Here is a 56,402-nt window from a genome sequence, read left to right as displayed (position 1 = left end):
GCGCGATGGTGCGGCCGGTCGCGCTGGAGCCGGTGTAGTCGACGTAGTCGGCGCGCGCGATCACCTCGTGGCCGATCACCGAGCCGCGCCCGAGTACCGCCTGCCACAGTCCCTTCGGCAGACCGGCGCGTTCGGCGGCGTCGATCGCCCAGAGTGCGGTGAGCGCGGTCTGATTGTCCGGTCGCGCCACCACCGCGTTGCCCGCGACCAGGGCGGGCAGTGCATCGGAGGCAGCCAGCGCGAGGGGGTAGTTCCACGGCGAGATCACCGCGACGACGCCCTTCGGCCGGTGCCGCACGTCGACCTGGGTGAGCAGCGGCAGCACGCCGCGCGGCTTGCGGGTGGCCAGCAGTTTGGCGGCGACCTGCGCGTAATACCTGGCGTTGACCGCGACATCGCCGACCTCGTCGAAGCCGTGCGCGCGCGACTTGCCGGTCTCGGTCTGCACGATGTCGAGGATGGTGTCCTGCTCGGCGAGCACGAGGTCGTGGAAGCGGCGCAGCACGGCGGCGCGCTCGCGGATCGGGCGGCGAGCCCATTCCCGCTGCACGGTGCGGGCGGTCGCGAAGGCCCGGTCGATGTCGGCGACCGACGACTGCGGCAGGTCGGCGATCTTGCGTCCGGTGGCCGGCGCGAAGACCTCGACCGCGGGCGCGCCACCCGCGACCGCCCGGTCGAGCAACGGCTGGACCAGCGACGATGGCAACGCATCTGCCGCGGCGAGCTGGGAGGCGGTCGTCATTTCGGCCCTCTCGTTGGGTGTTTGCAGCGCAGCGACCTTTAACTGAACACTAGTGTTAGATTAATAGTCGTGCCACGCCTCGTGTCAAGCTCTTCGTCATGGAACACAGACATGACAGGCTGCTCGCTGTGAGGCAGCACCATGTCTTTACCGAGGCCCGATGACCGAGGCGACGACCCGGCGAGGTCGGCCGCCGCAGACGCAGGAGCAAGCCGAGGAGGTCCGCGCCCGGATCGTGCTCGCCACCGCGGAGGTGTTCACCCGCAACGGGTCGCGCGGGTTGAGCGTCGCACAGATCATCGAGCAGGCCGGGCTGGCCCGGCCTACCTTCTATCGGTATTTCGGCAATGCGACCGAGCCGTTGCACGTCTTGCTGAACACCTCGAACGACGGTCTGGTCGACGGCATTCGGGTGGCGCTGACCGGCACCGACGAGCCCGTCGAGCTGGGCATCCGGCTGATCGACGCCTACCTGGCCTGGGCCGGTGGCCACGGCGCCATGCTGCGCCCACTGTTCGCCGAACTGCACGATCCCGGCTCGCCGGTGTCGGCGTATCGGGAACGCGCGCTGGACGATATCCGCGCGCTGGTGCGTGCGACGTTCACCGAACTCGGCCGCCCCGTGCCGAGCCCGCTGGATCTCGATGCCGCACTGCACGTCTGCGAGTACGTGGTCTACCGGATCTCCGCAGGCACCGCGCCCGGCGTCGAGCCGGACCCGGAAACGGTTGCCGCAGCACGCCTTACGATGATCCGCGTGCTACTGACCACCCTCGGCACCCGCACCGACCTCGAATACGCGATGAACCTGCCCGGCATCTTCCCCGCCCCCTGAGCCGACGCGCGCTCACACCTGCCGCGCACAAACCGGCCCGCGAACTCGGCGAACGACGCTGGTCGCCGAGTTCACAGGTTCTAGGACACCGGCGAGAACCGCTCGGTGTACAGCGCTGCCGTTGGGTCGTGCAGCGCCAGCACTTGGCGGGCCGCTTCGGCCAACGGCGGTGGGGCGCAGACATATACGGTCGCGCCGGTTCGGGTCTGTTCGAAGATCGCCCGCGGGTTCGGCCTGCCGAACTCGTCGTCCGCGCGCACCACCACGTCGCCGCCGGTCAGTCGCGCCAGCTCACACAGGAACGGCATCCGTGACCGCGAACGCCCGAAATACATGAGCCGCCATGGTGTTCCGGCGCGTTCAGCCGCGCAGACCATCGGCAGGATCGGTGCGATGCCGATGCCACCGGCGACGAACAGATACTGCGGCGCCTCGAGGAACGGAAAGGTATTGCCCAGCCCGCGCACCAACAGCCGATCACCGGCGCGCAACCGCCGATGGATCTCGCTCGAGCCACCGCCGCCATCGGCTATGTGGCGCACGACAATTCGGTATCGCCCCCGATCGGCCGGATCGCCGTTCAAGGAATACTGCCGCTGTCGGCCCGACGGAAGCACCACATCGACGTGCGCGCCGGGCGTCCAAGCGGGTAACCGGCCACCGTCCGGGTCGGTCAGGCACAGACTGACGACACCGTCGGCCTCCGGCTCGATCCGATCGATGACGACAGCAAGCTCACGCTGCCGCGAAAGTAATTGTGCCGCACTATCTGCCACGAACGCTCGCTGGTGGGTGTCGGCCGCCGAGCCGATCGTCCGCAGTTCGGAACCCGGCCGGTCCGCGTGCTCGACAGCCATCACGCGAGCACGCGCTTGGTCGGCATAGACAGTGGAGCCCATCTCGCATCCCCTCATCTCTGAACGGCGAAGCCCCGACACACCTGGCCGGGAAAGCACCAGCATCCAGGCAAACCTATTGATGACATCGAGCGCTGTCAACATCCTTCGATGTCGACAATGCGACTGTGGGAAGATGACGCCATGGTCGCCGACGACGGATCCATCCCCGGCATGCGCCGTTGGCGCGGCCGGTCCCCTGCCGATCGGGTGGCCGGCCGCCGCGAGCAACTGATCGAGGCGTGCACCGAACTGATGGCCACCGTCGGCGCCGCCGAGACCTCGATGCGCGGCGTCTGCAGGCAAGCCGGGCTGACCGAACGCTATTTCTATGAGAGCTTCGCGAATCTGGACGCGCTGCTCACCACCGTGCTCGACACCGTGGTGCTCGGCGCGCGCGACCGACTACTCGACGCGCTACCCACCGCGCCCATCGAACGCGACGCCATGTTCCGGCATATGGTCGCCATCTTCACCGACTACCTCACCGAAGACCGCCGCCGCGGCCGGATCATGTTCATCGAATCGCAGGCCACCCCGGTGCTCATGCCGCGCGCGAACGAACTCATCGGATTGTTCACGGCGCCGATCGCGCTGACGATCGGCGCGGGAGATTACTCGACTTCCGCACCCGACGAGCACGACAACGCACTCAATGCCAGCGCCATCTTCGGCGCGCTGGCCTACCTCTACCGGCCCTGGCTGGACGGCGAGATCCCGGTCCCCCGCGAACGATTCGACGAACACGCCGCGACTGTGCTGGAACACATTGCCCGGGCCCGTTCTTCGGTGATCACCGAGGCCTAGTCCCGCGCCGCTACCGGCGCAGGCCGGTCCGCCCGCTCGAAACTCAGCGCAGCGTTGGCGACCGATCCGTGCCGCAGCGTGAACAGGTCGCGCAGGTAGTTCATCCGTAGCCGCCACGGTGCCCGATCGCCTTGGATCGGGAACTGACTCGCGGAACGCTGCACATAGCCGGGATTGAAGTTCAGGAACAATGATTCGGCACCGACCGACGGATCGCGCACGGGCGTGCAGCGCGCGTAGCCGCGTGCGTCCATGTGCCGCAGCAACCGAACCACGTGCTCGGACACCAGATCCGCCTTCAATGTCCACGATGCGTTGGTATAGCCGAAGGTGTAGGCGAAGTTCGGCACATCCGACAGCATCATCGCCTTGTAGGCCATGCTGTCCGACACCGTGACCGGCCGCCCGTCCACCACGAGGTCTATGCCACCGAAGGCGACCAGGTTCAATCCCGTTGCGGTGACAATGATGTCGGCGTCCAGCGTCGCGCCGGAGACCAGCCGCAGGCCGGTCTCGGTGAACGTCTCGATCCGATCGGTGACGATATCCAGCCGGCCCTTACGGATGGCGCGGAAGAAATCGTTGTTGGGCGCCAAGCAGAGTCGCTGATCCCACGGGTTGTAGCTGGGCGTGAAATGCGTGTCGATGTCGTAGCCCGGCGGCAGCCAGCGCTCCTGCAGGCCGCGGATGCGTTCGCGCATCCAGGCCGGATACCGTTGGCTCAGTTCATACATCGTCGTCGCGAAGGCCACGTTCTTGGCCCGGACCACCGCGTAGGCCGCGCGCGGCGGCAGGTAGCGGCGCACCTTCATCGCGATGTTGTCCCTGGCGGGCCTGGAGACGATGTAGCTCGGGCTGCGCTGCAGCATGGTCACGTGCGCGCCCTGTTCGGTGAGCGCGGGACCGAGCGTGACGGCGGTGGCGCCGCTGCCGATCAGCACCACCTTCTTGTTCGCGTAGTCCAGGTCCGCGGGCCAGAACTGCGGGTGCACAACGGGTCCGGCGAAGCGCTCGGTGCCCGCGAAATCCGGCACGTAGGGCTGGTCGTAGCGGAAGTAGCCCGCGCAGGACAGCAGGAAATCGGCGGTCAGCGTGACGGTTTCGCCGGTGTCGGCGCGCTCGGCCCGCACGGTCCAGCGGTTGTCCGCCGTGGACCATTCGGCGCCGCGCACCCGATGCCGGAAGCGGATGTGCCGGTCGATGCCGTTTTCCGCGGCGGTGTCGCGCAGGTAGTCGAGGATCGCGGCGCCGTCTGCGATCGATGTGTCGCCCAACCACGGCTTGAACCGGTAGCCGAGGGTGTACATGTCGGAGTCGGAGCGAATTCCGGGATAGCGGAACAGATCCCAGGTGCCGCCGAGCGATTCGCGGCCCTCCAGGATCGCGTAGGTCCGCCGCGGGAACGCCCGCTGCAGATGATAGGCCGCGCCGATGCCGGACAGTCCGGCGCCGACGATGAGCACATCGACGTGCTCAGCAACGGTTGTCATCGCTCACTCCTCGGGTTAGGCGGCGTGCGTTCTCAGCCTACGACCCAGACAGTTGGTCCGGCACAGCCGGATAAATCGTGGGATGTTTCTCGCCCATTGCCGCTGACCGCTTTGCGTGGATTCCGTTCGGCCGCAACGTAGTTAAGCGTTGCACGACATTGGCACTCACGCGAGACCGAACGGTTTCCAATTGCACACTTCGCAGTGAAGTCACTCACATCGCCACGGCGCGGCAACCACGATTCCGCCGAGACGGCATGTTAGCTGAACGTTCGCCCACTTTGGCTGGCACGGATATACACAACACGATGTCGCGCTCGTCCACCAGACCTGAAAACCATTGGCGACCCGCAATATTCGGCCCGATCGGACGCCCACACTCCGCCATAGCCAGCCGATCACCAGTTAGTGATACTTCACGAAACATGTACTTCAACAACGCCTCTCACCCCCTGATCCGGGCCATAGGCATTCGTAGTTACCGTCGGGTAGTGTCCGTCGCACCGACGATCAGAGACGATCCGGAACCGTTTTCTTTCCACGATTTCCAGGAGCGCGAGTGTCGCATTCTCGATTCGAATCCATCGGCGCCTATCTGCCTTCGAATATCGTCACTACGAAGGAGCTGCTCTCGCGGCTGAAGGAACCACCGTCTTTCGATCTCGAAAAAATTACCGGAGTGAAGGAACGCCGGGTGCACGACACCGACCCGGACAACTACGAGGACTCCTTCGCGATCGCCATGAAGGCCGCCGAGGACTGTCTGTCCAGGTCGAGGTACGAAGCAGCCGAGCTCGACGTGATCATCTCCACCTCCATCACGCGGAGCAACCACGCCACCCGCATGTACATGGAGCCGTCCTTCGCCGGTTCGATAAGTCGCCTTATTGGCGCGAAGAACGCCATTACGTTCGACGTGTCGAACGCCTGCGCCGGAATGCTCACCGGCACTTACATACTCGATCGGATGATCCGCTCCGGCGCGGTGCGCAACGGCATGGTGGTCAGCGGTGAGGCCATTACTCCGATCGCCGAAACCGCGGCGAACGAGATCTCCGCGAAATACGACCCACAGTTCGCGTCGCTGTCGGTGGGCGACTCGGGCGCGGCGGTCGTGCTGGACCAAGCAGTCGATGACAACGACAAGATCCACTACATCGAGCTGGTGACGGCCGCGGAGTACGCGAACCTGTGCCTTGGCATGCCCAGCGACAAGAGCCAGGGGATTGCGCTCTACACCGACAACCGCAAAATGCACAACGAGGACCGCTTCGTATTCGGCTCCAACAGCTTAGGGAATCACCTGGAAAAGCTGGGGCGCACCTTCGCCGACGAGAAGTTCGACTACATCGTCCATCACCAGTTCGGCGCCGCCGCGATCCCGTGGATGAACGCCATCGCCGAACGTGAACTCGGCAGCCCGATGCCGCCGGATCTCCGGGTCATCGAGAAGTACGGAAATACCTCCACCACTTCACATTTCATCGTGCTGCACGATCAGCTGAGCGACCAGAACATCCCGGCGGGCTCGAAGCTGCTGATGATTCCCGCCGCCTCCGGAATCGTGGCCGGCTACCTGTCCACCACCATCTCGTCTCTGAAGGTCTGAGGTCAGCTATGGGCGTGCGCATCAAATCCACCAGTATCAGCCGCACCAGCGACACCCACAGTGTCGTCGAGCACAGCGGTCGAGCCGCGAAGCAGAGCCTGGAACGGGCCGGGGTTCGCCCCGACCAGGTCGGTGTGGTCATCAACGCGGGCATCTTCCGGGACTACAACACCGTCGAGCCCGCCGTCTCGGCGCTGATCCAGAAGGCGGCGGGCATCGGCCTGGAATACGCCAAGGACGACCCGCGGACCTTCTCGTTCGACCTGATGAACGGTGCGACCAGCGTGCTCAACGCGGTCCAGGTGGCCACCGCCATCCTGGAAACCGGCAGCGCGGAGCACGTGCTCATCGTCTCCGGCGACACCCACCCGTCGCTGCTGCGGTATGCGGCGGATGACGAATTCCCTTACGCCACTTCGGGTGCCGCGCTACTGCTGGAGCGCACCGACGATCCCGTCGGCTTCGGCAAGGTGCACACGGCGGCGGGCGAGGGCACCGCCGCGGTCGAGGCTTACGTCGATACCGCGACCATGGGAACCGCCGGTCGCGGCCTGATGACCGTCGAGCGCGAGCCGGACTTCGAGGATCGACTGCTCGAGGTGGCGGTCCAGGCGGCGGGCGCCGCACTGGCCGAGGTCGCGGACCGCACCAGCCTCGCGCTGATCGCCTCGACGCCGACTCCGGAGTTCCCGAAGCGGCTGGCCGATGCCCTTGGTATCGACCAGGATTCGGTCCGTACCCCGGATCTCGCCTACGGCGACCCCCACACGGCGGCACTGACTCAGGCCTACGATCGGGCCATCGGTGCGGACACCCTCGCCGAGCACTCTCAGGTGCTGTTCGTGGCGGCGGGCGCGGGCCCGGCCGCGGCGGCGGTGCTGTACCGGCTGCCCGCGTTCGCCGGGGCGGCTGCGTGACCTCGGCGACCTATTGGGCGGCCATCGACCGGTTCCGTGCGTTCGCGCGCACGGAACCGGATCGAGAGGCGGTCATCTATCCCGACGCGACGACGTCCGCCGACCTGCCGTCCTATCGGCACGTCACCTACCGCGAGCTCGACGACTGGTCCGAGACCATCGCCGAGCGGCTCACCGCGTCGGGCGTCGGCGCGGGCACGCGCACCATCGTGCTGGTACTGCCCAGCCCCGAGCTCTACGCGATTCTGTTCGGGCTCTTGAAGATCGGCGCCGTGCCCGTGGTGATCGACCCGGGCATGGGTCTGCGCAAGATGGTGCACTGCCTGCGCGCGGTCGAAGCGGAGGCGTTCATCGGCATCCCGCCCGCGCATGCCGTGCGGGTGTTGTTCCGGCGCAGCTTCCGCAAGGTGCGCACCACGGTGACCGTCGGCAAGCGCTGGTTCTGGCGGGGCGAGCGGCTGGCGGCGTGGGGCACCACACCGGCCGGCGGCGCACCCGAGCGAGTGCCCGCCGACCCGGACGATGTGCTCGTCATCGGATTCACCACCGGCAGTACCGGACCCGCCAAGGCGGTCGAGCTGACCCACGGCAATCTGACGTCGATGATCGACCAGGTGCACACCGCGCGCGGCGAGGTGGCGCCGGATACCTCGCTGATCACGTTGCCGCTGGTCGGGATTCTCGACCTGCTGCTCGGATCGCGGTGTGTGCTACCGCCGTTGATCCCGAGCAAGGTCGGCTCCACCGATCCGGCGCATGTCGCGCACGCGATCGAGAAGTTCGGAGTGCGGACGATGTTCGCCTCGCCCGCCCTGTTGATTCCGCTGCTGCGCCATCTGGAACAGCAGCCGATCGAGCTGAAGACGTTGGGCAGCATCTACTCCGGTGGCGCGCCGGTGCCGGACTGGTGCATCGCCGGGCTGCGCGAGGTGCTGGCCGAGGACGTGCGGATCTTCGCCGGGTACGGGTCCACCGAGGCCTTGCCGATGTCACTCATCGAATCCCGGGAGCTGTTCGGCGGTTTGGTGCAGCGGGCGCACCAGGGCGAGGGCACCTGCATCGGCCGTCCGGCCGACAAGATCGAGGCCAGGATCATCGCGATCACCGATGAATCGATCCCGAGCTGGGCGCGGGTCGACGAGCTGGCCGGAAGGCTCGAAAGCTCGCGCGGGATCGGCGAACTCGTCGTCGCGGGGCCGAATGTCAGCACGCATTACTACTGGCCCGAGGAAGCGAATCGACAGGGCAAGATCGTCGACGGTGACCGGATCTGGCATCGCACCGGCGATCTCGCCTGGATCGATGCCGAGGGCCGAATCTGGTTCTGCGGGCGCAAGAGTCAGCGGGTGGAGACCGCCGACGGGCCGATGTTCACGGTCCAGGTGGAACAGATCTTCAATACCGTTGCGGGCGTTGCCCGTACGGCGCTGGTCGGGGTCGGCGCGCGCGGTACGCAGCGGCCCGTACTGTGCTTCGAAGTGAAGCCCGAGGCCGACAGCGTGGCGGTCGGGGCCGCGCTGCGGGCCCGCGGGGCGGAGCACGAACTCACCGGCGCGATCGCGGACTTCCTGGTTCACCCAGGGTTCCCGGTCGACATCCGGCACAACGCCAAGATCGGCCGGGAGCAGCTGTCGCAGTGGGCGGCCAAGCAGATCGGAACCCACGCGTGAACGCGAAAACGACGGCGCTGCGGGCGATTCCCGTGCTCGGCTGGCTGTACCTCGCCGGTGGAGCCGCCGCGGTCGCGACGGATCGGGTACCCGACAGCCGGGTGCTGCGCGCCGCGTGGTGGATCGACGCGTTCCTCAGCGTCGTGGTGCACGCGGCGCAGATCCGGCCCGCGCTGCGGGCGGCCGAGGGGTCGGGGCGCTCTCCCGTCGAGACGGCCGTATTGACGCAGATCTTCGGAATGACCTGGTGGCGAACACAGGAGGCACAATGACCAAAGTATTGGTGACCGGTGCGTCCGGGTTCCTCGGTGGTGCGCTGGTGCGCAGGTTGGTGCGCGACGGCGAGCACGATGTGTCGATTCTGGTGCGGCGCAGCAGCAAGCTGGCCGACCTCGGCGCGGACGTCGATCGAGTACAGCTGGTCTACGGCGATCTGACCGACCCGGCCTCGTTGGTCGCCGCGACCAACGGTGTCGACATCGTGTTCCACAGCGCCGCACGGGTAGACGAGCGCGGGACGCGGGAACAGTTCTGGCAGGAGAACGTTCGAGCGACCGAACGGCTCCTGGAAGCGGCGCGGCGCGGCGGTGCGTCCCGGTTCGTCTTCATCTCCAGCCCCAGCGCGTTGATGGACTTCGACGGCGGCGATCAACTCGACGTCGACGAGTCGGTCCCCTATCCGCGGCGCTACCTGAACCTGTACTCGGAGACCAAAGCCGCGGCCGAACGCGCCGTGTTGGCCGCGAACACCGACGGATTCACCACCTGCGCGCTGCGGCCGCGCGCGATCTGGGGCGCGGGCGACCGGTCCGGTCCGATCGTGCGGCTGCTCGGCAAGACCGGTACCGGGAAGTTGCCGGACATCTCGTTCGGCCGCACCGTATACGCCTCGCTGTGCCATGTCGACAACATCGTCGACGCGTGCGTCAAGGCGGCGGCCTCGGATGCGGTGGGCGGCAAGGCTTATTTCGTCGCGGATGCCGAGAAGACGAATGTCTGGGAGTTCCTCGGTTCGGTGGCCACTGGTCTCGGTTACGCACCGCCGAGCCGGAAACCGAACTCCAGGGTGATCAACGCCGTAGTGAATGTCATCGAAACTATCTGGCGGATACCGGCTGTTGCGACGCGTTGGTCGCCGCCGCTGTCCCGCTATGCCGTTGCGCTGATGACGCGCAGCGCGACCTACGACACCTCCGCTGCCCGTCGCGATTTCGGCTACACCCCGGTCGTGGACCGGGACAGCGGGCTGGCCACCTTCCTCGCGTGGCTCGAAACACAGGGCGGCGCCGTCGAACTCACTCGAGATTTGCGCTGAAACTCCCAGTCGTCACCGGAGGCAACATGAAGAAAGCATCACGTAGCGATTCCGTGCGGGGTGGCGGCCGGGCGACGGGTGGGCCCACTGACACCGTCTTTCGTCGGAAGATCTCGCCCACGGAGCGCCTGTACTTCTGCACCAGGGAGGTGTCGCCGCCGTTTCTGATGCACATGGTCATCCACGGCGTCGGCATCCTGGACCCGGACGTCGTGCAGCGCGCGGTGGACGTGGCGTCCGAGGCGAATCCCGGTGCACGGCTGGTCCGCGACGGCAACTACTGGGTGGACAGCGGCATTTCGGCGAAGGTCCGGGTGGTGCCGGGGTGGACGCTCGACTACGCCACGCTGGAAGACGATGCGGTACTGAACAGTCCGATCGGGCCGACGCCCGACCGGACCACCGAGGTGCTGCTGCTGACCGGTGAACAAACCACCGTCGTATTCCGTGTCTTCCACGGAGTGATGGACGGGATGGGCATGCGAATGTGGGTGGACGACGTGCTCCGCGCGTTGCGCGGGGTGGCGCCGGTCGGGGCGCCCGACCCGATCTCCGACGTCGAATTGGTGGCGCAGGTGGGTGCGCCGGGCAAGCAGACGCTGGTGCTGCCGACCCATCCGGCGGCAACCGGGCGTGGCCGCCAGGATCCGGCGGCCTCGCGATGGTTGTTGCGGCACCGGACCATTCACGCGACCGGCAAGGGCATGGTCGCACGGGTCTCGGCGATTCTGGCCGAAGCGGCCGGGGTGAAGTCGCGTTTCATGGTTCCGGTCGACCTGCGCAGGCACGATCCGGCGCTGCGGTCGACCGGAAACCTCGCGCTGCCACTGTTTCTCGACGTCGATCCGGGCGACAGCTGGGAAACGATCAGCGCCCGGATGCGCACCGGACTGGAGCAGAAGACCGAACTGAATCAGCTGGACAACGGCGGCCTGTCGAAGTTTCCGGCCGCCGCCATCCGCACCGTGCTGCGGCTGAGCAACTGGCTCGGTGCCAGGCACAACCGGAACATGGTGTCCGCCACCGTTTCGCACATGGGCAAGTTCGATATCGACGAGCTCGCGGTACCCGGCTGGACACCGAGCACGATGCGGGTGTTGCCGCAGCACAGCGGGGCGATGCCGCTGCTGTTCGGCATGCTGGAATCGCGCGGGAAGATCGAGCTGACCGTGTCCTGTCGCAACGGCGCGGGCATCGAGCCGAGGCTCGAAGCGCTGCTCGACAAGATCGCGGCGACGCTGGAAGCCGATCTCGCGCCGCATGATTCGCCAGTGCGATGACCGGCTGGGCACGGTTCGTCATCGCCCGGCCGCGTACGGTGCTCGCCGTCGTCGTCGGGGTGATGCTGCTGTTCGGGTTGCTCGGCATGCATACCGCGGACAAGGTCAGCGCGGCCGGATTCAATGACCCGCACAGTGAGTCGGCGGCGGTCGATCGGCTGGTTCGCGACCACTTCGGCCCGCAGACGCCCGATGCCGTCGCGCTGTACACCGCGCCGGCCGGGCAGACCCTCGACGATATCGGCCCTCGGGTGCAGCAGTCGCTGGCCACGATCGATCCCACGCTACTGCAGCGTCCGATCGAAACCTATTGGAACAGTGTGCCGCCCCGTAAGCAGTTCCTGAAGTCCGCCGACAACCGGCAGGCGCTGGCGGCGGTGTTTCTCGCGGGTGACGACAATCGACGCGTCACCGCCTATCCGGATATCGAAGGGGCACTGAAGGTTCCGGGTATCGACACCAGGCTGTCCGGCTACAGCGCGCTCGCGACGCAGATCAACGGTCAGTCGCAGCACGATCTGGTGCGGGCCGAATCCATCTCGCTGCCACTCACTTTGCTGATCCTGGTGCTGGTGTTCGGCGGTCTGGTGGCGGCGTCGCTGCCGGTGGCGGTCGGTGTGCTCGCGGTGCTCGGCGCGATGGGCACGATCCGGGTGCTCACCGAATTCACCGAGGTGAGCACGTTCGCGGTGAATATCGCCTCGCTGCTCGGGCTCGGCATGGCGATCGATTACGGGTTGTTTCTGGTGACCCGCTTCCGTGAGGAGCTCGCGGGCGGGCGCGACGTCGAGTCGGCCATCGAACGCACCTGCGCCACCGCCGGACGGACGGTCGCCTTCTCCGCGCTACTGCTGATCTGCGCGTTCGCCGGCACTTTCGTGTTCCCGCAGGCCGTGCTGCGGTCGCTGGGTTTCGGCGCGATCGCCGCGGTCGCGCTCGCCGCCGGACTCTCGCTCACCGTATTGCCCGCCATGCTCGCGCTGTTCGGGGCGCGAATCGGCAAGGCGGGCACCAAGGATCGGACCGAGCAGTTCTGGGGTCGCGTGGTGGATTCGGTGCTGCACAGGCCGGGCCTGGTGACCATCGTGGTCGGCGCGGTGCTGGTGCTGCTCGCTTTGCCGCTCACCGGTGCGAAGCTCGGTGATATCGACCACCGCGCATTGCCCGCGGGCAACGAAATGCGCACCACCGTAGAGGAACTCACCGCCGGGTTCCCTGCGGCGAGCAGTGGTGTCACCGCAGTGCTGCAGGGGGCCGATGGGCCGCCGCAGTCGGCGGCGGTCGATGCCGCGAGTTCTGCCCTCGGTCACGTCGACGGCGTCCGGCAGGTGCTCCAGGTGGGTCGCGCCGATGATTTCGTCGTATTCCACGCGTTCCTGACCGCCACCGATCGCAGCGAAAACGCCTCGGCCACAGTGAAAGACATCCGCGCCCTCACTCCCCCCGACGGCACGGTCCTGCGGATCGGCGGCGACACCGCGGCCACCGTCGACAGCGTCCACTCCATCGTGCGCGCCATGCCCTGGATGATCCTCGTCATGATCACCGCGACCGTGCTACTGCTCTTCGCGGCGTTCCGATCGATCGTGTTGCCGCTCAAGGCGGTACTGATGGCGTTCCTCAGCCTGGCCGCCACCTTCGGCGTGCTCACCTGGATCTTCAACGACGGCCACCTGGCAGGCGCGCTCGGCATCAGCCCCGGCCCCCTCGCCGCAGGCATGCTCGTCCTGATCATCGCGGTCGTCTTCGGGCTCTCCACCGACTACGAGGTCTTCCTCTTGTCCCGCATGGTCGAAGCCCACAACTCCGGCGCCGACACCGCCGCCGCCGTCCGCATCGGCACCCTCAAAACCGCCCGAGTAATCACCGCCGCCGCCACCCTCCTGGTAATAGTCACCGGCGCCTTCACCCTCTCCCCCTTGACCCCGATGCGCTTCCTCGGCCTAGGCATGATCATCGCCCTACTGATCGACGCCACCCTCGTCCGCATGCTCCTGGTCCCCGCCCTCGTCAAGCTCATGGGCCCCGCCAACTGGTGGAACCCGTTCCGCAGCTCTCGCCGCATCCCCGCCACCGTCGAACACGCGGCAGAACCAGCCCGAGTTCCGTGAACCATGGAATTCACTGGCGCACAGCAGCCGTCGAACCGACTACCGGAAAAGCATCTGGAACATCCTTGAATATCTTTTCTGCAGAATAATTTTCATACCGATCGGTCGCCACGCCGCAGCGAAGATTGCAATACCTCCGATCACTCCCCAGGCTTAGCTCCCATGTCCGCCGCCTGCCCCTCCTGCTCCTGGCCCTCGCCGATGCTCGTCTCTTCGCATGGGGCGGTGCGCTATTTGCGCTGCGTGTGTGGCAGATTCCTGGTTTCGCACGGCGACGGGGTAAACCTGGTGTCCGGCCGGAGTGCTTGCGGCGCACACAAGGTGGCCGAGCACCTCGAGCTGATTCCGTTGCCCGAGAGGTGATCCCGCACTCGGTCAACTGTTCGTCTGCGGGTGAACGCGGCAGGCGAGGCGTTCCCACCGACGGTGTCGTCCTCCCCAGCTGACCAGGCGTGCCGCTTCGGCCGCAACATCACCGGTACCCGGTACAACATGACGATCCCACTCACCTCGATCCTGTCGGTGGATGACAGGGGTTATGGTGTTGCCATGGCATCACCCGAGTTGTCCAGGTCGCAGTCCCAGCCTGCGTTGCTCGCCGCCTCGACTCCGAGCGCCATCCGCGATGCTCTGGTCGGTGCCGAGCAGAAGGAGTTCGTGCGCCGCTATCGCGAGGAAATGTCAGCCGCCGCCACGTCCCTGGACCTGACAGGCGTGCTGGCGGTCCTGGCGACCTTCCGCCAAATCGCCGAGACCACCCAACGGCACGGTCCCGACGCCCATCGTCGGATGCTCGAGCTGGTCACGGATCTCGAGCAGGGCCACGACGTGGGCACCATCGGTGCGTCCGAGCATCGAGCGGAAATCAACGCCAAACTCAACCGGTAGCGGCCGGATGTATCACTACGAGATCGTTGCCGATGCGCGGGCGCAAGTCGACGGTCTGCCGGTCGAAGCATTGGTGCATTTCGCCGAACTCATCTCGTTCCTGGAGTTGACACCGTGGGAGGGTCCGCCTTACCGGGACGATAATCCGGACAGCGGCATGCGCCGTATGGCCTTCGGCCAGGGCAGTGAGGGCCTAGTCGTGTACGTGGTACTGGAGCAGGATCGCCGGGTGGTCGTGGTTAGCGTGACCTGGGTGGGCTGAGACACAGACATCAAGGTGGGTTCCGGCCGTCGATGACGGCGGCTGTGGATGCTGTACGACGTGTACATACTCTGCGCACAGACGGCCGGAGTCCTTTCATGGTTCACATGCCGTGCCGACGGTCGGCCGATATCAATTCGCTGACCCGCGCCTCGTTTTCGGCGGAGAACGTGTTCCGATATGCGTCGACCGCTCGGCGGGTCTCCTCGGTGACCAGGTCGGCGTTGATCTGGGCTGCCGCGAAAGCGCCTGCTGCGGCGGCGCCGCCGACCTGGGCGGACAGATCGGTGACGTTGCCGGCGACCCACACGCCGGGTATCTCGGCGCGGCCGGTCGGATCGGACGGGATGTGCTCGCCTAGGCCCGACATGTGCTGTTCTGGCCTTAGTCCAAGTCCTGCAAGGAAATCGGTGCGCGCCACCATTCGGCTCATTACCGCCACTGCTTCACGGCGGACCATCGTGCCATCGCTCAGGCGGACGCCGGTCAGTCGGTCGTCAGTGATCTCCAGCGCGGCCACTTCGCCTTTCACCACGGTGATGCCACGGGCGGCGAGCTGCTCGAACTCGTCCTTGGTGGGCGATGGCATGGTGTGCAGGAAGAGTGTGATGTCGTCGCTCCACTGACGGAACAGTAATGTCTGGTGCACCGACATCGGCCCGGTGCCGAGCACGCCGATGGCCTGGTCGCGCACCTCCCAGCCGTGGCAGTACGGGCAGTGCAGGACGTCGCGCCCCCAGCGATCCCGTAGGCCCGGTATTTCCGGTAGCTCGTCGACCAGACCGGTGGTCACCAGGAGTCGCCGCGCGCCGACCGTCCGGCCGTCGGCCAGCGTCACCGCGAATCCGCCGTCGGTGCGGGACACGGCGTCGACTTCGCCGGTGACCACGTGGCCGCCATACCCGCGCACCTCCGCGCGACCGCGTTCCAGCAACTCGCCCGGTGCCATCCCCTCCCGGCCGAGCAGTCCGTGCACGCCCGAGGCCGGCGCGTTGCGCGGCGCACCCGCGTCGATCACGAGCACCGACCGCCGGGCTCGTCCAAGCATCAGCGCGCCGCTCAGTCCGGCCGCGCCGCCGCCGACCACCACCACGTCATAGCTGTTTTTCAGCTGTTCAGTCACCATGACCACCTCCGCGACCACCATGCGACCAGATCAGGCATATGCGCAATGTTTGTTGCCGATCTGGCAAACTGCAGGTATGGACGACGATCTCGATCAGGCGCTCGACGCGGTCGGGCCACGCCTGCGCGCGCTGCGCCGACAGCGCGAAACCACCCTGGCCGCCCTGTCGGAGGCCACCGGCATCTCGGTGAGCACGCTGTCCCGCCTGGAATCCGGCGGCCGCCGCCCAACCCTCGAACAACTGCTCCCGCTGGCTCGAGCGCACGGCGTCACGCTCGATGAACTCGTCGACGCCCCGCAAACCGGCGATCCGCGCATCCACCTGCGCCCGATGACCGCCCACGGCATGACCATCCTGCCGCTCACGCGCCGCGCGGGCGGCATCCAAGCCTTCAAGATGGTGCTCCCGGCCGACTCCAGTCGCAAGGAGCCGTCGCCACAAACCCACGAGGGCTACGAGTGGCTCTACGTCCTCAACGGCAAACTACGGCTCGTGCTCGGCGAGCGCGACATGGTGCTCACCCCCGGCGAGGCCGCCGAATTCGACACCCGGGTCCCGCACTGGTTCGGTGCCGCCACCGCCGAATCCGTCGAGTTCCTCAGCCTTTTCGGCAAACAGGGCGAACGCGCGCACCTACGCGCCCGCCCCAGATCCGCGGAAAAATAAGTCGAGATCACCTCCACAGCTCGGTACGATCCTTCCCATGGAGTGATGACCGATACCGCGTGCGCCCGCCGTACCACGCTGCCCCACTGCGGGTTTCAGCGTCCGGCGGTGCTGCCCGTATCCGTCATCACTCCTGCGACCTAGGACACTCATGCCCGACGACACCTTCCTTCAGCACGTCACCGACCGGTTGGCCGCCCTCCCCGGCGTCCAAGCCGTCACCCTCGGCGGCTCACGCGCCCAAGGCACCCACACGCCCGACAGCGACTGGGACCTCGCCATCTACTACCGGGAAACCTTCGACCCCAACGTTTTACGTGAAATAGGCTGGCCGGGCGAGATCTCCGACCTCGGCGGCTGGGGCGGCGGAGTCTTCAACGGCGGAGCCTGGTTCACCATCGATGACCGCAAGGTCGACGTCCACTACCGCGACCTCAACGTAGTCGAACACGAACTCGCCGAATCCCAACAAGGCCGATTCCACTGGGAACCATTGATGTTCCACCTGGCAGGCATCCCCAGTTACCTGGTAGTCGCCGAACTAGCCATCAACCATGTCCTCCACGGCACCCTCCCCCGCCCCACCTTCCCCGAACTTCTCCGCAAAACAGCCCCACCGATCTGGCAGAATCGCGCAGCCATGACCCTGCAATACGCCAAATCCACCTACGCCCAACGCGGCCAGACCACCGAGGTAGCGGGAGCCCTGGCCATCGCCGCAATGCAGACAGCCCATGCGGTCCTGGCCGCCCGCGGTGCATGGACCACCAACGAAAAGCGAATGCTGCAACGAGCGGGACTACGTGGCATCGACACAATTGTCATAGGACTCCACTCGGACCCGAAGTCCTTGACACAGGCGATCATCGAGGCCGAAGCACTACTCGATCACGCCATGGGTGACTGACCGTCCGCCCAGCCTGCTTCGCAGTCGTGAGCTGTGCTGTCCGTAGCCCGGCTCGTTCAGCACGGCGGCAACGAAATCGGTGGGCAGCAGTCGGCGGCCGAGTCGGTTTTCCAGACAACCGATACACAGAATGCTGTCCACCGAGGCCGCGGCGCATCCCCACACCGCGTCGTGCACCGTGTACCACTCATCAGGACCGTCGAGCGGCGCGGTCGGCAATCCGCAGTCGTGACACGGGAATTCGTCACGCTCGCGGCCTCGCCGCCTGGCGCTCAACCATCTCAGCAATCGGGGTATTCGACCCGAACGATCGCTTGCCGCCGCGTCCACAAGATCTACGCGGAGGTGCGACGCGGCACGCTGCCCTTCTTGATGCACGATGTACACACCTTCATTCGTACGGGCGCACCGTCTTTCACAGTCCGTACCGACTGAATATTCGGATTGAAACGACGATTCGTCCGTCCCTTGACGTAGCGCCGTTGCGCACGGCGGCCGGCCCGCGCCACCTGCTTTCCGAAGCTCGGTTTCTTACCGCAGACGTCACAGTGGGCAGACATCGTCTCTCCTGTTCTCCGACCGCAATCGCCGTCGGCATCGGTGGTCACTCGCATGAATATTGTTGGTGGCAGCCTCGAACCGTACGCCCGCGGCCGAGTCCGGCGGCCAGCGACGAATAGGGCGATGACCAGCAGAAACAGCCATTTCCCGAGCGTCGATGAGCCGAGGATCGATGCGGATCGCATGACATTGCGTGCAGAATGCACTGCGCCTCAGATCCAACCGCGGCCGGCGGCGATCCGTATCGTCTCGATGCGGTTGCGCGCGCCGACCTTGCGATTGATGGCGGCCAGGTTGTTGCGAATCGTGCCCGGCGAAAGGTGCAGTGCCGCAGCGATTTCATCGGGAGTGCGGCCCTGCGCGGCCAACCGGAGCATGTCGATATCGCGGGTGCTGAGCGGATTTCCGGGGCCATGCATGGCCTCGGCAACGGCCTGCGGTTCCAGCACCCGATCGCCGCGCGCGACCCTGCGCACCGTGTCGGTCAACGCGTCGATGGACGCGCCTTTACTCAAGAACCCGTCCACCCGTGCGGCCAGCGCGGATCTGAGCACATCGGGCCGGTTCGGCGCCGTCACGATGATGACGCGGCAGTCCGGCAGAATGGATCGCAACCGTGCCGCGGCCGAGACCCCATCCATCCCAGGAAGATCGGCGTCCAACAGCGCCACGTTCGGCCGGGCACGTTGCGCACTCGACACCACCTCGGTCCCCAGCGAAACCTGCGAAACCACCTGCACGCCAGGGGTGCCCGAAAGAACAGCGGCCAGGGCTTCACGCGGCAGTCGTTGGCCGCCTGCGAGCAGCACTCGAATCATGGATGTATTCCTCTTGCAGAACGCCGAATACAGGCCACGTACGCCAACTACGCACCGGAGTGCGCAAGGCACGAAGCCCAGGTCATCGGAAAAGCCGTCGACGAACTGACCGGAGCGCGCCTGCGCAGCTCACGGGGTCAGTGCCGCAACAACGGCTACTCGTCCTTGGGAATACGTCATCACCTCGAAGTTGGATCGGAGCGAAACGCCAGTACGCGCCCCGTAAACGCCACCACCCTAAGGGCAACAGCAAAGCCGAGCCAACCTATTTTTCGGCCAGGTGCTCGATGATCATGTCGCGGAAATGCTGGGCCGCGTGGGACAGGTAGGCGTCGTCGCGCCAGACGATGCGCAGGGTGCGGTAGCTGTCCGGGCTGCTCAGGCGCGCCCAGCCGACTGCGGGGTAGGCGGCGACTCGGCGCGACATCGCCGGGATCAAACCGATGCCGAGTCCGGCGCCGACCAGATGCTGCACTGCCGCCAGCTCGTCTCCCTCCACCACGACGTTCGGGACCAGTCCGGCCGCGGCGAACAGCCGATCGGTGAGGGCGCGCTGCCAGTAGCCGGGCCTGGTCGTGACGATCGGCTCGCCGGCCAGGGCATCGACCGGGACATCGCTGCGGCCTGCCAGTGCGTGGGCCGCAGGCACGGCAAGCAGGACCGGCTCCCGGAACAGCTCGACGGCGCGCAGTCCGGGCCCGGTAAGCGGCTGGGAGGCCAGGCAGAGGTCGACCTCGCGCGCGGCGAGCTGCTGGGTCATCCGCTCGGCGGTGGACTGGTAGAGCTGGATCTCGACCCCCGGATGCCGGGCGCGAAAGTCGGGCAGGAATTCGGTGAGCGAGAGCAACGTCTCCGACGCGACCGCGACCATGCCGTGCGCCAAACCGGCGGCGTCGGCCAGTTCCCTACGCGCATCGTCGATTTCGGCGAGCGCGTGGGAGATCCGGCGCAGGAAGGTCGCGCCGAATCGGTTCAGCTTGATCTGCCGCCCTTGCCGATCGAACAGCGGTACGCCGAGCTCGGCCTCGAGGCGGGCGATGGTGCGGCTGATCGAAGGCTGGGCGACGCGCAGTTCCGCGGCGGCGCGGCTGATGTGCTCGTGGCGTGCGACCACCTGGAAATAGCGCAGCGACAACAAGTCCATGGTCGCGATCCTCTCATAACCGTGGAGGCATCAATACATGAGGAATTCGGTCTTGGACGTTATTACTCGACCGGCCTTAGCGTTGCTGTGAAGCCGACGCGAAGGCGGGCTTTCTGAGCCGATAGTTGTTCTGCGAGAGGAAATTTCATGATCGAGCAAGATCCCGGCGGGTTCGTGCGGGCGATGATGCGCTGGCATTTCAGCGCGGAGACCGGTTCGCCGTTCTGGCTGGCGCGGGCCCACACACTGGACTTCGATCCCCTGGTCGATATCCACAGCTTCGACGATCTGTCCCTGTTCCCCAACGTTGTGGACGAATTACGCGATACCGCGGTCCGCGACCTGATCCCTCGCGGGTTCGGCGGCGGCCAGGCGGTGCGGGTGTACGAAAGCGGCGGCACCACCGGACAACCGAAGCGAGTGGTATTCACCGCCGACTGGGAACAGCGCGCTGTCGAGTGGCTCGACACGCGATTCGACGCGCTCGATGTTCCCCGAGATGCCGACTGGCTCAGCGCGATTCCGAGCGGACCGCACGGCGTCGGCGCGTCGGTCGCCGGGTTGTGCCATGCCCGCGGCAGCGTGAATTTCACCATCGATCTCGACCCGCGCTGGGTGAAGCGCTTGCTCGCCGACGGGCGCGGCAGCGAGGCCGACGCGTACACCGATCACCTGATCGAGCAGATCGGCTACATCTTGCGCAGTCAGGATATCGGCGTGCTCGTCGCAACCCCACCGCTGCTGGAGCGGCTGGCGCGGCATGCGGACCTGGTAGACCTGATCAATCACAAGGTTCGCGCAATCATATGGGGTGGTGCGCATTTGGATGCCGATACGCGAGATCTACTGCGCACCGAGGTCTTTCCGCAGGCGCGCCTGATCGGCATGTACGGCAGCACCATGATTCTCGGCGCCGCGATGGAACGACCCGACCTGGGTGACGAGGAGCCCTGTGTATTCGATACTTTCAGCCCGTACACCACCTTCCGGATCGTCGACCCGGATACCGGACAGGTCGTTCCCTACGGCGAACGCGGCCAGGTCGTGATGAATCACCTGAGCAAGACCGCGCTGCTGGTCAACAACACCGAACGCGATCACGGCGTGCGGATAGCGCCGCCGGCCGGGGGTTTCGGCGATTCCGTCGCCGATGTCGCGCCCGTCGCCGCGTTCGGCGGTGCGACCGTGATCGAAGGGGTGTACTGATGCTCCAACTCGACGCGCTCGGCCCCACCGGCCCGTACCGGTCCCGAAAGCAGGAAACGATCCACGATCGCACCGGAAACCCGGTCGCGACACTGAGTCTCGTGCCACGGCTCTATGTCAGCCGAACCATGCAGGCCATGCATCGGGCGCCATCTCTCCCGGTCGACGAACGGATAGCGGCCATCGCCCGCGCGGGTCGCGCCTTCGCCACCGAACAGGTCGCCGGACGCACCGCCCACGAATACCAGCACACCGTCAGCGCCGTCGCCGGTATGCCGATCACGGTCGTGCGCCACGCGATCGAGGACATCGCGCGAGCCGCCGCCCAGGCCTACCGCATCGTGCAGCACGCGCGCCCGGTCGGCGCGGTCGGCGACTGGCGCGATCCGTCCACCCGCGCGGGCCAGGCGGTGTGGACCCGTCGCGGCGACGTCTTCGCGGTGCACGCCGCGGGCAATCACCCTGCGGTGCACCAGGGTTGGCTGGAACCGCTCGCGCTCGGATATCGGGTCGCGGTACGCCCCTCCCGCCGGGAGCCGTTCACCCCACATCGGTTGATCAGTGCGCTGCGTGCCGCCGGATTCGGCGAGGACCAGGTCGTGCTGCTGCCCACCGATCACGATGCGGCCGACGAGATCCTGCGGCAGGCCGATCTCGGCATGGTCTACGGAGGTGACGATGTGGTGGCCAAATACGCAGGCAGTCCCGGTGTGCTGCCGCAGGGCCCTGGACGGTCCAAGATCCTGCTCACCGAAGGCAGCGACTGGGCGGCCGCGCTCGACACGATCGTCGAATCCGTCAGCGGCGGTGGAGGTGTCGGTTGTGTCAATGCCACCGCGGTGTTCGTCGACGGCGATCCCACTCCGGTGGCCAGAGCGGTCGCTGACCGACTCGCCGCCCTGCCCAGTCTGCCGTCGCACGACGAACGGGCGATCCTGCCCGTGCACACGGTCGACGCGGCACGCCGGTGGGAGGACCACCTGCTGAAGCGGGCCGGCGGAACCAAGGCATGGCTGGGCGGCAACGGTATCATCGACGAACTCGGTGACGGCAGCGCCGTCCTCCGACCCGCGGTACATCAGGTGGACAGTCCGTTCGCCGAGCAGATCGGCGCGGAACTCGCCTTTCCCTGCGTGTGGATCGCGCCGTGGCGCCGCGCCGACGGCATCGCGCCGCTGCGCAACACCCTGGTCCTCACCGCGCTCACCAATGACCAGCGACTGCTCGACGAGTTGCTGAACGAACCGACCATCAGCAACGTCTACGTCGGCAACCACCCGACGAACTGGCTCGAACCCGGACTGCCGCACGACGGCTATCTCGGCGAATTTCTGATGCGCACCAAGACGGTCCTTCGCTGAAACGTCGACTGGGACTGAACCGATCAGGCGGTGGTGGAGTGCGGCGCGTGGCGGTCGGCGTTGGCGAGAATGGCGTCGTGGATGTATTGGGAGAGGCCGGGTGCCATGTCGTCATAGTTGAGGCCGGAGCGTTGGTTGGTGCGGTAGGCGGCGGCCAGGGTGCGGTGGGTTTCGTGGGGGCAGTCGTGGAACCAGCGGTGGAGGTGTTGGCGGTGTCGTTCGGCCAGGTCCATGACCTCGGGAGATGTCGCAGGGAGGCCGGATTGCATGGCGTCGGCCAGGTGTTGGTGGATGGTGGCTTGTTCGGTGCGCAGGGTCAGCCAGTCTTGTTTGGTGTAGTGCAGAGTGCGGTCGCGGCGCTGGGCGAATTCTTGTGTATTGCCCCATTTTTGGGTGATTTCGTCGGCGCGGTCGATGAGTTTGTCGACGCCGAGAATTAGGAGTCTTTCGGCGGGGGTGAGGGTTATGCCGATACGGCGGGCGGTGAGTTCCTTGTCGATCAGAGCGATCATGGATTGGTAGCGGGTGGTTTTCGCGGTCAGCAGCTCGCGTTGGCGACGGAGGTGGTCCTCGTCGTCGATGGTGGGGTCGGCCAGGACGGTGGCGATGTCGGGCAGGGCGAGGTCCAGTTCGCGGTAGAAGAGGATGCGTTGCAGGCGCTGCAGATCGCTGTCGGAGTAGAGGCGATAGCCAGCTGTGCTGCGGGCGCTCGGTTCGAGTAGGCCGATTTCGTCATAGTGGTGCAGGGTGCGAATCGAGACACCGGTTAGTTCGGCGATTGTGCCGACGGTGTATTCGAGTTGTTCCATGCTTGCCACTGTGCGGCCTCACGTGGCGTGAGCGTCAAGGGCGAAAAGAAATGCCAGGTCACTGGCCGTAAGAGAATCGGAGATCGGCGAACAGTAGTTGATTGAGGCGGCGTCGGAGGTGGCCGGTCTTGCTCTGGTCCGGAGCTTCATCGGGGGTGAGCAACGTGAATTTCAGTAAGGTGTCGCCACCCTTGACTGCCGTCAGCTCGAAGTGCACCTGGTCGTCAGGTCTGCTCGGCCACAGTGACGACCACACAACCGTGTGGGGTTTGTCGGCCTCCAGAATTCTGGGTTCGACTTCGTCGGACAGCAGCTCGAGCCATGCCCGCGCCTGCGGCCGCCGCGGCTCGGTCAGCGATTCCCACACGACGAACGGCGGCGCGGGCAGCCGCCGCGCCCTCGACCCGATCTCGATCACGCAACCAGCGTAAACGTTTCGCCTGATAGAACGAGTTGGAAAACCCGAAGGCAGCAAGGCGGCATTTCAGTGGCACACCATGGCGGCGAACGTCTAGAAGTTCCGCCGTGGTGTGCCACTAAAGGTGGATTCAGGCCCCAGCGGGCTGGGGTGGCCGGTTACTGTTCTGGGCTGAGGATTTCGCCGGTGTCGGCTGATCGGACGAGGATTGCTTCGATGGGGCAGGATTCGGCGGCGTCGATGAGGAGGTCGTCCGGGGGGACGACTTCGGCTATCGGGCTGGAGCGGCCGTCGACGAGGGTGAAGTGTTCGGGGGCGAGGCCGGTGCACATGCCTGAGCCGAGGCAGGTGCTCCGGTCGACCTCGATCCGCCACTGTTGCTGTGCCATACCAGTTTCCCCTTACCAGCTCACTGGAAGCGCTTTCGGCCCGCGTACCAGCAAGCCGGTCTTCCACGGTACTTCCTCGAACGGTACCGCGAGGTGCAGCGTCGGGAAGCGTTGCAGCAGTGAGCCTAACGCGACCTGCAGCTCCAGTCTGGCGAGTTGGGCACCCAGGCAGTGGTGCACGCCGTGGCCGAACGCCATGTGCGGGTTGTTGTTTCGGGTGAGGTCCAGCTCGTCAGAGTTCTCGAATACGCTCTCGTCGCGGTTGGCGGCCTGGGTGTTGACGATGACCGACTCCCCGGCCCGCACGGTGACACCGCTGAGCACGACGTCCTCGGTGGCCACGCGGGCGAACGAACCGCCGGAGCCCAGTTGGACGAAACGCAGCAGTTCCTCGATCGCACCGGGCACCAAATCCGGCCTGCCGCACAGCAATTCCCAGTGCTGCGGCTCGCTGAGCAGGACATAGGTGAAGTTGGCGATCTGGTTGGCGGTGGTTTCGTGGCCCGCGATCAGCAGGCCGATCCCCAGATTGACCAGTTCGTCTTCGCTGAGCCGGTCGTCGTTGTCGCGGGCGGCGACCAGCGCGCCGAGCAAGTCGTCGCTCGGCTGCTCCCGGCGCTGCGCCACGACCTCGGCGAGGTAGGCCTCGAGGGCGGCGCGCGCGTCGTCGATTTGCTCGGTGGTGTGTGCGGTGGTGGACAGCACGGTGTCGGAGAAGTCGCGGAACCGGTGCTGGTCGTGGGTGGGCACGCCGAGCATCTCGCAGATCACGGTGACCGGCAGCGGCAGCGCCAGGCTCTGCACCAAATCGGCCACCGGCCCGGCGGATTCGATCTCGTTCAGCCGCTCGTTCACGATTTCCTGCGCGCGCGGGCGGAGTTGTTCGACGCGGCGGCTGGTGAACGCCTTGGCGACCAGCTTGCGCAGCCTGCTGTGCTCGGGTGCGTCCATGCTGAGCAGCGAGTTCTGCCGCGACGGGTTGGGCGTGGTGCGCGGGATGTCTTCGCGGTCCACCGTCACGGCGCGACTGAATCGCGGGTCGGCGAGCACCAGTTTGGCGTCCGCATACCGGGTGACCAGCCAGCCCTCGTCGCCGTAGGGCAACTGGACACGGGAGACCGGTTCTTCGCGGCGCAGCTTGGCGAAGAGCGGGTCCATGTCTAGGCGGATGGGTTCACCGAAAGGGTATTGGCGCACCTCAGTTTTCACGGTCATGCGGGTCTCCCTTGGCCGACGCCGACTGGCGCGGTAGCGATGTAAGCAATTGCTTACACAACCTCATGTTAGGGAGGTCACATTGCTCCGTCAACGGTCGGATTCCGTTACAACGGCGGGAAATTCACGTCCGTGCGGGCCAAAAGCACTTGCGCGGCGCGCAGCACATGACCGGCAACTGCCGCCGGGTCCGCGCTGGCCAGCGGCTCTCTGCGGTGCACGGAGCGCAGCAGGCCGATGCCCAACAACCAGGCGAGCAGCAGGTCGGCACACAGCTCGCTATCGGGGCCGTCGCCGAGCGAGGACATCGCGCGCACATACTCGTCGCCCAGCTCGCGGCGAATCGCCGACGTCCCCTCGTCGTGTCCGGGCGAGCGCAGCGCGGCCTGCAGCCAATACTCCTGCGCCGCCGGGCCGGTCGGCTCGAGCATCACCGCGAGCAGCCTGCTCAGCAGACCCTCGACCGGTCCGTCCGCGAGCCTGCGGCGCCCCTGATCCGCGATCGCCGCCCGGAACAGCTCGTCCTTGTTGCCGAAATACCGGAACAGCAACGCCTGATTCACCCCGGCGCGCGCCGCGATGTCGCGCACCGTGGCGCGCTCATATCCCCGCTCGGCGAACAGTTCCTGCGCCGCCGCCAGGATCGCGGCGCTGGTGGCGGCCGAATCCTTTTTCCGGCTGACCGGCTCGTTCTCGCTGGACATGCATCCTCCGGTTGCCAAATCTGCGGAAGAGCAGCGTAAAGCAGGCAACCGATCCTTCGCTGACACCAGCCGTGGCACCGGCCGAACGGTCCACAACTGCCGTTAAGGATTGTCTACTTCGACCAATTTCGCGAGGATCACCGAGGCGTCACGCACCGAGCGCCCCGGCCAGGTGCGGCCAGGAGTCGTGCAGGTCGGTTTCGAACTGTCCCCAGGTGTGCGCGCCCTCGGGCCGGTTGACGTGCACCGCAGGCAGTCCGAGCTGATCGAGCCTGCCCGCGAAGGCCGCCGTGCAGGCGCTCGCAATGGCCTCGATCGGCGGGAACGGCAGTCCCCCTTCATCGATCGCGCCAGGGGTGCCGGTGGCGGCGGACAGGTAGATCGTCTTCCCGGCCAGCACAGCGGCATTCGCGAACGCGTCGTGCGCCCGCCAGATCGCATCGCCCGGCGCGCCCCACATGTTCGCCGCATTGCCACCACCGCGCAGCACCTGGGCGCTGACCATCGCCACCCCGAGAGCATCGGCGGCCCAAGGACATCCGCTGTACGCGGCCACCGCGCTGTACACCTCGGGCGCCTGGATCGCGAGGTCGACCGCGGACCCCGCACTCATCGACACCCCCGCGATCGCGTTCCGTCCGGTGCTGCCGAGCCGTGCGTCGAGGACTCCTGGGAGTTCCCGGGTGAGGTAGGTCGTCCACCGGTTGCGCCCGACCGCCGGGTCGTCGGCGAGCCAATCGGTGTACAGGCTGTACGCGCCGCCGACGGGCATCACCACATTGACGTGCTTGTCGGCGAAGAAGTCCCGGACATCGGTGTCGTCCCACCACGAGATGCCGTCCTGTCCACCACCGATCCCGGTGAGCAGATACAGCGTGGGCGCGGGCCCGCCGGCGGCACGAATCACCCGGTTGGTCACCACCCGATCCATCGAGGGCGAGTAGACATCCATCCGCGAGACGGAGCCGCCCAGCGACTCCTCGCCCGCCAACCGCGCCCCGGTCGGGGCCGCCGCAGCCGGTCCGACCGAGCAGACCGAAACCATCAACACACCGACAAGCGAAACCAAAAACTTTGAAGCCGCCACTATTCCGTTATACCGCCGGAGGACCCCGCTAAAACCCGAAGCAGCAGACCAAGATTCGGGTCTTGACAGTGCGGCCGACCTGTCGTTTCATCTGCTCGTCAGCGCAGAGACCAGCCACGATGACCCGGATCGCGAACTGGGACAAGCACTGTCGCGGTAGGCAGCACGACGGGTCGAAAACGGCCGCACGACTTGCTGATTCGGCGACTTCAGGCGCTCCGGCGAATCCCCAGCGTGCACCAAGAGCGCCGACCGACAACGCGATCTCCGGTCGGTGCCGCGACGATGCCCGAAGCACCCGCCGCGGAGTCCGATCACAACAAATTCATTCCCGACCGATTTCTGCCAGTAATCCACACAAGGTGGACACCCAGGTGCGCAGGGCGTATAAGCCGTTCGGTTCCCACGAACGAACCTGTATCGGACGCCAATTCTCATACCACGAAATTTTGCTCGCGCCCGCCACCACCTTCGACGCACAACCCGCACCGAACTAAACCCCGATGTCGGTGAACAAATCACACACAATCCCCGCGGATTTCGTGTCGAAATGCACAAGCCGACCGGGCCGACGCCGCGGACCCGCCGCACAACCGCCCCGATCAGCGGCAACGCCACCGCGGCGCGCCGAAGGCCGCACATGGGATGTCCGTCGAGCCGCCTAGGCGGCGCCACCCACAATCGGCGGGAAAAAGGTAGGCTGACGCGGCGCTAGCGCTGTCGGCTCTCGGCCGGCAGAGCAGTGAGCGGAGAATGCTTTTGCACACATTCCGCTCGCCCGCGTTAACCATGCGGCCAGCGCGCATGGAATGCTGTCCACTGAGTCCGTAATTTTGCACCATTTCTGTGGACTGAAACATCACTGAGTACAAGGAGAAAATATGACACAGGGCGTCGTCAAGTGGTTCAACGCGGAGAAGGGGTTCGGCTTCATCGCGCAGGACGGCGGCGGTCCCGACGTCTTCGTCCACTACTCGGCTCTCGGCGGGTCCGGGTTCAAGTCCCTCGATGAGGGACAGCGTGTGGAGTTCGAGGTCGGCCAGGGCCAGAAGGGTCCGCAGGCCACGGACGTCCGCGCCATCTGATCAGGCCGGATTGACGCTCCTCCCACTTTTCGGGTGGGAGGGGCACACCTGTCGGCACGCACCATTCTTCAGACATCGCGAGCTTCAGATGCCGCGACCGATCATGTCCAGCATCCGCTGGCCCATAGCGTCGAGCTGATCGTCCGGCAAGGTCCGCAGCGGGCCGTCGATGGCCAGAAACGCCATCCCGTGCACCGCCGACCACACCAAATACTCCGCGCCCGGCCTACGTTCCGGCGGCAGGTTTCCCGCAGCGACCATCTCGTCGAGCGCGTCTGCGAGCAGTTCGATGCCGGATCGACCGGTGGGGCCCGCGGCGTCCGGCGAGCCCGTCGCGGTGGTATCCCGGCCGATCGTGAACGCCGTGCGAAACAGCCCGGGTTCGGTCCGCGCGAAGCGTAAATAGCCGATGCCGACACCGCGGAAACGCTGCACCGCGGCTACCGCCGGATCCGCATCGAGCGTGAGAGCCGCCTGCTCCGCGGCCATCATGGTCGCCATTTGCGCCAGCGCCGCGTTCGCCACCGCCGTGACCAGCGCAGTGCGGTCCGCGAAATAGGTGTAGGCCGCGTTCGGCGCGACACCGGCTTGCCGAGCCGCCTCGCGAAGCACGATCGCATCCGGCCCACCGCCCGCTCGGGCCAAGCGCAGCCCGGCCTCGATCAGCGCCGGTTTGAGCGCACCATGCCGGTAGGTGGCGCGGCGCGCGGCCTGCGGATTGTGCTCAGTCATGAAACCTCGCCATGTGATTCGCCTCACATTATCTGTACGGCATCCAGATACGGACTTATGTTCTGTACGCCGTTCAGATTAGTGGAACGGACACATCGACTGAGGAACCACCTATGGACCCGATCAAGCTGTTCACCGCCATCGCGCTGATCTCCCTGCCCACCGTGATGTTCGGCGGTGTCATGGCCCTGCGCCTGCTCGCCGCCGAGAAGCTCACCGAGTACCAGCGCACCTATTTCCGGGCCGGGCACGCGCACGCGGGCGTGCTGCTGGTGATGACACTGGCGACGCTCGCGATCCTGGCGAACACCGGATTCGGCGACGGCGTGCGTTGGGTCGTGTGCACGCTGCTCGCGCTCGGCGTGATCGCCCAATCCGGTGGCATGTTCCTCAATCTCGCGATCGGCAAGCCGGGCAAGTGGTCGGCCGCCAACACACTGACCGCCTTCGGTGGTCTGCTACTCGCTATCGCGATGCTCACCACCGCGTACGGAGTGATCGTCAAATAGCCAGGGGCAGTACGAGATCGGCGGACTCCAGGTCCAGCAACGAACGTTTGGCCGGAAGTCCGCCCGCGTAGCCGGTGAGAGTGCCGTCCGCGCCGAGAACACGATGGCACGGGATCAGGATCAGCAGTGGGTTGCGCGACAGTGCGCCGCCGATCTTGCGGGCGTCCTCGGGGCCACGGCCGAGTGCGCGGGTGAGCGCACCGTAGGTTGTCGTGTCGCCGTAACCCGTTGTGGCTTCGAGAGTTTCCAGGACCTGACGGTCGAACGTGCTGATCGAGGACCGGTCCATAGGCACCGTGAACTCCTGACGGGTGCCCGCCAGATACCCGTCGATCTCGGCGATCGCGGTGACGAGATGATCGAGCGCACAAGAATTTTCGGCCGTCGCCGTGGTGTATGCGTCGTCGGTGAAGACGACGCGGGTGATGCCCCTCGCGCTTGCTTCGATCCGGAGGTTGCCGAAGGTCGAGGCGTGAATCGTGCGGGCTGTCGAGTTGTGCATGATGTGCTCCTGTTCGGCGTTCTTGTCAGCTGGTAGACGCCGGCCTAGTCGCAAACGTGAGATCACGGAGAATTGGTGTGCCGGACGGCTTTCCAAGCGGCGTACTGCGCCGGTAGACAGACCGCGCACGGCCGGTAACCCGCGCTGATCGCGGTGGCCTCGTCGGCGAAGAACACCCGGTGAGCGCGGTAGGCGCCGCGAGACAGAGCACGCAAGGCGGACGGGCAGTCCAGGCGACCGTAGATTCTGCCGCGCCGATGGCCGCCGAACCTTCCCGGAATCAGGCTGAGGTACGGGCGGCCGTCGGCGTCGAGCAGGGTGAAGGTGTTATTGGGCGTCATGCAGCACGAGGCCGAGGGTGTGGCGGATACCGCCGCGAATTCGGCTGACACCGTGCCGAACCGGAGCACGCGACCAGCCGCGGCTCGACGGGGTCGGCCGGTCGCGAGTGGTGAAGATCAGGCCGTGCCCCTGCTCCAGCACGGTGACCGTGGCTTTCGACTGTGCGCGCGGGCGTTGCTCGACGAGCAGGAACTCACCACCCGTGTGGTCGACACCCGCACGGTCCAGTCCGATCACCACCTGCAGTGGGAACACCAAGTCGCCGTAGAGATCGCGATGCAGGGCGTTCCAGTCACCTTCGGTGTAGCGCAACAGGATCGGTGTCGGCTTGGACTGTCCGGCGGCGTGGCAGGCCGCGAGCCAATCCCCGAAGTCGTCGGGCCACGGTGCCGGATCACCGAGCCGATCGGCCCAGGAACGGGCGACGGGCAACAGCTTTCGGTAGAACGCTGCCCGCATGGCCATGATCGGCTCGGGCACCGGATCGGCGAAGTATCGGTAGCTGCCCTGCCCGAATCGATAGCGCGCCATGTCGATGGTGGAGCGGAATCTCGCCAGGTCATCCCACATTTCGGCGAACTCGGCGCATTCATCGGGCGTCAGGAGCGGGCCGGTCTGGGCGCATCCGTAGGCGTCGATCTCGTCGATGAGCTCGGGCCAGGACTGTGCGGCCACTCGATCGGCCAGCGGGACAAGGGTTTCGGTGTTTCGCATTCCGCCTCCAAGTTCAGCGGGTTGTCCGGTGCTTACGCGGCTTCCAGCGTCAGCAGTGTGGTTTTGGCCTCGATGCCGCCGACGTACTGGCCGATCGATCCGTCGCTGCGCACCACCCGATGGCACGGAATCACCACGGGCAGCGGGTTGTGCGCGCAAGCCGAACCGACGGCGCGGACCGCCTTGGGATTACCGACGGCAGCGGCGACCACGGCATAGCTCTCGCGCTGCCCGTAGCCGATGTCGATCAGATGCTCGATCACCTGGCGGCGGAACCCGCCGGTCAGTTGCAGATCGAGAGGCAGGTCGAAATGCGTTCGGGCACCGGCGAAGTACTCGTCGATCTCGCGGGCTGCGGCATCCAGGCGCGCGGGTGCGGCGAGCACGCGCGGGCTGACCCGCTCGGACAGTGTGGTCAGGACGGTGTCATGGTCCTCGTTCGGATAGGCGACGCGCACCAACCCGGCCGGGGTGGCCGCGAGCAACAGCGTGCCGACCGGGGTGTCGATGGTGCGGTAGGCGACGTCGAGCAGGCCCGCGGACTGTGCGTCCGCGGCCAACCGGCGGTGCAGCTGGGCCAGCAGGTCACGGTCGGGGGTCAGGCCGTCGAACAGGCCGTTCGGGTCGCCACGGTCGATGGTGGCCATCATGTTTCATCCTTCGGATAGAGCTTGCGCAGAGTTTTGAGGCCGTCGGCGGCGGCGCGGCGGGCGGCATCGGTGGAATTGCCGAGCAGTTCGGCGATTTCGGCGTGTGGCAGGCCTGCCAGATAGTGGTAGGCGACCGCCTGACGTTGCTTGGGCGGCAACGCTTTCAAGGCGGCCCAGAGGTCCGGGTCGTAGTCGGCCGGGTCGGGGGCCGCGGACGGGCGCTCGGGCAGTGTCTCGGCCGGGACGGGCGCGCGGGTGAGCGCGCGGCCGACGTCGATCGCGCGACGGTGCGCGATGGTGACCAACCAGGCCTCGATGTTCGCGTCGGTGTCGAGGTCCGGATAGGCGCGCAGGGCGGACAGGAACGTCTCCGACCACGCGTCGGCCGCATCGGTCGGACCGAGCACCGCCCGGCAGACGCGCAGCACCATCGGGCCGTATTCGGCCACCACTTCCTCGAACGGAGGCAATCTCACACTGGGTAGACGTTGGGGACGTCGGAAACGTGAGATCCGCTGGTCATCGCGTGTCGTCCGCCCGGCGGGACAGCCCGCTGGCGCGCAGCACGCGGCGGGCGATACCGGCCCTGATGGATTCGTCGGTGCCGATGACGCGGACGTGGCGGCGCGCGCGGGTGATCGCCGTGTAGAGCAGTTCCCGGGTCAGCAGGGTCGACTCCGGTTCGGGCAGGACCACCGAGACGGTGTCGTACTGACTGCCCTGGCTGCGGTGGATGGTCATGGCGAACACCGTGACCACGGCCGGGAACTGGGTCGGGTGCACCAGGTACGGCTCGCTGCCGCGTTGCAGCGCGGCGCGTAGTGAACCATCGGGCATGCGCACCACGACGCCGGTGTCGCCGTTGTAGATGCGGGCCTCGTGGTCGTTGGCGGTGACCAGCAGCGGCTGGCCGGGATACCAAGGAGCCGAATAGGATTCGGGACCTGCTCCGCCGGCGGCGGCCCACTCGGCGGCCATCCGGTCCCAGCGCTCGACACCGAACGGGCCCTGGCGGTGCGCGCACAGCAGGCGGTGCGATTCGAGGGCGGTGAGCGCGCCTGCCGCGTCACCGTCGAGGGCGGCGGTGGTCACCTCGCGCGCGGCACGCACGACATCGGCACGGACACCGGCCATCTCGTCGGGAGCGCTCAGGGACAGTTCGTCACCGCCCGCGCGGAGCAGGTCGAGCGCGGTGTCGGCGTCGCCGGCGCGGACCGCGACGGCGAGGTCGGCGATCCGGCCGCCGAAACGACGGCCGCGAGTCAATCGAACGATGCCGCCGCGCAGGCGAGTTCGCTCCAGCGTGGTGAGGGCGGCCGGGTTCTGTTCCGGCGCGGCCGATTCCGGCGAATCCGCGCCGAGGATCTCGTCGAGCATCGGATTCGGCGTGCCCGCAACGGGTCCCGCGACGAGGTCGGCGAGCACCGCGCCCGCGTCGACCGAGGCGAGCTGGTCCGGGTCGCCGACGAGGACCAGCCGAGTGTCGGGGCGCAGGGCGGCGAACAGCCTGCTCATCATGGTCAGCGACACCATGGAGGTCTCGTCGACGACGATCACGTCGTAAGGGAGCCGATTGAATTCGTGGTACTTGAACCGGGTGGTGCGGCCACGCTGCCAGCCGAGCAGGCGATGCAGGGTGGCGGCGGTGAGGTCGGGCAGGCCCAGCTCTTCGGCCTGCTCGCGCACGGCCTCCTGGAGTCGCGCGGCGGCCTTGCCGGTCGGCGCGGCCAGTGCGATACGCAGCGCGGGCAGTTTGGGATTCGCCTTACGGTGCGCGTCGAGCAGGCCGATGATGCGCGCGATGGTGTGCGTCTTGCCGGTGCCGGGGCCGCCCGCGACCACCGTGGTCCAGTGGGTCGCGGCGAGCGCGGCCGCGAGCCGCTGACGGTCGGGAACGCCGCCCACGGGTGCGTCGAACAAGCGATCCAGTTCGCGGCGAATGATATTCGGGTCGACCACGGGGTGGTGTCCGGACCGCTCGGTGAGGACGCGGCGGACCGTCTGCTCCTGCTGGTAGTACCGATCGAGATAGAGCAATGGGCCGGTGTCGTCGCGGCTGCGCGATTCCACGAGCCGCAACGGCTGCAGCGGACCCGCAGGCCCACCGGTCACCAGCGGACTGACGCGCAGCGCGCCCACCACCGCCTCGATGTCAGGCCACGGCAGGGTCGCCGGATCGATGCGCTCACCCGTGTCCCAGGTCTCATCCGCATCGATGCCGATCTCTCGCATCCGATGCAGCTCCAAGCACACCGAACCGGAGCGCACCGCCCGCACCGCGAGCGCCGCCGCGAACAACACTTCCTCGGTGTCCTCGCGTCCCAAGCGCCCCAACCGAACCGCGACATGCACGTCCGCCGCGGACAGCACCCCCGCCTCGTTGAACGTCCGCAACAGCCCGGTCCCCCGCTGCGCCAACTGAATCGAGGTCATCGGGTGGACTCCCCGGCCAGGAGTTGAGACAGGGCGATGATCAGGGGCGCGGGTGGGTTCCAGTCGAAGACGCCGTGGCCGGTGGGGGTTTCGGGGCCGATCATGCCGCGGACGAAGAGGTAGCGGGCGCCGCCGAGGTGGCGGCCGGGGTCGTAGTCGGGCAGGCGCCAGCGCAGGTAGCGGTGCAGGGCGACCGCGTAGAGGAGGGCCTGGAGTGGGTAGTGCGAGCGCAGCATCTCGGCGGCCATGCGGTCGCGGGTGTAATGGTCGACGGTGAGTTCGCCGGTGCCGAGGCGGTTGGTTTTGTAGTCGACGATCACGAATCTGGTGTCCGCGCCGTCGGTTACGCGCAGGACGGCGTCGATGCTGCCGGTCAAGTATCCGCGCAGCGGGATGTCGTCGAGGGTCGCCAGGTGGTCGGCGTAGCCGAAAAGGTCGTCGTCGGACGGTAAGTGGGTGCGCAGCAGGTCCGCTATCTGCCGTAGCGTCGCGGATTCGGCGCTCGGCGAATCACCGCCGGCCAGCGGGAGCTCGAATTCCAACTCGTTCAAGCGGTCTCGGCTGGAGATGTCGGCGAGCGAGCCGAGGCCGAGCGGGGTGCGCAGCGCGGCGAGTACGGCGGTGCTGAGCACGGCGGGGTCGGCCTCGGCCATGAGTTCGCCGATGAGCGCGCGGCAGCGGGTGTCCACCTCGGCGGCCAGATCCGGTGCGTCCGTGTCGATCAGCTCGAAGACGCCGTGCACGAGGGTGCCGAACTCCGCGCCGTAGGGCAGCGAGTTCATCAACGATGCCGGGCCCGCGAACGCCTCCTCGACCTCGGCGACCACCGGGGTGCTCGGCTCGTCGGCGGGACCGGGGTTGTCCTCGGCTTCGATCTCCAGCTCGGGTGTGACCGGTCCGTGCGCCGAGGCGGTCAGCGCGGAGTACGAGGTGCGCCGCCACTGCTGGTCCAGCTTGCGGTCGAAGTGCGCGGCCGCGAGCTCGCCGGTGACGGGTTCGGTGCGCACCCGCTGGATCGCGACGTCGTCGGCTCCGGCGACGGCGGTCAGCGAGATGGCTTGCGCCGCTCCCCCGGCCCAGGCCGAAAGCAGTCCCGGCGCAACGGCATCCGCGGGCACCGAGGCGCGCGGCGGGACGGTGTCGCCGCCGTCCGGGCGGCCGAGGATCATCCGGTGCAGTGGCGAGGCCGCGGTCGTGATCGCGGGCGCCCACCACGCGACGACCTGACACATGGCGCGGGTCAGCGCGACGTAGAGCAGGCGCAGTTCCTCACCGGCCTCCTCGGATTCGCTGCGCAGCTTGCGTTCCGCGTAGCCGGACGCGTCCGGGCCGCCGACGTCGAGCACGCGCATGTCGTTGTCGTCGTGGAACAGCAGCGTCGCCGGGTACGGGTTCTTCGCGTTGTCCCACGCGAAAGGCAAGTAGACGATGGGGAATTCGAGGCCCTTGCTGGCGTGCACGGTGGCGATCTGCACGGCGGCGGCGTCACGGTCGAGCCTGCGGCTGCGGTCGGCGACGGTGCCCGACGCGGGATCGCGCACCCGGTCGCCCAGCCAGCGGGTGAGCGCGGTCAGCCCGAGCGATTCGGTGAGCGACACCTGATCGAGCAGCTGCGCGACGTGCCGCAGATCGGTGAGCTGCCGCTCGCCGTTCTCGACGGCGAGCAGCCGGTGCGCCAAATCCGCTTCGGCGGAGATCTTTTCGAAGACCGCGGCGAATCCGGCCCGCGCGAACAGCCGGGCGGCATCGCGGAGTTGCGCGCTGACGCGGCCGACCAGATCAGCACCGCCGCTATCGATCTCGGCGGCGGTGACGCCGATCAGCGGTGTGCACGCCGCCAACCGAACCCGATCGCCACGATGCGGCTGTTCCAGCGCTCGCAGCAGCCACAGCCATTCGGTGGCGCTGCTGGTCGCGAACACACTGGTGCCGCCCGCCAGCACAGACGCGACGCCGACGCGATCCAAAGCGGCTCGCACTACATCGATTTGGGACCTTGTGCGGACCAAGACAGCGATGTCACCAGGGCTGATCGGCCGGTGCCTGACATCGACCAACGACTCGCCATCGCGCTGTCGTCCAGCATCGCCTGACGAACTAGTTCCGCCGCCCGGTCGACTGCTGCCGCCATTCGAGTCCCCCGCTCCGCCCAGCCGTGGTGCCGGATCGACGATCGACTCGCCGAATACGGCGGCCGCTCCGGCATCCGGCATGGCACCCGCGACGCCTCGACCCGAGTCGGCGGTCGGATCAGCGGACGCCGCTCGGGCGTTCCGCATGGCCACAGTCGAATCCGGGCCGGCGTGGCTCGGCCGCGCGGTAGTGGCCACCGCGACCCCGGACTCGAGCAGCCGGACAATATCGGCGGCAAGGTCGTCGGCCACCTTCGCGCGCATACGACCGACCGCTGGGAATCCGGATTTGTTCAACGGCCCCGCGCCGGTACGCGGCAGACACCGCATCCGCATCGGCGTCACGAGCTCATCCGGCCCGGACAGCCGTGACCACGGCCGGGTGGCGGCCACCGGATAGACGGTGATCTCCTTGTGCCCCAAGGCCGCTCCACCCTGCAGGTGGTCCAGCGCGGCGAGCAGACCGGCGTCGCTGCGCCAGTTGGTGGTGAGTTCCTTGCGGGTGTCGGCGTGTGCGACGGCGTCCAGGTAGCTGAGCACCTCGGCCCCGCGGAAGGCGTAGATGGCCTGCTTCGGGTCGCCGACGAGCACCAGGGTGGTGTGGCCGTGGAAGGAGCGGCGCAGGATGTCCCACTGCAGCGGGTCGGTGTCCTGGAACTCGTCGACCAGCGCGACCCGGTAGCGCTCGCGGATGCGGCGGCAGGCGCGGGGGCCGTGCTCGGTGTCGGCCAGCACGTCGTGCAGCAGCACCAGCAGGTCGTCGAAGTCGCGCAGGCCGGCCAGCCGCTTCCTGCGCTCGGTCTCGGCGCGGACCGCGGTCGCGAAGGCCACCCGTTCCCCGGCGGCGGAATCGCCCTTCGGCATCAGCACCGCGTGCCGGTCGCGCACGGCGGCCAGCGCCAGCGTGTGCGCCTCCTTCACCGAGAACGGCGGTTCCTTGCGGGCGTACCGGTTCAGGTAGAGGTCGTCGGCGACCGTGCCGATCAACTCGTCGACGTTCTCGACCAGTCGCGAGCCGGGATCGTGCTCGCCTGCCAAGCCGAGTTCGTCCAGCATCCGCTGGCAGAAGCTGTGGGTGGTCGCGATGGTGCCCGCGTCGAAATCCGAAAGGGCCGTGAGCAATCGGGCCCGTCGACGGCGCACCTCGTCCGAATCCGCCTGGGCCAGATAGCGAATCAGGTCGTCGGTGTCGGCCCGGGCGAGCGCTGGATCCGCGAGCCCGGCGGCGACAATCACGAACCGATCTCGCGTGCGCTCTCGCAACTCCTGCGTAGCCGCTCGGCTGAACGTCACCAACAGCAACTCGGAGACATCGATCCCGGCTTCGGCGACATACCGCACCGCCAATCCGACGATCGCGTGCGTCTTGCCGGTTCCGGCGCTCGCCTCCAGCACGGTTGTCCCGGTGGGCAGTGGACCGTACGGCTCGAAGCTGTCGGGTGCGTCGAACTCGGGCACCACGAACGAGGTGTCTTGCACGGTCACGCGAACACCCGCCTTTCGACCCGCCGAAACAGCCATTCTGCCGGTCCGACGCACGCGGCCGTGCCACCGACACGCGTGACGGTGGCCGCAGTCACCGCCGAACGACCCCGGACCACCCCATATTCGCCAGCCCGAACCACGTCCGAACAAGTCCACACCGCGGTCGCCGAAACTCGGGACGCCACGCTAGTGCAATCGCCAACGCTCACTGTTGCCGCTGACTTTCCGCACGCACCAATCGCGTCGGCCGACGGTCCGAGCAGCAGGTCATGGCGGCGCACCGAACTCCGTGCACGCCGAGCAGCCACCGAAATCCGCGACGCCTGGTTGGTGCCATCGCCAGGATTCACGGTTGGCCCTGACTCTCTGCGCTGAGCAACGGCACCCACATGCGTCGAGCCAGTGCGCCGAAGCGGGTGGTCTCTCCGGGTTCGCCAGGCGGTGCCGGAATCTCCATGAGGTTTTCGAGGCGGGGTGCCGGGCCCCAGACGTAACGCAGGTGCCGGTCAGTGTGGTCGCCGAAGGCACCGGGTCCGTTCGGGCCGCCGTTGAATTCGCGTTCGGCGGCGACGATCGCCTCGTCGACATTGGCGCCACGGAAGCGACGTTCGGCGTAGGCAGCTGTCGCGCCCGGGGTGATCGGAAGTGGCTCGGTCAGACCCGCATCACGCAGGGCGACGAGCTCGCGCAGGATCGTCCGCGCCGCAGGCATATCGGGCGCGGTGATCTCGGAACGCCAGGCGGGACGGCCGAATTGGCCGCGACCGGTGGTGACCGCGCGCCAGGAGCGATCTTCGGTCACTGCGAGGGCCAGCAGCGAGACCCACGCGGCGATCCGGTGTTTCGGGGCGAGCCGGGAGAACGTGGTCCGGACCAGCGTCTCGCCGCGCACTTCGGGCACGGTCCCGGTAAGCCTGCGGCCGTTGCCGAGATCTACGGCAACGTCGACCGCGCGCGGAGCACCTTCGTAGTCCCCTTGCGACGCCCGAACCAGCTTGTCCACCGTGTGCTCGACCTCGTCGAGCACCGCGGCGCCGAAACCGAAGGGCGGCAACGTGCCACGCCGCCACTCGGCGGCACGAAGCCCGGCCGGGTCGGCGCCGGTCAGGCGAGCGGCCAGCAAACGTTCGCCCAGTTCCCATTTCGCCAGGCCGTCGAGTTCGATGGGCAGCCGATCGGCGATGTCCTCTTCGTGTTCGGGAACGCGCAGTCCGAGCCGCTGCCACAGGAAGGCGCGGATCGGGTGCTCGACGAACGAAATCAGGTCGGCCAGCGCCACATCCGCGAGTTCCGGCGTCGGCAATGGCTCCGGCAGGAACGCAGGTCGCGGCACGGCGGGCTGCCCGGCGGATACGGCACCCGCGAGCGCGACCGTGTCGAAGCTGAACGGCCGCTCGGCCCGGAAATTGCGACGGTCGAAGGCTTGCAACGGATGTCGGGTCACCACCGCGTCCATCCCCGCCGCACCGACATGGGCCCGCAGCGCGTCGAGTAGCTCGGCGACGGGAATGGCGGGCGGGCGGTGCGCACCCGTGACCGGGTCGGCACCGGTATGGAACACCAGCAGCTTCTCCTCGGCCGCAAGGATCGCGTCGAGCAGCAACTGCCGGTCCTCGCTGCGCGGATCTCGTTCGCCGAGTAGCGGATTGCGGGCGAGCACGTCGTCGCCGTCCACGCCGCTGGTGCGCGGGAACACGTCGTCGTCGAGGCCGAGCAGCACCACCACCCGATGCGGCACCGACCGCATCGGCACCATGGTGCACACGGTCAGCTCGCCGGTGCGGAAGTTGGCGCGGGTCGGCGCGGCCGCGAGCCGAGAGTGCAGCAGCACCCCGACGTCGGCGAGCCGCAGCGGCACATCGCCCGCATGCTCGGTGGCGGCGGCCAGTTCTTGCCGGGCCTCGGTGCGCACCCACGCCTGCGAATCCGGCACGTCCGTCAGCAGATCCAGCGCACGGCCGAGTACTGTCGCCCATTCGTGCGCGGGACGCGGCCCGCGCAGATCACGGAGGCAGACGGCGAGCCGGTCGATGAATTCGGCGAACCGGCCGGCCAGATCGACGTCGTTGCTGTCCACGTCATCGAGGGGCAGCGCGAGATCCAGCCAGTCGTCGGAGGTTTCGCCCGCGGTGACGCCGAGCAGGATCCGATCCACCGCGGCGTTGAGTGTGTTCTGCGCGAAGTCGGCCAGCCCGAACGCCTGTCGCTGACGCTGCCCGATCCCCCACCGCGCGCCGGCCTCGGCGGCCCACTCGCGCAGCCGCTCGATATCGTCGTCGTCGAATCCGCAACGCCGCCGGACCGTTTCGGCCGCCGCCAGATCGAGCACCTGCGTCACGGTGACCCGGCCGTCGGCCAGCTCGAGCAGCACCCCGATCACCGCGAGCAGCGGATTGGTGACCGCACGGCCCCGGTCGGCCAGCCGCACCCGCAGGCGATGAGCCGGGTGGCCCGAATCCGGTGCCGGCTCAACCGCTCCCGGTACCCGCTGCCCGAATGCCGCACGCACCAGCGGCGCGTACGCCTCCACCTCGGGACACATGACCAGCACGTCCCTCGGTTCCAGCGTGTCATCCGCGGCGAACAACCCGAGCAGGCATTCGCGCAGCACCTCGACCTGTCGCGCGGGTCCATGACAGGCGTGCACCTGCACGGTGCCGTCGCCGGCCCGCACCGCGACCGGCGGCCACCGATCGTCGCGGATACCCGCCTGCAACGCGCCGAGCAGCGTCGTATCACCGTCCGGCACAAGATCATCCGAAGCCGGATAGTAGGTATCGGCGGCCGCACCCAACCGCTGCTGCAGTTCCCGGACATCACGCGCGAGACCGGCCAGCAGCGGGTGACTCACGACACTCCCACTGAGATCCGCGGCACGCGAGCCGGCCGCCGGACTCCCGGCCAGCTCGGTCCACATCACCGGACTCGGATGCGGCAGCCAGAGATGGATCTCGCGTGTCTGCGCCAACGCCGACAGCACGGCGAGCTGATCGGTGGGCATCCTGGTCGCACCGAACAACGAAAACCGCGCCGGAAATGGAACAAGTTCAGCGTCGGCCCGCAGCCGCGCGCACGCACCCTCGAGCCGCTCCGCCGGACTCGGCGCACCCACCTCGGCCCGCAGCCGCCGCCACAGTTCCGGCTGCCACAGCAGATCGTCGGGCATCGGATTTCCCGCGCCGTCGGTGTCCGAACCCGCCGCCCATTCGAGGATCACCCCGGGCCGCTGCGCCGCGTAACTGTCGAACAACGAGGCCAGATGCGCGGCCGTGGCGTAGCGCCGACCGATCCGATGGTCGGGTCGGGACGGGTCCTGCACGCCGAGATGCCTGGTGAGCACCGCACACCACGGCTCACCGAGTGCGGCGTCGATCACCCGCAGCAGCGTCCACACGACACGCTCGACAGCCCATGGATCATCCTCGGGCCGAACCCCACTCGCCGCCGCCAATGCCGTCGCGACCAGCGCGGACGGCGACGGGAACTGGATATTCGCCGCGACACCGTCGGTCGAGGCAGCATCGAACGACGCGGAAAACGCCACGGCCCCCGACACTCCGAGCACCGACGACAACCGCTGCGTCAACCACCGCTCCACCCCCTTCGCCGGCACCGCGACCACCTCCGCCGCGAACGGGTCCGGCAGCGGCGTGCGCAACAGACCGGCCAGTCCGTCCGCCAGGACATCGGCGCGTTCGGCACGGTGAATGTGCAGCGGCATCTGCGCCTCTCGGTCGGTGGAGTAATCGGACGGCGCTGGGGTTCGCGGCTCCCTGATCGCTCGGGCGCGCCTCGGCCTTCGTGCACGTTTATACGCGCAGCGACTCCCGAGCGACTTCGCCACCCCGAAGCAGGTCCGAACGGACTTCATAGTGTTACCTGTGTGACTGGAGTGAAATGAGCCACACAAGAACACATTCCTACGCCGTGTCCGCTCGGATCCGAGCGCCCGATGTGCAACAGTGCTGAACCGGGGAGGACGAGAGAGCTGCACCGAAAGGCTGGTTCGCGTTCATGATTGCGATGGTGATTCCCCTGGTTCCACGAGGCGGGTTCACAGTCCGCCGCGTAGGAGATCGTTGGGAGCTCGTCAACTCGCGAGGCTACGGCCGTACCGTCGTCCTACATTCTTGGCCGCGTGATCAGCACACCGAGGCGTTCGAGCACTGCTATCGCCTCAATGGGCGCACGGTAGAGGAATTACAGGCCGCGTTCCGCTGAATGGGGCGGTGGTGGCCGAAACCCGCTGGGACGCAAGCGCGCAACATCGTCTAGCACACGCCGGTCCTGAGCTCAAGACGTGCGTCCAGCTCGCCGATGTGCGATCGTGTTGCCTCGTGCGTCATCCCTCGCCCGCCACCCGCTCCGTTCCCCGCGTGGCCGCATCCGCCTGTGTCCTCGCCGCTGCGGCGATCCTCATCCCCAGCGCGCCAACTCTGCTGCCCAGCGCGGCCGCCGTGCCGCTCGCGCATGCCAGCGCGTGCCTGGCCGGTTTCGACTGCGATATGAGCAGCCGGATCGCGGCGGTCGACAAGTACCTGACCGGTCGGCCCGGCGTCACCGGTTACGTTGTGCGCGACCGGGTCTCCGGTGGCGTGTACGCGAATGCCAACGCGGAGAACAAGGTCTGGACCGCGTCCACGATCAAGCTCGCCATCGCCGAGGATCTGCTGAACCGGGCCAGGGTCGGCGCGATCAACCTGACGCCGGAAGATCGCGGCACGATGGAGTCGATGCTCGCGACGTCCAACGACGGCGCGGCCGACATCCTGTGGACCAAGTACTCGGGCATCGATCGGATGGCGTTCAACAACGCGTTCCGCGCCAACGGCATGGCCACCCTCGACCCGCAGCCGACCAACACCGCACTGTTCCCGGACTGGTCGTTCCAGAAGTGCACCGCCGCCGATCTGGATCGGCTGATGGACAACGTCCTCAACCGCATGCATCCCGACGACCGCAACTACCTGCTCGACCGAATGCGCGCGGTGGACAGCAACCAGCACTGGGGCGTGTGGGGCGCGGGCGCGGCGATGCGGCCCGGCCTGAAGAACGGCTGGTCTCAGGAGCAGGGCGGCTGGGTGGTCAATTCGGTCGGGTTCGCCGGCCCCGGCGAGCGATACACCCTGGCGATCATGACCGCGCTCGGCGACAGCGGCGGCTTCACCGAGGGTTCGGACACCGACACCAAGGTGGCCGAGATGTTGTTCGCCGGTCGCTGACCGGCACCGAATCCGCTACGCACACAACGGGTTCACGCGGAGCGCCGCTGCAGCACCATCGGCGCTCCGTCCCTCGGGAACGGAATCGAGGTGTACCCCCACGGCATTCGGTATGCCTCGGGAATCTGCCACGCGTACGCACGCACCAGCGCGGCAATGACCGTCTTCACCTCGAAGGTGCCGAAATGCATGCCGATGCACTTGTGCGCGCCCGCGCCGAACGGCAGCCAGGCCAGGCGATGCGACTTGTCCTCGCGCCGTTGCTCGCCGAACCGTTCCGGGTCGAAAAGCTCTGGCCGGGTCCACAATTCGGGCAGCAGGTGGTTGACCTGATAGGCGAGGTCGATCGGGGTGCCCGCCGGAATGTAGTGGCCCGCGATCTCGGTGTCGCGCACCGCACGACGCGACAGCCCGGGCACCGGTGGCATCAGCCGCAGGCTCTCCTTCACCACCAGATCCAGGTCGCGCAGACCCTCCAGATCGGCGATAGTCGGTGCCACACCGTCGATTTCGGCGTCGAGCGCGAGCACCTCGGCACGCACCCGCTCCTGCCACTCCGGGTGCTTGCCCAGGTAGTAGGCCACGGCGGTGGCCGTTGTCGTGGTGGTGTCGTGCGCGGCCATGATCAGAAAGATCATGTGGTTCACCACATCCGCGTTGCCGAACACGCCGCCGTCCTCGCTGCGCGCGTGGCACAGACCGGAGAAGAAGTCCGGTGATTCGGTGCGCCGCTTCTCCGGCAGCATCGCGGTGAAGTACTCCTCCAGCACCTTCCGGCCGCGCAGCCCGGACCGCCAGTTGCCGCCGGGCACCGAGTGCCGGATGATCGCCAGACCCGCATGCGTGCAGTCGATGAACGCGTCGATCAGCTCGCGTCGCTGCGCGCCGACGTCGACGCCCATGAACGTCTCACCCGCGATGTCGAGGGTCAGCTCCTTGATGGTCGGATACAGCCGCACCGTCCGTTCGGCGGTGCCGCCCTGCGGAATCCAGCGTTCGATGCTCGCGCGCACCACCGGGGTCAGCGCGGCGAGGTGGGCTTCGAGACGGTCCCTGGTGAACGCCTGCTGCATGATCCTGCGGTGGAATTTGTGCTCGTCGAATTCGAGTAGCAGCAGGCCGCGCCGGAAGAACGGGCCGATGAAGTAGTCCCAGCCCTGGCCGAAGTCGCGGCGTCGACGGCCGAGTACCTCGTCGAGCGCCTCGGGTCCGGCGACGAGCACCCGGTCGATGCCGAGCGAGGTGTTCAACGAGACCGGTCCGTATTTGCGATAGCGGCCGACCATCTCGGCCGGGCCCCAGCGCATGTACTGCAGCACTCGACCGAGGTACGGCAGCCCGGCGTCACCGTGCACCGCGGTGGTCTCGCTGCCCTCTGGCGGCGTCGCGAGGATCTGATGCCGCTCGGGGAGCCGATCCAAGGCCCGATCGAGCAGATGGTCGTGTGGGATGTCGATCAGCGCGGCGTTCTCGGAATCGGGTAACGCGTCGGATTTCGCGGGCACGGTGGGCTTTCGACCGACTGCACGGTCCCCGGCGACCATCGCGAACCTCCCTGAACGACAGTGCTTATCGTATTCTCTTTCGCCCATTCGTTAGGCCGGTTCGCCGCAACGAAGTGCAGTAATGGTGCCCCGGCAGGCAGCGGGCAGTGCGGCGCAACACACCGGGAACTGGGATGTCGTCGCGACGGTCGAGATGGAGCCGACTACGGTTGGGATCTGACAACAACCGTTCGCGGGGGATAAACCCCCAGGTCTGTCGAGGAGTCAGGACGATGAGCACTCAGCCTGTGGAGAACCGTCGTCACCAGGTGGTGGTGATCGGCTCCGGCTTCGGCGGCTTGTTCGGCACCAAGCACCTCAAGCGCGCGGACGTCGACGTCACGTTGATCTCCAAGACCACGTCGCACCTGTTCCAGCCGCTGCTCTACCAGGTCGCCACCGGCATCCTCTCGGTCGGCGAGATCGCGCCCGCGACCCGGCTGGTGCTGCGCAAGCAGAAGAACGCGCAGGTGCTGCTCGGCGATGTCATCGACATCGACCTCGAAGCGAAGACCGTCACCTCGCGGCTGCTCAACTCGAACACGGTCACCCCGTTCGACAGCCTGATCGTGGCCACCGGCGCGCAGCAGTCGTACTTCGGCAACGACCAGTTCGCCACCTACGCCCCCGGCATGAAGACCATCGACGACGCGCTCGAACTACGCGGCCGCATTCTCGGCTCGTTCGAGGGTGCGGAGCTGGCCACCAGCCAGGAGATGCGGGACCGCCTGCTCACCTTCGTGGTGGTCGGCGCCGGGCCCACCGGAGTCGAATTGGCCGGGCAGATCGCCGAACTCGCCGATCGCACGCTCGAAGGAACGTTCCACAACATCGATCCGCGCGACGCTCGCGTGGTGCTGCTCGAGGGTGCGGGCGCGGTGCTCGGCCCGATGGGACCGAAGCTCGGTCTCAAGGCCAAGAAGCGGCTGGAGAAGATGGGCGTCGAGATCCAGCTCAACGCCATGGTCACCGATATCGACGCGCTCGGCGTGACGGTCAAGGACTCCGACGGCACCATCCGCCGCATCGAATCCTCCTGCAAGGTGTGGTCGGCCGGGGTGCAGGCCAGCCCGCTGGGCAAGATGCTCGCCGAGCGCTCCGACGGCACCGAGGTGGATCGGGCCGGGCGCGTCATCGTCGAGCCGGACCTCACCATCAAGGGACACCCGAACGTCTTCGTCGTCGGCGACCTGATGTCCGTGCCGGATGTGCCGGGCCAGGCGCAGGGTGCGATCCAGGGCGCCACCTACGCCGCCAAGGCGATCAGGGCGGGGCTGAATGGTCAAGCGCCGCAAGACCGTAAGCCGTTCAAGTACTTCAACAAGGGCAGCATGGCGACCGTGTCGCGGTTCAATGCCGTGTGCCAGGTGGGCAAGCTGGAATTCAGTGGGTTCATCGCCTGGCTGGCTTGGCTGGCGCTGCATCTGTACTACCTGATCGGGTACCGCAGCCGGATCGTCACCGTCATCCAGTGGTTCGTCACGTTCCTCGGGCGTAGTCGCGGGCAGATGGCGGCCACCGAGCAGTGGGTGTTCGCGCGGCTCGCGCTGGAGCAGGTCAATTCCGATGAGGAAGAGGCCGACGAACTCGCGGCCGCGCTGGGCGCACCGCCGGCGAACGGCAAACTCGCCGAGAAGGCCAAGGCGGCTGTCGAGGGCCGGATCAGCTGACCCCCATACACCGACCGAAGGCGACCTTCATGCTGTCTGGACAGCTGAAGGTCGCCTTCGGTCGTTAGCGGGGCGAGTGTTGCCGCGCGACCGGTGCACAGACTGCAAGGTCGGGTTCGGGGGATGTGTGTCGGATGTCTGAAACGGCGGTCGCCGGTCGTATTCGCAACCCATACGTAGCTATTTGACGGCAATGCCACCGCCGCGATATCGGCCGGAAATGCACCCATCCAGGCGCCGAGCAGATCCGAATGTGGGACGTCGAAAGTGACATCTCTTCTGACCTGACGAAAGGCGATCTACCTATGGGCACAGGCAAGCACAGAGCCCCCAACCCGCAGCGGCAAAAGGTGGGCTCGATGGTCGCGGCAGGTGCGGTTCCGTTGGTCCTCGCACTGGTCGGCACCGGCACCGCCAATGCCGAGCCTGCACAACCCAACGCGGCGGCACAGCCCGACCATCCGGCCCAGTGGCCCGCGGCCGAGCCACCGAACGCGATGCCGTACGAGGGCCTGCAGATCCCGGACAACACCAAGAGCTCGCTGCAGTGGTCGCGGCCGCTGCCGGAGAAGAAGTACCTGGCACCGGTCGGCGTGCTGCACGCACCCTTCCCGGTGGCCCCGGTGCCGCCGATCGCGCCGCCGCCCGGCAAGTTCCGCTTCGGCGACGTGCAGGTGGACGCGCCGAACTGGATCGACTCCGAGCAGGCCATCCAAATCAATGACAACTCGGCCATCGCCGAGGCCAACCTGGCCACCTTCCTCGACTCGATCGGGATGGAACGCAGCAGGTCCGACCGGATCGCCGGGCAGACCGTCGGCACCGCCGCCATGGGCGCGCTGGCCGGTGCGGCCTCGGGTGCCCCGTTCGCGGCGACCTCCGCGCTCGTCGGCGGCGCAGTGGGCCTGGTTGTCGGGCTGCCGTTCGTGCCGGTCGGCATCGTGGCGGGCCCCATGCTCGGCGCGACCTTCGGCGCGGCCGTGATCACCGTCCCCGCGGCGGCGATCGGCGCTGCCGCCGGTGCGGCCGTCGGCGCGGTGAACGCGTTCAACGCCCCCTCGCGGGTCGTCGCCGACTGATCGTTGGGTGCGGTTAGTACGCACCGGGGTGGGAGCTCGACGACACTGTCGAGTTCCCACCCTTTCTCTTTTCTCCCGTTCTGGGCGGGATACACCTCGGGGTGACGGCCGCCACCCACGCGCGTTTCTGATTCGGCGCGTCGCTTTCGGCGAGTCGTCGTAGTGTCAAGATCAGCGCAACACGACAGCAAATATTCGAGAGGGGATGCGGTGGAAGCCGGGCAATGGGTGGTCGTGTTCTTCTCCATCGCGCCGTTCTTCGCGGCGTTCGGACTGATGGTCGCGCGGTACGTCCGCATCCGGCGATACGGGCGGCACGGGGGCGAGTACAACGATCCACTCGCCAAGGCCGGGGGCGGTGGTGTCCTGCCAGGCACTGTTTTCCAGGAGGACTTCGGCGGCACCGGGACATCGCAGGCGTGGGCAGCGACGGGTGAACCGGAACTGCCGCGGCGATCAGCGGACGACGCCGCGAGAGGTCGTTCCGGTGAGCCGCGTCGATCAGCAGACCGCGAAGAGTGAGTGCGTTCGGGTGACCGGAACCCATCGATGCCGATCAGCGACCACTAGGAGTGAGACCGCTCGGATCAGGCACATCCGTCCCCGATCAGCGCACCACCAAGAGTGAGCTCGTTCGGGTGAGCAGGGTTCCGCCCGCTGCCAGCGGGAGGCGAGTCTCGGTGAGGCCGGTGGTTTCGACCGGGCGATCGTCCGGGTAGCGCAGTTCGCTCTCCAACGCTCGCGGCGCGGTGAGCGGGTCGTCCGCGGCCGTGCCTGCCCCGAGCTCCAAACGGTGTCGCAGCAACGGGATTTCGCCGAGATCGGCGATCAGGTCGCCGCGCCAACCGCCGTTGTCCTCGCCGGAACGTCCGATCTGGACCCGTTCTCGTAACCGCAGCTTGGCGTCCGGCGCGAGCCGGATCGAGGTGATGGTGTGATGCTGTGCGCCGCCCGCCACGATCGTCGGCTCCGGATCGAAGTCGAGGTCTCCCCCGCTGTCGACCTGAAAGTTCCAGCGCGCCAAGGACGCCGGCGTCGCGGCGCTCGGCAACGCAATGGTGGCCGCGACCGAACGCACGGCAAGGCGCGCGCCCGGTCCGACCACGATGGTGATGTCGAGCTCGTCCCCGCCGAGCGGGGTCGCGGCGGTACCGATCAGGTGCACGGTATGCGGGCCGGTGCGGCGGGCCGACAGCCCGCCGCTCGCGTGGATCTCCGGCAGCGCCGCGGTGCTCGCGACAATGCGAACCTCAGTGCGCAACAGCGGATTCGGTATCGGCCCGATCCTGCTCGGCCATCTTGTGCAACTGCTCGCGCACCCAGGCCAGCACCGGGGTGGCGGCCGGGTCGTCGGTGAGCGAGATCAGCGCGGTCGGGCGGCCCTCGCGCACCTTGGCCGCGTCGCGCTCCATCACGCCGAGATCCGCGCCGACCAGCGGCGCGAGGTCGGTCTTGTTGACGACCAGCAGGTCCGAAAACGTCACGCCGGGACCGCCTTTGCGCGGCACCTTGTCGCCGCCCGCCACGTCGACCACGAAGATCTGCACGTCGATCAGGCCGGAGGAGAAGGTGGCGGTGAGGTTGTCGCCGCCGGATTCGACCAGGATCAGATCCAGCGGCGGGTTCGCGGCGATCAGGTCGTCGATGGCGTCCAGGTTCGCGGTGATGTCGTCGCGGATGGCGGTGTGCGGGCAGCCGCCGGTCTGCACCGCGGTGATCCGCTCGTCCGGCAGCACCGCGTGCCTGCGCAGGAAGTCGGCGTCCTCGGTGGTGTAGATGTCGTTGGTCAGCACGGCGAGCGAAAGTTCTTCGCGCAGTTGCCGGCACAGCGCCGCCACCAGCGCGGTCTTGCCGGAGCCGACCGGGCCGCCGATGCCGATGCGCAGTGCCTCGCCGGGCGTGCGTTGACGTTTCGGCCGATCGTGGGTGTGGTCGTGCGGTTCACCGTCGATCAGGTGCGGTGGCATGGTGGCGATCTCCTTCTTTCCGGGGACTCAGCTGGCGAATAGTGGCATGTCACGGTGCAGGTGACGTTGGGCGAGGACGTCCTGCAGCGGGTCGGAGAGGCAGGCGAGACCGTCGGCCGCCTCGGCCGCGGTGCGGTCACACAGCTCGGCGAGGCGGACGGTGCAGCCGGCGATGGCGGCGGGGTCGAGGGCGAGCAGGCGTTGGGCGGCGGTCGCCGCGCCGGTCAGGGTCGTGTAGACGACCACGCTCGCGATCTCCCGCGGGGTGACCATGCATGCCGCGCCGACCTGGCCGAACACCGTCGAGAGGTGCGGGCGCGCGCCGAGCGCGGACCAATCCTCTTGCGGCCATAGCTGTTTGGCGAGTCGCAGGAGTCCGCGGCCCTGCGCGCGCGAGGCCGTTCGCGCGGCGGGCGACGGTGTCCGCGCGTCCGCTTCGACCTCGGCCCGCGCCAGTTCTAGCGCGCCCGCACAGACGGCGGCGGCCAGCGAGGCCGCGACCAGGCCCGAGGTCCGGATGCGGCGGCGCAGATACAGCTCGACTGTCGCGACGTCACGCACCAGGCCGGACGCGATCGCCTCCTCGACTCCCCCGGAATGCACGTGCCCGCCGATCGGCAACCGCGAATCCGCCAGCGCGAACAACGTCGCCAGACTCGCCGGACCAATTTCACCCACCGAGGGATCTTATGCCCGGCGTGTTGCGTCGGCGTGTCCTGGTGGGCGTTCTCCGCTGATCGCACGCATCCAACTGAAGTCGCCCCTGACCATCACTTCGGCACGCCCGTTCGTCACGCACCGACGCATCCCACTCCTCCGGGGTGACTCGTTGCGGACTTCCGCGATCGAGGCAAGCCAAATGGTCGTTCTCAGAATTCGAGGCGAGTCATATGGTCGCTGTTGAAGATCGACTAACGACCATATGACTCGGGTCGATGGTGGTCAGCGGCGGAAGGTGCGTTCGAAGAAGCGCTGGACTTGGTTGCGGGTGAGATCGGTCCAGGCTTGGACGGGAGCGGACCACCACGGGGCGATTTCGCGGGGCTTGGCGGTTACCGCGTGGCAGACGAGGTCGGAGGCCTCGTCGATGGTCAGGCCGGGGACGCGGCTGAAGTCGGTGGGCGCGCTCATTCTGGTGTGGACCAGCGGCATGTAGATGGACGTAGTGGTGACGCCGTCGCCGGCGACCTCGGCGGCGACGCTGCGCAGCCAGACGTCGAACGCCGACTTCGACGCACCGTAGGCGGCCCACTGCGGGGCGGGCGGGGAGAGCACACCCCAGGTGGAGATGTTGACGATGTGACCCTGTTTGCGTTCGCGCATGTCCGGCAGCAGGGTGAGCAGCAGGCGCACCGGGCCGAGGTAGTTGATGTCGATGGTGCGGGTGAAATCGTGGAAGCGGTCGTAGGACTTGTCGATCGAGCGGCGAATCGACTTGCCCGCGTTGTTGATCACCACGTCGAGGTGGCCGTGCTCCGCCAGCAGTTGACGGCCGAGCTGCTCGACGGCGTCCATATCGGTGAGGTCGGTCGGATAGACGTGCGCGGCGCCGCCGTCGGCCTTGATCTCGGCGGCGACCTGATGCAGGTCGTCGGCGGACCGGGCGACCAGCAGCACAACCGCGCCCGCCGCACCGAGCTTGCGCGCGCTGGCCTTGCCTATCCCGTGCGACGCGCCGGTGACCAGCACGATCTTCCCGTCGACGGCCGCGCGCAGCGCTTTGTCGCGCGGCCGGGACTTCGGATACAGCAGTCGCGTCGCCACTCGTTCGGCGATCGGCCGCCCGTTGCTCTGCGCCGGTGTTTCGTTCACGCTCCCGACTCTATTAGCAGCGCGCCAATTTGGCCCGCGATCGTTGGCCGCTAGTGACCCGCGCCCGCGTTCGAAGGGACGCGAGCCGGCGAGGCGAAGCGCGCGATGATCGCCATCGCGATGAGCACCGTGGCACCGACCGCGGTCGCGATATGCATTCCGGAGACGAAGGATTCGCGCGCGGACTCGATCAGCGCGGTATTGCCGCCGGCCTGCTGGATGGTCTCGCCCAGCGTCTCGGCGTAGTCGCCGCCGGACCGGAAGATCAGGGCGGCAAGCGATCCCAGCAGGGCGAGGCCGAGCGCGTTACCGAGTTCGAAGCTGGTTTCGGAGATGCCGACGGCCGAGCCCGCGCGTTCCGGCGGTACCGAGGACACCGAAACATCCGACACCAGGGTGAAGGCGAGCCCGTAACCGATTCCGGCGATGGTGGATCCGACCAGATACCACCCGAGCCCGCCGTGCACGCCGACGCCGAGCAGCATGAGATTGCCTGCCGCCGAAGCGGTCAGCGCGAACACGAAGGTGTTGCGGGTGCCGAACCGGCGACCGAACCGAGCGCCGCTCATCGAGCAGACGAACACCGCGATCGCCATCGGAATGCCGAACAGGGCCGCAGCGAGCGGGTCGCGGCCGGTGACCGACTGCAGGTAGATGCTGGTGAGGTAGCTCATCGCGGCCAGCGACATCATGCCGACGAGGCTGGACCCGATGGCCACCGAGAACCCGGCGCGCGCGAACAACCGCAGGTCGAGCAGCGGTTCTTCGAGCTTGCGCTGCCTGCGCACGAAGACGGTCAGGATCACCACGCCGATCAGCGAGATGATGATCGCCGCGGCGTCGACCCCGTCGGCCGCGGCGTGCTTGATGCCGTACACCAGCGGCAGGATGCCGCCGATGGACAGCGCGACGCTCGGCAGGTCCAGCGGTCCGCGCACGCCCGCGCGGTGCTCGGGCAGCACGAACGGCCCGAGGGCGAGCAGGATCAGCAGCACCGGAATGTTGATGAGAAAGACTGAGCCCCACCAGAATTGGTGCAGCAGCATGCCGCCGATGATCGGGCCGACAGCCGAGCCGCCCGCGAAGAACGCGGTCCACACGCCGATGGCGGCGGCCCGCTTGCGCGCGTCGGGGAACAGGGTGGAGATCAACGCGAGGCTGGACGGCAGCAGGGTCGCACCGCCCGCACCCATCAGCGCCCGCGCGATGATCAGCACCGCGGCGCTCGGCGCGAAGGCGGCCAGGATCGAGGCGATGCCGAAGATGGTCGCACCGGCCAGCAGGATGTTGCGCCGCCCGATCCGGTCGCCGAGGTTGCCCATGGTGATGAGCAGGCCCGCGATCAGGAAGCCGTAGATGTCGAGGATCCACAGCTGCTGGGCGGCCGACGGGTCGAGGTCGACGGTGAGGGTCGGCATCGCCAGGAACAGCACCGAGATGTCCATCGACACCAGCAGCACCGGGAGCAGCAATACCGCAAGGCCGAGCCAGGCACGGCGCGAGCCGACAGCGGGCGCCGCCTGGGCGGACCGCACTGCCTCAACGTCTGTCATCCTGAATCCTCTCCATTTCGCGTACGGCGTACGCACAAGCTGGAGTACAGTGTACGCAACCTCCCCCGGAAGTGAAAGTGAGTCATCCGATGTCTGAGCTCAAGCTCAACCGAGCTGCCATCATCGACACCGCGATAACGCTTGCCGACGAAGAGGGCCTCGACGCGTTGTCCATGCGGCGGATCGCCGACAAGATGGGCGTCGGCGCCATGTCGCTGTACCGGCACGTCGCGAACAAGGACGAACTATTGGCCGCGATGACCGACGAGGTGGCGCGGCGCAATCCCTATCCGTCCGCGGCGGGACAGCAGTGGACCTGGCGCGATCGGGTTCGCATCGCTGCCGAGATCGATTGGGCGCTCTATCAGCAACATCCATGGGTGCTGCTCACCTTCGCGACACCGCGCTACAGCTTCGGGCCGATGAGCCTGGCCTGCCTGGCGTGGATGGTCGAGGGCTTCGCCGAGCTGAATGTCTCCACACGTGAGGCGACGACGATGGCGTTCACCGTCTGGAATCACATCTCCGGCGCGACCCTGCCGCACATCAGCGCCGCGCTGATGGCACGCAAGGGGATGAACCCGGAGGGCGACAACGGGCTGCGCACGATGCTGAAAGGAAGATCACAGTTCCCGGTGCCCGCCGCGCTCGCCGACCTGGAAGGCAGCGGGATCAATGACCTCTCACAGGAGGATCTGCTGTACGCCGGGCTGGCCGCGCTCTGCGACGGCTTCGAGGCCAAGGCGCGGCAGCGGGCCGACTTGACCTGAACCTAGCTTGATGTTGCACGGTGGTGGCGACCATCACGAACAGGAGCCACCGTGCACGCGATTCGCCTTCATGACTTCGGCCCGGCCGACAATCTGCGCTACGAGACAGTTTCCGATCCAACGCCGGGGGCGGGTCAGGTGCGAATTGCCGTGGCGGCGGCCGGTGTTCATCTCATCGATACCGCGTTACGCAAGGGGCTGCCCGGGCCGTATCCGGTTCCCGAACTGCCTACGGTGCCCGGTCGGGAGGTCGCCGGGACGATCGATGCGGTCGGCGCCGAGGTCGACCCGGGGTGGGTCGGCAAACAGGTGGTCGCGCATCTGGGCATGGCGCCCGGAGGTTATGCCGAGCTTGCCGTGACCGAAGTTGCTCGGCTGCACGAGATTCCGGCGAAACTCGGACCGGCCGAGGCGGTGGCGATGATCGGCACCGGGCGTACGACCTTGGGGATTCTGCAGTTCACCGACCTCGGCCCCGACAGTGTCGCGATCGTGACGGCCGCGGCGGGCGGAATCGGCACGCTGCTGGTGCAATACGCGAAGAATGCTGGAGCGACGGTGATCGGTCTTGCCGGTGGGCCCGCGAAAGTCGAACTGGTGCAACGCAATGGCGCCGACCTGGCGGTGGACTATCTACTCCCCGACTGGCCCGAACAGGTCGGAGGTTTCCTCGCGGATCGGCGCGCGACCGTCCTGTTCGACTCGGTGGGCGGCGAGATAGCCCGTGCCGCTATCGATCTGCTCGGTAAGGGTGGACAGCGGCTGGTATTCGGTGCGTCCGGGCAGAATCCGAAAGATGCTGCCGCGCCTACGTTGTCGACCGAGGAGTTGGCCGCGCGCGGCGTTACCTCCGAATTCGTTCTCGGTCCGCCGATGATCCAGCGCGCGGGCGGCGACATTCGCATTCTCGAAGACCGGGCCATGGCCGAAGCGGCCGCCGGGCGGCTACGGCCCGCGGTGCAAAAGTTCGCACTCGCCGACGCGGCCGACGCACACCGCGCGCTCGAGACCCGAGCGACCACCGGCAAGGTTGTGCTGATCCCTTGAAACCGATTGAGCGGCTTTGTGTTCCCTCTCTACGCTCGACAGCTATGGGAGGAAATTCGGGGCTGCTCAATGTCGTCGATGTCGAGGCAACCTGCTGGGAGGGCAAGCCGCCGCCCGGTACCGTAAGTGAAATCATCGAAATCGGTTTGACCGTAGTGGATTTGGTGTCGAATGAGCGGCTCGGCAAGCATCGAATTCCGGTCCGGCCTGCCCGTTCCACGGTGAGCGAGTTCTGCACCGAATTGACCGGGCTTACCCAGGACGAGGTCGATACGGGTGTCTCATTTGCCGAGGCGTGCCGGTTGTTGGCGACCGAGCACGAGGCGGGTGCACGTACTTGGGCCAGCTGGGGCGACTACGACCGCAAACAGTTCCTGAGCCAATGCACCGCCACCGGTGCCGCCTACCCGTTCGGACATCAGCACACCAACGCCAAACTGGTGTTCAGCGAGGCCTACGGGCTGAACCGGCGGCAAGGCATGGCGGGCGCGCTGCATATCGCCGGGCTTCCGCTCGAAGGGCGGCACCATCGAGGTGAGGACGACGCATGGAATATCGCGGCGCTAGTTCTCGATATCGCGGGGCGCGGAGCTTGGCGGGTAACGAGTACCGACTGAGCTGTCCGATCTCCACTGGCATGCGCGCGAATCCCGCAGCCGCACAATACGAAAGCTCAACAGCTGGATCATCTGACCCCAGCTGCGCACTAGGACACTACCGAATCTCGATTCAGTGGCACACCACGGCGGCGCTTTCGCGTTTCGCCGCCGCATGTGCCACTGAATATGATTCGTCGGACGTTGGCGCACCCGCTGACCTGCAGGGGAACGCGGCATGGGCCGCGGTGGGGACTCTGCGGGTGTGTGGCGCGAATTCCGCTGGCGTGGTGTGTGATTGATCGCGAATGACATTGGCCGGCGTCGTCCGCGATCAAGCGATGTCAGTCTGTCGGGTCGCCGTTCACCACCGCGTAGGCGAAGCCGTCCCAGCCCTTGCCGCCGACGGTTTGCACGACGGTCGCGTCCAGCGTCGGCTCGGCGGCGAACAGTTCGACCACGGCGCGGCTGGCGCGGATCGCCGCGTCCGCGGAGTTCGCATCGGCGAGGCCGCCGTTGCGGACGACATTGTCGACGATGATCACCGAGCCAGGACGGGTCAGTTTCAGCGCCCACTGGACGTAGTTCGAGTTGTTGACCTTGTCGGCGTCGATGAACACCAGGTCGAACGGTTCGGGCTGCTCGTCGGCCAGCACCGGCAGGCTGTCCAGGGCGGCACCGACCCGAATGTCGACCCGGTCGCCCACGCCCGCATTATCGATGTTCTTGCGCGCGACCTCGGCATGCTCCGGCTTGAATTCGAGGGTGACCACCTGCCCCTCCTCGCCGACCGCACGAGCAAGCCAGATCGTGCTGTACCCACCGAGCGTGCCGATCTCCAACACCCGCCGCGCCCGCGCCGTCCGAGCCAGCAGATACAAGAACTTCCCTTGCGGCGGTGACACATCGATCGCAGGCAGCTGCGCGGCCGTATTCGCCGTCAACGCCGCCGCCGTCCCCGCATCCTGCACCAGCGTGTCGACAATGTAGTCATCCACCTCGGACCATTCGGTTGTCGTCATACCTCGCAGTCTGCCACCGCAGCGACCACCCGGCCGGACGGCCGGCTAGCCGCCCACCTCCCTGCAATGATCCGCACCAGATCTCGGGATCCGCACCCGTTGCGAGACGACCTACAGGGTGTAGAACGAATGCGTATCCCGCCACCCACGGCCCATTCAAGATCACGCGCTGTGGGATCAGCCGGACTGGGCCGGGCCCGCAGAATGCCCACTGCTGTCGGCGGAATCTGCACCCTGTCTCGGGATCCGCACTCGCTCTAGGGCCCTATTTCGAGTGCGGATCCCGAGACGGGAGTTCGGAA

54 protein-coding genes (1 of these 54 running past the window's edge) are annotated in these 56,402 nt (G+C 67.2%); 24 read left to right on the top strand and 30 right to left on the bottom strand.

From position 1 onward, the window contains the following. Positions 1–742, bottom strand: the 5' end (the start) of a protein-coding gene (locus ABZ942_RS33425) for a succinic semialdehyde dehydrogenase (RefSeq protein WP_357389142.1). The gene continues 830 nt to the left of window position 1, outside the view; 742 of the gene's 1,572 nt are visible here — the first part of the coding sequence; the start codon lies at positions 740–742; its stop codon lies beyond the left edge, outside the window. A 160-nt stretch (positions 743–902) separates the two neighbouring features. On the opposite strand from ABZ942_RS33425, the gene ABZ942_RS33420 reads away from it, so the two are divergent. Continuing rightward, entirely contained in the window at positions 903–1,577 is a 675-nt protein-coding gene (locus tag ABZ942_RS33420; protein WP_357389140.1) for a TetR/AcrR family transcriptional regulator, read from the top strand. An 80-nt stretch (positions 1,578–1,657) separates the two neighbouring features. Here ABZ942_RS33420 and ABZ942_RS33415 read toward each other — a convergent pair whose 3' ends face one another. Beyond that, entirely contained in the window at positions 1,658–2,476 is an 819-nt protein-coding gene (locus tag ABZ942_RS33415; RefSeq protein WP_357389138.1) for a ferredoxin reductase, read from the bottom strand. Positions 2,477–2,584: 108 nt separating this feature from the next. Between ABZ942_RS33415 and ABZ942_RS33410 the strand changes: the two genes are divergently transcribed. Then, positions 2,585–3,280 carry a TetR/AcrR family transcriptional regulator gene (locus tag ABZ942_RS33410; RefSeq protein ID WP_357389136.1) on the top strand — a complete coding sequence of 232 codons (696 nt, stop codon included), beginning with the start codon at positions 2,585–2,587 and terminating at the stop codon, positions 3,278–3,280. On the opposite strand, the gene ABZ942_RS33405 is transcribed toward ABZ942_RS33410, so the two are convergent. Beyond that, positions 3,277–4,770, bottom strand: a complete 1,494-nt coding sequence (locus ABZ942_RS33405; RefSeq protein ID WP_357389134.1) for an NAD(P)/FAD-dependent oxidoreductase — start codon at positions 4,768–4,770, stop codon at positions 3,277–3,279. The two genes, ABZ942_RS33410 and ABZ942_RS33405, sit on opposite strands and share 4 nt — an antisense overlap. 559 nt (positions 4,771–5,329) lie before the next feature. Here ABZ942_RS33405 and ABZ942_RS33400 point away from each other — a divergent pair. The 9 genes from ABZ942_RS33400 to ABZ942_RS33360 all read left to right on the top strand — a co-directional run bounded on the left by ABZ942_RS33400 (position 5,330) and on the right by ABZ942_RS33360 (position 14,822). Further along, the gene (locus ABZ942_RS33400) at positions 5,330–6,379 is read left to right on the top strand and encodes a 3-oxoacyl-[acyl-carrier-protein] synthase III C-terminal domain-containing protein (RefSeq protein WP_357389132.1); all 1,050 of its coding nucleotides are present in this window, start codon (positions 5,330–5,332) and stop codon (positions 6,377–6,379) included. A gap of 8 nt (positions 6,380–6,387) precedes the next feature. Beyond that, the gene (locus ABZ942_RS33395; protein WP_357389130.1) at positions 6,388–7,296 is read left to right on the top strand and encodes a hypothetical protein; all 909 of its coding nucleotides are present in this window, start codon (positions 6,388–6,390) and stop codon (positions 7,294–7,296) included. Then, positions 7,293–8,966: a fatty acid CoA ligase family protein gene (locus ABZ942_RS33390; protein WP_357389127.1), complete on the top strand. Its 1,674-nt coding sequence runs from the start codon at positions 7,293–7,295 to the stop codon at positions 8,964–8,966. The genes ABZ942_RS33395 and ABZ942_RS33390 overlap by 4 nt, the downstream gene beginning before the upstream one ends. Continuing rightward, the gene (locus ABZ942_RS33385) at positions 8,963–9,238 is read left to right on the top strand and encodes a hypothetical protein (protein ID WP_357389125.1); all 276 of its coding nucleotides are present in this window, start codon (positions 8,963–8,965) and stop codon (positions 9,236–9,238) included. Before ABZ942_RS33390 ends, ABZ942_RS33385 begins: the two co-directional genes overlap by 4 nt. Beyond that, positions 9,235–10,281, top strand: coding sequence for an NAD-dependent epimerase/dehydratase family protein (locus ABZ942_RS33380; RefSeq protein WP_357389123.1), 1,047 nt, complete (start codon positions 9,235–9,237; stop codon positions 10,279–10,281). Before ABZ942_RS33385 ends, ABZ942_RS33380 begins: the two co-directional genes overlap by 4 nt. A 26-nt stretch (positions 10,282–10,307) precedes the next feature. Next, positions 10,308–11,561 carry a peptide synthetase gene (locus ABZ942_RS33375; RefSeq protein ID WP_357389121.1) on the top strand — a complete coding sequence of 418 codons (1,254 nt, stop codon included), beginning with the start codon at positions 10,308–10,310 and terminating at the stop codon, positions 11,559–11,561. Next, the gene (locus tag ABZ942_RS33370) at positions 11,558–13,672 is read left to right on the top strand and encodes an MMPL family transporter (protein ID WP_357389119.1); all 2,115 of its coding nucleotides are present in this window, start codon (positions 11,558–11,560) and stop codon (positions 13,670–13,672) included. Before ABZ942_RS33375 ends, ABZ942_RS33370 begins: the two co-directional genes overlap by 4 nt. A gap of 549 nt (positions 13,673–14,221) precedes the next feature. Then, the gene (locus tag ABZ942_RS33365; RefSeq protein ID WP_357389117.1) at positions 14,222–14,560 is read left to right on the top strand and encodes a DUF6247 family protein; all 339 of its coding nucleotides are present in this window, start codon (positions 14,222–14,224) and stop codon (positions 14,558–14,560) included. Positions 14,561–14,567: 7 nt separating this feature from the next. After that, entirely contained in the window at positions 14,568–14,822 is a 255-nt protein-coding gene (locus ABZ942_RS33360) for a hypothetical protein (protein WP_357389115.1), read from the top strand. Between the two features lie 103 nt (positions 14,823–14,925). On the opposite strand, the gene ABZ942_RS33355 is transcribed toward ABZ942_RS33360, so the two are convergent. Continuing rightward, positions 14,926–15,948, bottom strand: a complete 1,023-nt coding sequence (locus ABZ942_RS33355) for an NAD(P)/FAD-dependent oxidoreductase (protein ID WP_357389113.1) — start codon at positions 15,946–15,948, stop codon at positions 14,926–14,928. Positions 15,949–16,024: 76 nt separating this feature from the next. Between ABZ942_RS33355 and ABZ942_RS33350 the strand changes: the two genes are divergently transcribed. Both ABZ942_RS33350 and ABZ942_RS33345 read left to right on the top strand, forming a co-directional pair. Next, positions 16,025–16,615, top strand: a complete 591-nt coding sequence (locus tag ABZ942_RS33350) for an XRE family transcriptional regulator (protein WP_357389111.1) — start codon at positions 16,025–16,027, stop codon at positions 16,613–16,615. Between the two features lie 151 nt (positions 16,616–16,766). After that, positions 16,767–17,522, top strand: a complete 756-nt coding sequence (locus ABZ942_RS33345) for a nucleotidyltransferase domain-containing protein (RefSeq protein ID WP_357389109.1) — start codon at positions 16,767–16,769, stop codon at positions 17,520–17,522. On the opposite strand, the gene ABZ942_RS33340 is transcribed toward ABZ942_RS33345, so the two are convergent. The 4 genes from ABZ942_RS33340 to ABZ942_RS33325 all read right to left on the bottom strand — a co-directional run bounded on the left by ABZ942_RS33340 (position 17,496) and on the right by ABZ942_RS33325 (position 20,045). After that, positions 17,496–17,810 (bottom strand): hypothetical protein, encoded by a 315-nt coding sequence (locus ABZ942_RS33340; protein ID WP_357389107.1) that lies wholly within the window; start codon positions 17,808–17,810, stop codon positions 17,496–17,498. The two genes, ABZ942_RS33345 and ABZ942_RS33340, sit on opposite strands and share 27 nt — an antisense overlap. Positions 17,811–17,857: 47 nt before the next feature. Continuing rightward, complete coding sequence (rpmB, locus tag ABZ942_RS33335; protein WP_357389856.1) at positions 17,858–18,082, bottom strand: 50S ribosomal protein L28; 225 nt, start codon at positions 18,080–18,082, stop codon at positions 17,858–17,860. Between the two features lie 213 nt (positions 18,083–18,295). After that, positions 18,296–18,901, bottom strand: a complete 606-nt coding sequence (locus ABZ942_RS33330; RefSeq protein WP_357389105.1) for a response regulator transcription factor — start codon at positions 18,899–18,901, stop codon at positions 18,296–18,298. 265 nt (positions 18,902–19,166) lie between these two features. Next, the gene (locus ABZ942_RS33325; RefSeq protein ID WP_357389103.1) at positions 19,167–20,045 is read right to left on the bottom strand and encodes a LysR family transcriptional regulator; all 879 of its coding nucleotides are present in this window, start codon (positions 20,043–20,045) and stop codon (positions 19,167–19,169) included. A gap of 147 nt (positions 20,046–20,192) precedes the next feature. Here ABZ942_RS33325 and ABZ942_RS33320 point away from each other — a divergent pair, with 147 nt between their 5' ends. After that, the gene (locus ABZ942_RS33320) at positions 20,193–21,251 is read left to right on the top strand and encodes an AMP-binding protein (protein ID WP_357389101.1); all 1,059 of its coding nucleotides are present in this window, start codon (positions 20,193–20,195) and stop codon (positions 21,249–21,251) included. Further along, complete coding sequence (locus tag ABZ942_RS33315; protein ID WP_357389099.1) at positions 21,251–22,612, top strand: aldehyde dehydrogenase family protein; 1,362 nt, start codon at positions 21,251–21,253, stop codon at positions 22,610–22,612. Before ABZ942_RS33320 ends, ABZ942_RS33315 begins: the two co-directional genes overlap by 1 nt. A 23-nt stretch (positions 22,613–22,635) precedes the next feature. Here the strand turns inward: ABZ942_RS33315 and ABZ942_RS33310 are convergent, their stop codons facing one another. From ABZ942_RS33310 to ABZ942_RS33285, 6 genes are all read right to left on the bottom strand, one after another. After that, a complete protein-coding gene (locus ABZ942_RS33310; protein WP_357389097.1) occupies positions 22,636–23,421 on the bottom strand; it encodes a MerR family transcriptional regulator in 786 nt (261 codons plus the stop codon). 58 nt (positions 23,422–23,479) lie between these two features. Continuing rightward, positions 23,480–23,839 (bottom strand): hypothetical protein, encoded by a 360-nt coding sequence (locus ABZ942_RS33305; RefSeq protein WP_357389095.1) that lies wholly within the window; start codon positions 23,837–23,839, stop codon positions 23,480–23,482. A 158-nt stretch (positions 23,840–23,997) separates the two neighbouring features. Further along, on the bottom strand, positions 23,998–24,228 hold the full coding sequence (locus ABZ942_RS33300; protein ID WP_357389093.1) for a ferredoxin: 231 nt from the start codon (positions 24,226–24,228) through the stop codon (positions 23,998–24,000). A gap of 12 nt (positions 24,229–24,240) precedes the next feature. After that, positions 24,241–25,443 carry a cytochrome P450 gene (locus tag ABZ942_RS33295; RefSeq protein WP_357389091.1) on the bottom strand — a complete coding sequence of 401 codons (1,203 nt, stop codon included), beginning with the start codon at positions 25,441–25,443 and terminating at the stop codon, positions 24,241–24,243. Positions 25,444–25,550: 107 nt separating this feature from the next. Further along, positions 25,551–26,147 carry a TetR family transcriptional regulator gene (locus ABZ942_RS33290; protein ID WP_357389089.1) on the bottom strand — a complete coding sequence of 199 codons (597 nt, stop codon included), beginning with the start codon at positions 26,145–26,147 and terminating at the stop codon, positions 25,551–25,553. Positions 26,148–26,295: 148 nt separating this feature from the next. Further along, entirely contained in the window at positions 26,296–27,192 is an 897-nt protein-coding gene (locus tag ABZ942_RS33285; RefSeq protein WP_357389854.1) for an alpha/beta hydrolase family protein, read from the bottom strand. Between the two features lie 923 nt (positions 27,193–28,115). On the opposite strand from ABZ942_RS33285, the gene ABZ942_RS33280 reads away from it, so the two are divergent. Next, positions 28,116–28,319, top strand: a complete 204-nt coding sequence (locus tag ABZ942_RS33280) for a cold-shock protein (RefSeq protein ID WP_069166293.1) — start codon at positions 28,116–28,118, stop codon at positions 28,317–28,319. 84 nt (positions 28,320–28,403) lie between these two features. On the opposite strand, the gene ABZ942_RS33275 is transcribed toward ABZ942_RS33280, so the two are convergent. Continuing rightward, the gene (locus tag ABZ942_RS33275) at positions 28,404–29,051 is read right to left on the bottom strand and encodes a TetR-like C-terminal domain-containing protein (protein WP_357389087.1); all 648 of its coding nucleotides are present in this window, start codon (positions 29,049–29,051) and stop codon (positions 28,404–28,406) included. Positions 29,052–29,164: 113 nt separating this feature from the next. Here ABZ942_RS33275 and ABZ942_RS33270 point away from each other — a divergent pair, with 113 nt between their 5' ends. After that, the gene (locus tag ABZ942_RS33270) at positions 29,165–29,560 is read left to right on the top strand and encodes a hypothetical protein (RefSeq protein WP_357389085.1); all 396 of its coding nucleotides are present in this window, start codon (positions 29,165–29,167) and stop codon (positions 29,558–29,560) included. Here the strand turns inward: ABZ942_RS33270 and ABZ942_RS33265 are convergent. The 8 genes from ABZ942_RS33265 to recC form a co-directional block, all read right to left on the bottom strand. Further along, complete coding sequence (locus ABZ942_RS33265; RefSeq protein WP_357389083.1) at positions 29,553–30,062, bottom strand: methylated-DNA--[protein]-cysteine S-methyltransferase; 510 nt, start codon at positions 30,060–30,062, stop codon at positions 29,553–29,555. The two genes, ABZ942_RS33270 and ABZ942_RS33265, sit on opposite strands and share 8 nt — an antisense overlap. A gap of 62 nt (positions 30,063–30,124) precedes the next feature. After that, positions 30,125–30,403: an Ada metal-binding domain-containing protein gene (locus ABZ942_RS33260; RefSeq protein ID WP_357389081.1), complete on the bottom strand. Its 279-nt coding sequence runs from the start codon at positions 30,401–30,403 to the stop codon at positions 30,125–30,127. After that, a complete protein-coding gene (locus ABZ942_RS33255) occupies positions 30,390–31,118 on the bottom strand; it encodes a 2OG-Fe(II) oxygenase (protein ID WP_357389079.1) in 729 nt (242 codons plus the stop codon). Before ABZ942_RS33255 ends, ABZ942_RS33260 begins: the two co-directional genes overlap by 14 nt. A 32-nt stretch (positions 31,119–31,150) precedes the next feature. Continuing rightward, entirely contained in the window at positions 31,151–31,765 is a 615-nt protein-coding gene (locus ABZ942_RS33250; RefSeq protein WP_357389852.1) for a methylated-DNA--[protein]-cysteine S-methyltransferase, read from the bottom strand. Then, positions 31,765–32,244: a sigma-70 family RNA polymerase sigma factor gene (locus ABZ942_RS33245; protein ID WP_357389077.1), complete on the bottom strand. Its 480-nt coding sequence runs from the start codon at positions 32,242–32,244 to the stop codon at positions 31,765–31,767. Before ABZ942_RS33245 ends, ABZ942_RS33250 begins: the two co-directional genes overlap by 1 nt. Positions 32,245–32,287: 43 nt before the next feature. Beyond that, complete coding sequence (gene recD / locus ABZ942_RS33240) at positions 32,288–34,201, bottom strand: exodeoxyribonuclease V subunit alpha (RefSeq protein WP_357389076.1); 1,914 nt, start codon at positions 34,199–34,201, stop codon at positions 32,288–32,290. Continuing rightward, positions 34,198–37,818, bottom strand: a complete 3,621-nt coding sequence (locus ABZ942_RS33235) for a UvrD-helicase domain-containing protein (RefSeq protein ID WP_357389074.1) — start codon at positions 37,816–37,818, stop codon at positions 34,198–34,200. Before ABZ942_RS33235 ends, recD begins: the two co-directional genes overlap by 4 nt. Before the next feature lie 346 nt (positions 37,819–38,164). Next, a complete protein-coding gene (gene recC / locus ABZ942_RS33230) occupies positions 38,165–41,539 on the bottom strand; it encodes an exodeoxyribonuclease V subunit gamma (protein WP_357389072.1) in 3,375 nt (1,124 codons plus the stop codon). Positions 41,540–42,194: 655 nt separating this feature from the next. Between recC and ABZ942_RS33225 the strand changes: the two genes are divergently transcribed. Beyond that, positions 42,195–43,040, top strand: a complete 846-nt coding sequence (locus ABZ942_RS33225; protein ID WP_357389070.1) for a tat pathway signal sequence — start codon at positions 42,195–42,197, stop codon at positions 43,038–43,040. 32 nt (positions 43,041–43,072) lie between these two features. Here the strand turns inward: ABZ942_RS33225 and ABZ942_RS33220 are convergent, their stop codons facing one another. Continuing rightward, on the bottom strand, positions 43,073–44,584 hold the full coding sequence (locus tag ABZ942_RS33220) for a cytochrome P450 (protein WP_357389068.1): 1,512 nt from the start codon (positions 44,582–44,584) through the stop codon (positions 43,073–43,075). Between the two features lie 233 nt (positions 44,585–44,817). Between ABZ942_RS33220 and ABZ942_RS33215 the strand changes: the two genes are divergently transcribed. The 3 genes from ABZ942_RS33215 (at position 44,818) to ABZ942_RS33205 (ending at position 47,855) form a co-directional block, all read left to right on the top strand. Further along, positions 44,818–46,254: an NAD(P)/FAD-dependent oxidoreductase gene (locus ABZ942_RS33215; protein WP_357389066.1), complete on the top strand. Its 1,437-nt coding sequence runs from the start codon at positions 44,818–44,820 to the stop codon at positions 46,252–46,254. Positions 46,255–46,613: 359 nt separating this feature from the next. Further along, on the top strand, positions 46,614–47,333 hold the full coding sequence (locus ABZ942_RS33210) for a hypothetical protein (protein WP_357389064.1): 720 nt from the start codon (positions 46,614–46,616) through the stop codon (positions 47,331–47,333). Between the two features lie 210 nt (positions 47,334–47,543). Beyond that, the gene (locus ABZ942_RS33205) at positions 47,544–47,855 is read left to right on the top strand and encodes a hypothetical protein (protein WP_357389062.1); all 312 of its coding nucleotides are present in this window, start codon (positions 47,544–47,546) and stop codon (positions 47,853–47,855) included. An 85-nt stretch (positions 47,856–47,940) separates the two neighbouring features. On the opposite strand, the gene ABZ942_RS33200 is transcribed toward ABZ942_RS33205, so the two are convergent. From ABZ942_RS33200 to ABZ942_RS33180, 5 genes are all read right to left on the bottom strand, one after another. Beyond that, positions 47,941–48,594 carry an urease accessory protein UreD gene (locus ABZ942_RS33200; protein WP_357389060.1) on the bottom strand — a complete coding sequence of 218 codons (654 nt, stop codon included), beginning with the start codon at positions 48,592–48,594 and terminating at the stop codon, positions 47,941–47,943. Beyond that, positions 48,584–49,300: an urease accessory protein UreG gene (gene ureG / locus ABZ942_RS33195; protein WP_357389058.1), complete on the bottom strand. Its 717-nt coding sequence runs from the start codon at positions 49,298–49,300 to the stop codon at positions 48,584–48,586. Before ureG ends, ABZ942_RS33200 begins: the two co-directional genes overlap by 11 nt. Before the next feature lie 27 nt (positions 49,301–49,327). Continuing rightward, positions 49,328–49,978 carry an urease accessory UreF family protein gene (locus tag ABZ942_RS33190; RefSeq protein WP_357389056.1) on the bottom strand — a complete coding sequence of 217 codons (651 nt, stop codon included), beginning with the start codon at positions 49,976–49,978 and terminating at the stop codon, positions 49,328–49,330. A 264-nt stretch (positions 49,979–50,242) separates the two neighbouring features. Then, the gene (locus tag ABZ942_RS33185) at positions 50,243–51,064 is read right to left on the bottom strand and encodes an SDR family NAD(P)-dependent oxidoreductase (protein ID WP_357389850.1); all 822 of its coding nucleotides are present in this window, start codon (positions 51,062–51,064) and stop codon (positions 50,243–50,245) included. A 98-nt stretch (positions 51,065–51,162) separates the two neighbouring features. Continuing rightward, positions 51,163–52,665, bottom strand: a complete 1,503-nt coding sequence (locus ABZ942_RS33180; protein ID WP_357389054.1) for an MFS transporter — start codon at positions 52,663–52,665, stop codon at positions 51,163–51,165. Between the two features lie 89 nt (positions 52,666–52,754). On the opposite strand from ABZ942_RS33180, the gene ABZ942_RS33175 reads away from it, so the two are divergent. From ABZ942_RS33175 to ABZ942_RS33165, 3 genes are read left to right on the top strand one after another with little or no spacing between them, the layout of a single operon-like run. Beyond that, a complete protein-coding gene (locus tag ABZ942_RS33175) occupies positions 52,755–53,435 on the top strand; it encodes a TetR family transcriptional regulator (protein ID WP_357389052.1) in 681 nt (226 codons plus the stop codon). Positions 53,436–53,486: 51 nt separating this feature from the next. Beyond that, positions 53,487–54,482, top strand: coding sequence for a zinc-binding dehydrogenase (locus ABZ942_RS33170; protein WP_357389050.1), 996 nt, complete (start codon positions 53,487–53,489; stop codon positions 54,480–54,482). A gap of 44 nt (positions 54,483–54,526) precedes the next feature. Continuing rightward, positions 54,527–55,099 carry a 3'-5' exonuclease gene (locus ABZ942_RS33165; protein WP_357389048.1) on the top strand — a complete coding sequence of 191 codons (573 nt, stop codon included), beginning with the start codon at positions 54,527–54,529 and terminating at the stop codon, positions 55,097–55,099. A gap of 323 nt (positions 55,100–55,422) precedes the next feature. Here the strand turns inward: ABZ942_RS33165 and ABZ942_RS33160 are convergent, their stop codons facing one another. After that, positions 55,423–56,100: an O-methyltransferase gene (locus ABZ942_RS33160; RefSeq protein ID WP_357389046.1), complete on the bottom strand. Its 678-nt coding sequence runs from the start codon at positions 56,098–56,100 to the stop codon at positions 55,423–55,425. Positions 56,101–56,402: the final 302 nt, after the last annotated feature.

Origin of the sequence: Nocardia sp. NPDC046473 (assembly GCF_040645995.1) — a bacterium.
In the GTDB taxonomy this organism is placed as follows: Bacteria; Actinomycetota; Actinomycetes; order Mycobacteriales; family Mycobacteriaceae; genus Nocardia.
Note: the sequence above shows the minus strand (reverse complement) of the source record. Positions and strands in the feature narration are given on the sequence as shown.

What these genes read in the sequence shown, in the direction of transcription:
- ABZ942_RS33420 (WP_357389140.1), top strand. Translation starts at nt 903, where the DNA reads ATGACCGAGGCGACGACCCGGCGAGGTCGGCCGCCGCAGACGCAGGAG.
- ABZ942_RS33415 (WP_357389138.1), bottom strand. Translation starts at nt 2,476, where the DNA reads ATGGGCTCCACTGTCTATGCCGACCAAGCGCGTGCTCGCGTGATGGCT.
- ABZ942_RS33410 (WP_357389136.1), top strand. Translation starts at nt 2,585, where the DNA reads ATGTCGACAATGCGACTGTGGGAAGATGACGCCATGGTCGCCGACGAC.
- ABZ942_RS33405 (WP_357389134.1), bottom strand. Translation starts at nt 4,770, where the DNA reads ATGACAACCGTTGCTGAGCACGTCGATGTGCTCATCGTCGGCGCCGGA.
- ABZ942_RS33395 (WP_357389130.1), top strand. Translation starts at nt 6,388, where the DNA reads ATGGGCGTGCGCATCAAATCCACCAGTATCAGCCGCACCAGCGACACC.
- ABZ942_RS33380 (WP_357389123.1), top strand. Translation starts at nt 9,235, where the DNA reads ATGACCAAAGTATTGGTGACCGGTGCGTCCGGGTTCCTCGGTGGTGCG.
- ABZ942_RS33375 (WP_357389121.1), top strand. Translation starts at nt 10,308, where the DNA reads ATGAAGAAAGCATCACGTAGCGATTCCGTGCGGGGTGGCGGCCGGGCG.
- ABZ942_RS33370 (WP_357389119.1), top strand. Translation starts at nt 11,558, where the DNA reads ATGACCGGCTGGGCACGGTTCGTCATCGCCCGGCCGCGTACGGTGCTC.
- ABZ942_RS33365 (WP_357389117.1), top strand. Translation starts at nt 14,222, where the DNA reads ATGGCATCACCCGAGTTGTCCAGGTCGCAGTCCCAGCCTGCGTTGCTC.
- ABZ942_RS33360 (WP_357389115.1), top strand. Translation starts at nt 14,568, where the DNA reads ATGTATCACTACGAGATCGTTGCCGATGCGCGGGCGCAAGTCGACGGT.
- ABZ942_RS33355 (WP_357389113.1), bottom strand. Translation starts at nt 15,948, where the DNA reads ATGGTGACTGAACAGCTGAAAAACAGCTATGACGTGGTGGTGGTCGGC.
- ABZ942_RS33350 (WP_357389111.1), top strand. Translation starts at nt 16,025, where the DNA reads ATGGACGACGATCTCGATCAGGCGCTCGACGCGGTCGGGCCACGCCTG.
- ABZ942_RS33345 (WP_357389109.1), top strand. Translation starts at nt 16,767, where the DNA reads ATGCCCGACGACACCTTCCTTCAGCACGTCACCGACCGGTTGGCCGCC.
- rpmB (WP_357389856.1), bottom strand. Translation starts at nt 18,082, where the DNA reads ATGTCTGCCCACTGTGACGTCTGCGGTAAGAAACCGAGCTTCGGAAAG.
- ABZ942_RS33330 (WP_357389105.1), bottom strand. Translation starts at nt 18,901, where the DNA reads ATGATTCGAGTGCTGCTCGCAGGCGGCCAACGACTGCCGCGTGAAGCC.
- ABZ942_RS33325 (WP_357389103.1), bottom strand. Translation starts at nt 20,045, where the DNA reads ATGGACTTGTTGTCGCTGCGCTATTTCCAGGTGGTCGCACGCCACGAG.
- ABZ942_RS33320 (WP_357389101.1), top strand. Translation starts at nt 20,193, where the DNA reads ATGATCGAGCAAGATCCCGGCGGGTTCGTGCGGGCGATGATGCGCTGG.
- ABZ942_RS33315 (WP_357389099.1), top strand. Translation starts at nt 21,251, where the DNA reads ATGCTCCAACTCGACGCGCTCGGCCCCACCGGCCCGTACCGGTCCCGA.
- ABZ942_RS33310 (WP_357389097.1), bottom strand. Translation starts at nt 23,421, where the DNA reads ATGGAACAACTCGAATACACCGTCGGCACAATCGCCGAACTAACCGGT.
- ABZ942_RS33300 (WP_357389093.1), bottom strand. Translation starts at nt 24,228, where the DNA reads ATGGCACAGCAACAGTGGCGGATCGAGGTCGACCGGAGCACCTGCCTC.
- ABZ942_RS33295 (WP_357389091.1), bottom strand. Translation starts at nt 25,443, where the DNA reads ATGACCGTGAAAACTGAGGTGCGCCAATACCCTTTCGGTGAACCCATC.
- ABZ942_RS33290 (WP_357389089.1), bottom strand. Translation starts at nt 26,147, where the DNA reads ATGTCCAGCGAGAACGAGCCGGTCAGCCGGAAAAAGGATTCGGCCGCC.
- ABZ942_RS33285 (WP_357389854.1), bottom strand. Translation starts at nt 27,192, where the DNA reads ATGGTTTCGGTCTGCTCGGTCGGACCGGCTGCGGCGGCCCCGACCGGG.
- ABZ942_RS33280 (WP_069166293.1), top strand. Translation starts at nt 28,116, where the DNA reads ATGACACAGGGCGTCGTCAAGTGGTTCAACGCGGAGAAGGGGTTCGGC.
- ABZ942_RS33275 (WP_357389087.1), bottom strand. Translation starts at nt 29,051, where the DNA reads ATGACTGAGCACAATCCGCAGGCCGCGCGCCGCGCCACCTACCGGCAT.
- ABZ942_RS33270 (WP_357389085.1), top strand. Translation starts at nt 29,165, where the DNA reads ATGGACCCGATCAAGCTGTTCACCGCCATCGCGCTGATCTCCCTGCCC.
- ABZ942_RS33265 (WP_357389083.1), bottom strand. Translation starts at nt 30,062, where the DNA reads ATGCACAACTCGACAGCCCGCACGATTCACGCCTCGACCTTCGGCAAC.
- ABZ942_RS33260 (WP_357389081.1), bottom strand. Translation starts at nt 30,403, where the DNA reads ATGACGCCCAATAACACCTTCACCCTGCTCGACGCCGACGGCCGCCCG.
- ABZ942_RS33255 (WP_357389079.1), bottom strand. Translation starts at nt 31,118, where the DNA reads ATGCGAAACACCGAAACCCTTGTCCCGCTGGCCGATCGAGTGGCCGCA.
- ABZ942_RS33250 (WP_357389852.1), bottom strand. Translation starts at nt 31,765, where the DNA reads ATGGCCACCATCGACCGTGGCGACCCGAACGGCCTGTTCGACGGCCTG.
- recD (WP_357389076.1), bottom strand. Translation starts at nt 34,201, where the DNA reads ATGACCTCGATTCAGTTGGCGCAGCGGGGGACCGGGCTGTTGCGGACG.
- recC (WP_357389072.1), bottom strand. Translation starts at nt 41,539, where the DNA reads ATGCCGCTGCACATTCACCGTGCCGAACGCGCCGATGTCCTGGCGGAC.
- ABZ942_RS33220 (WP_357389068.1), bottom strand. Translation starts at nt 44,584, where the DNA reads ATGGTCGCCGGGGACCGTGCAGTCGGTCGAAAGCCCACCGTGCCCGCG.
- ABZ942_RS33215 (WP_357389066.1), top strand. Translation starts at nt 44,818, where the DNA reads ATGAGCACTCAGCCTGTGGAGAACCGTCGTCACCAGGTGGTGGTGATC.
- ABZ942_RS33210 (WP_357389064.1), top strand. Translation starts at nt 46,614, where the DNA reads ATGGTCGCGGCAGGTGCGGTTCCGTTGGTCCTCGCACTGGTCGGCACC.
- ureG (WP_357389058.1), bottom strand. Translation starts at nt 49,300, where the DNA reads ATGCCACCGCACCTGATCGACGGTGAACCGCACGACCACACCCACGAT.
- ABZ942_RS33180 (WP_357389054.1), bottom strand. Translation starts at nt 52,665, where the DNA reads ATGACAGACGTTGAGGCAGTGCGGTCCGCCCAGGCGGCGCCCGCTGTC.
- ABZ942_RS33175 (WP_357389052.1), top strand. Translation starts at nt 52,755, where the DNA reads ATGTCTGAGCTCAAGCTCAACCGAGCTGCCATCATCGACACCGCGATA.
- ABZ942_RS33165 (WP_357389048.1), top strand. Translation starts at nt 54,527, where the DNA reads ATGGGAGGAAATTCGGGGCTGCTCAATGTCGTCGATGTCGAGGCAACC.
- ABZ942_RS33160 (WP_357389046.1), bottom strand. Translation starts at nt 56,100, where the DNA reads ATGACGACAACCGAATGGTCCGAGGTGGATGACTACATTGTCGACACG.